The 43,939-nt window shown below is 58.4% G+C and carries 38 protein-coding genes and 3 pseudogenes; 21 read left to right on the top strand and 20 right to left on the bottom strand.

Annotation, left to right across the window (positions count from 1 at the left end; translation table 11 throughout):
- Positions 1-201: 201 nt before the first annotated feature.
- On the top strand, positions 202-447 hold the full coding sequence (locus NJF35_RS23255) for a hypothetical protein (RefSeq protein ID WP_225788757.1): 246 nt from the start codon (positions 202-204) through the stop codon (positions 445-447).
- Positions 448-711: 264 nt separating this feature from the next.
- Here the strand turns inward: NJF35_RS23255 and NJF35_RS23250 are convergent, their stop codons facing one another.
- The gene (locus NJF35_RS23250; protein WP_253091534.1) at positions 712-1,509 is read right to left on the bottom strand and encodes a thiazole synthase; all 798 of its coding nucleotides are present in this window, start codon (positions 1,507-1,509) and stop codon (positions 712-714) included.
- Positions 1,510-1,537: 28 nt separating this feature from the next.
- Positions 1,538-1,738 (bottom strand): sulfur carrier protein ThiS, encoded by a 201-nt coding sequence (gene thiS / locus NJF35_RS23245; RefSeq protein ID WP_253079914.1) that lies wholly within the window; start codon positions 1,736-1,738, stop codon positions 1,538-1,540.
- Between the two features lie 299 nt (positions 1,739-2,037).
- Here thiS and NJF35_RS23240 point away from each other — a divergent pair, with 299 nt between their 5' ends.
- The 5 genes from NJF35_RS23240 (at position 2,038) to NJF35_RS23220 (ending at position 8,646) form a co-directional block, all read left to right on the top strand.
- Positions 2,038-3,420, top strand: coding sequence for an aspartate aminotransferase family protein (locus tag NJF35_RS23240; RefSeq protein ID WP_253091533.1), 1,383 nt, complete (start codon positions 2,038-2,040; stop codon positions 3,418-3,420).
- 226 nt (positions 3,421-3,646) lie between these two features.
- Entirely contained in the window at positions 3,647-5,113 is a 1,467-nt protein-coding gene (locus NJF35_RS23235; RefSeq protein ID WP_225788754.1) for a PLP-dependent aminotransferase family protein, read from the top strand.
- A gap of 372 nt (positions 5,114-5,485) precedes the next feature.
- The gene (gene xsc / locus NJF35_RS23230) at positions 5,486-7,246 is read left to right on the top strand and encodes a sulfoacetaldehyde acetyltransferase (RefSeq protein ID WP_253091532.1); all 1,761 of its coding nucleotides are present in this window, start codon (positions 5,486-5,488) and stop codon (positions 7,244-7,246) included.
- 118 nt (positions 7,247-7,364) lie between these two features.
- Positions 7,365-8,309, top strand: a complete 945-nt coding sequence (locus tag NJF35_RS23225) for a bifunctional enoyl-CoA hydratase/phosphate acetyltransferase (protein WP_253079889.1) — start codon at positions 7,365-7,367, stop codon at positions 8,307-8,309.
- A 37-nt stretch (positions 8,310-8,346) separates the two neighbouring features.
- Positions 8,347-8,646 carry a DUF6506 family protein gene (locus tag NJF35_RS23220; RefSeq protein ID WP_225788751.1) on the top strand — a complete coding sequence of 100 codons (300 nt, stop codon included), beginning with the start codon at positions 8,347-8,349 and terminating at the stop codon, positions 8,644-8,646.
- Positions 8,647-8,876: 230 nt separating this feature from the next.
- Here the strand turns inward: NJF35_RS23220 and NJF35_RS23215 are convergent, their stop codons facing one another.
- Positions 8,877-9,542, bottom strand: a complete 666-nt coding sequence (locus NJF35_RS23215) for a hypothetical protein (RefSeq protein WP_253079888.1) — start codon at positions 9,540-9,542, stop codon at positions 8,877-8,879.
- Between the two features lie 231 nt (positions 9,543-9,773).
- Here NJF35_RS23215 and NJF35_RS23210 point away from each other — a divergent pair, with 231 nt between their 5' ends.
- Positions 9,774-10,844 (top strand): YeiH family protein, encoded by a 1,071-nt coding sequence (locus NJF35_RS23210; RefSeq protein ID WP_225788749.1) that lies wholly within the window; start codon positions 9,774-9,776, stop codon positions 10,842-10,844.
- A gap of 117 nt (positions 10,845-10,961) precedes the next feature.
- Positions 10,962-11,723, top strand: a complete 762-nt coding sequence (locus NJF35_RS23205) for a TSUP family transporter (RefSeq protein WP_253079887.1) — start codon at positions 10,962-10,964, stop codon at positions 11,721-11,723.
- Between the two features lie 19 nt (positions 11,724-11,742).
- Here the strand turns inward: NJF35_RS23205 and NJF35_RS23200 are convergent, their stop codons facing one another.
- From NJF35_RS23200 to NJF35_RS23185, 4 genes are all read right to left on the bottom strand, one after another.
- Entirely contained in the window at positions 11,743-12,381 is a 639-nt protein-coding gene (locus NJF35_RS23200) for a c-type cytochrome (protein ID WP_225788747.1), read from the bottom strand.
- A 9-nt stretch (positions 12,382-12,390) separates the two neighbouring features.
- Positions 12,391-13,650, bottom strand: a complete 1,260-nt coding sequence (locus NJF35_RS23195) for a molybdopterin-dependent oxidoreductase (RefSeq protein WP_225788746.1) — start codon at positions 13,648-13,650, stop codon at positions 12,391-12,393.
- A gap of 263 nt (positions 13,651-13,913) precedes the next feature.
- A complete protein-coding gene (locus tag NJF35_RS23190; RefSeq protein ID WP_225788745.1) occupies positions 13,914-14,801 on the bottom strand; it encodes a copper resistance protein B in 888 nt (295 codons plus the stop codon).
- A 126-nt stretch (positions 14,802-14,927) separates the two neighbouring features.
- A complete protein-coding gene (locus tag NJF35_RS23185; RefSeq protein WP_253091531.1) occupies positions 14,928-16,637 on the bottom strand; it encodes a copper resistance system multicopper oxidase in 1,710 nt (569 codons plus the stop codon).
- 289 nt (positions 16,638-16,926) lie between these two features.
- On the opposite strand from NJF35_RS23185, the gene NJF35_RS23180 reads away from it, so the two are divergent.
- Positions 16,927-17,208, top strand: coding sequence for a type II toxin-antitoxin system mRNA interferase toxin, RelE/StbE family (locus NJF35_RS23180; protein ID WP_410896927.1), 282 nt, complete (start codon positions 16,927-16,929; stop codon positions 17,206-17,208).
- Between the two features lie 505 nt (positions 17,209-17,713).
- Here NJF35_RS23180 and NJF35_RS23175 read toward each other — a convergent pair.
- The 3 genes from NJF35_RS23175 to NJF35_RS23165 form a co-directional block, all read right to left on the bottom strand.
- On the bottom strand, positions 17,714-18,682 hold the full coding sequence (locus NJF35_RS23175; protein ID WP_225788743.1) for a DUF932 domain-containing protein: 969 nt from the start codon (positions 18,680-18,682) through the stop codon (positions 17,714-17,716).
- A 111-nt stretch (positions 18,683-18,793) separates the two neighbouring features.
- Positions 18,794-19,117, bottom strand: coding sequence for a hypothetical protein (locus NJF35_RS23170; RefSeq protein WP_225788741.1), 324 nt, complete (start codon positions 19,115-19,117; stop codon positions 18,794-18,796).
- A 190-nt stretch (positions 19,118-19,307) separates the two neighbouring features.
- Positions 19,308-20,156 carry a hypothetical protein gene (locus NJF35_RS23165; protein ID WP_225788740.1) on the bottom strand — a complete coding sequence of 283 codons (849 nt, stop codon included), beginning with the start codon at positions 20,154-20,156 and terminating at the stop codon, positions 19,308-19,310.
- Positions 20,157-20,478: 322 nt separating this feature from the next.
- On the opposite strand from NJF35_RS23165, the gene NJF35_RS23160 reads away from it, so the two are divergent.
- Both NJF35_RS23160 and NJF35_RS23155 read left to right on the top strand, forming a co-directional pair.
- The gene (locus NJF35_RS23160; protein WP_181126733.1) at positions 20,479-20,679 is read left to right on the top strand and encodes a helix-turn-helix transcriptional regulator; all 201 of its coding nucleotides are present in this window, start codon (positions 20,479-20,481) and stop codon (positions 20,677-20,679) included.
- Positions 20,680-21,211: 532 nt separating this feature from the next.
- Positions 21,212-21,868, top strand: a complete 657-nt coding sequence (locus tag NJF35_RS23155) for an inovirus Gp2 family protein (RefSeq protein ID WP_253091530.1) — start codon at positions 21,212-21,214, stop codon at positions 21,866-21,868.
- Positions 21,869-22,501: 633 nt separating this feature from the next.
- Here the strand turns inward: NJF35_RS23155 and NJF35_RS23150 are convergent.
- On the bottom strand, positions 22,502-23,245 hold the full coding sequence (locus NJF35_RS23150; RefSeq protein ID WP_253091529.1) for an SDR family NAD(P)-dependent oxidoreductase: 744 nt from the start codon (positions 23,243-23,245) through the stop codon (positions 22,502-22,504).
- Positions 23,246-23,463: 218 nt separating this feature from the next.
- The gene (locus tag NJF35_RS23145; RefSeq protein ID WP_225788737.1) at positions 23,464-24,429 is read right to left on the bottom strand and encodes an oxidoreductase; all 966 of its coding nucleotides are present in this window, start codon (positions 24,427-24,429) and stop codon (positions 23,464-23,466) included.
- Between NJF35_RS23145 and NJF35_RS23140 the strand changes: the two genes are divergently transcribed.
- The 4 genes from NJF35_RS23140 (at position 24,428) to tnpB (ending at position 26,514) form a co-directional block, all read left to right on the top strand.
- Positions 24,428-25,447 (top strand): AraC family transcriptional regulator, encoded by a 1,020-nt coding sequence (locus NJF35_RS23140; RefSeq protein WP_253091528.1) that lies wholly within the window; start codon positions 24,428-24,430, stop codon positions 25,445-25,447. The two genes, NJF35_RS23145 and NJF35_RS23140, sit on opposite strands and share 2 nt — an antisense overlap.
- Before the next feature lie 167 nt (positions 25,448-25,614).
- Positions 25,615-25,737, top strand: a complete 123-nt coding sequence (locus tag NJF35_RS24710; protein WP_262923563.1) for a hypothetical protein — start codon at positions 25,615-25,617, stop codon at positions 25,735-25,737.
- A 73-nt stretch (positions 25,738-25,810) separates the two neighbouring features.
- Positions 25,811-26,143: a transposase gene (locus tag NJF35_RS23135; protein WP_225788735.1), complete on the top strand. Its 333-nt coding sequence runs from the start codon at positions 25,811-25,813 to the stop codon at positions 26,141-26,143.
- Entirely contained in the window at positions 26,140-26,514 is a 375-nt protein-coding gene (tnpB, locus tag NJF35_RS23130) for an IS66 family insertion sequence element accessory protein TnpB (protein WP_262923562.1), read from the top strand. The genes NJF35_RS23135 and tnpB overlap by 4 nt, the downstream gene beginning before the upstream one ends.
- On the opposite strand, the pseudogene NJF35_RS23125 reads toward tnpB, so the two are convergent.
- The 5 genes and pseudogenes from NJF35_RS23125 to NJF35_RS23105 form a co-directional block, all read right to left on the bottom strand.
- Positions 26,437-26,829, bottom strand: a pseudogene (locus tag NJF35_RS23125) (transposase); the annotation flags it as partial. The gene tnpB and the pseudogene NJF35_RS23125 overlap by 78 nt on opposite strands.
- 267 nt (positions 26,830-27,096) lie before the next feature.
- Entirely contained in the window at positions 27,097-28,020 is a 924-nt protein-coding gene (locus tag NJF35_RS23120; protein ID WP_225788733.1) for an MBL fold metallo-hydrolase, read from the bottom strand.
- Between the two features lie 79 nt (positions 28,021-28,099).
- Positions 28,100-29,302 (bottom strand): NAD(P)/FAD-dependent oxidoreductase, encoded by a 1,203-nt coding sequence (locus tag NJF35_RS23115; RefSeq protein ID WP_225788732.1) that lies wholly within the window; start codon positions 29,300-29,302, stop codon positions 28,100-28,102.
- Positions 29,303-29,561: 259 nt separating this feature from the next.
- Positions 29,562-29,951, bottom strand: coding sequence for a response regulator transcription factor (locus NJF35_RS23110; RefSeq protein ID WP_225788731.1), 390 nt, complete (start codon positions 29,949-29,951; stop codon positions 29,562-29,564).
- Between the two features lie 512 nt (positions 29,952-30,463).
- Complete coding sequence (locus NJF35_RS23105) at positions 30,464-31,477, bottom strand: GlxA family transcriptional regulator (protein WP_253091527.1); 1,014 nt, start codon at positions 31,475-31,477, stop codon at positions 30,464-30,466.
- 276 nt (positions 31,478-31,753) lie between these two features.
- Between NJF35_RS23105 and NJF35_RS23100 the strand changes: the two genes are divergently transcribed.
- The 4 genes from NJF35_RS23100 (at position 31,754) to NJF35_RS23085 (ending at position 39,234) form a co-directional block, all read left to right on the top strand.
- Positions 31,754-32,416: a response regulator transcription factor gene (locus NJF35_RS23100; RefSeq protein ID WP_225788729.1), complete on the top strand. Its 663-nt coding sequence runs from the start codon at positions 31,754-31,756 to the stop codon at positions 32,414-32,416.
- Positions 32,417-32,488: 72 nt separating this feature from the next.
- Entirely contained in the window at positions 32,489-37,984 is a 5,496-nt protein-coding gene (locus tag NJF35_RS23095) for a trifunctional serine/threonine-protein kinase/ATP-binding protein/sensor histidine kinase (protein WP_253091526.1), read from the top strand.
- Positions 37,985-38,062: 78 nt separating this feature from the next.
- The gene (locus NJF35_RS23090; RefSeq protein WP_225788727.1) at positions 38,063-38,485 is read left to right on the top strand and encodes a MerR family transcriptional regulator; all 423 of its coding nucleotides are present in this window, start codon (positions 38,063-38,065) and stop codon (positions 38,483-38,485) included.
- Positions 38,485-39,234: an SDR family NAD(P)-dependent oxidoreductase gene (locus tag NJF35_RS23085; RefSeq protein WP_225788726.1), complete on the top strand. Its 750-nt coding sequence runs from the start codon at positions 38,485-38,487 to the stop codon at positions 39,232-39,234. The genes NJF35_RS23090 and NJF35_RS23085 overlap by 1 nt, the downstream gene beginning before the upstream one ends.
- A gap of 51 nt (positions 39,235-39,285) precedes the next feature.
- Here NJF35_RS23085 and NJF35_RS23080 read toward each other — a convergent pair whose 3' ends face one another.
- Both NJF35_RS23080 and NJF35_RS23075 read right to left on the bottom strand, forming a co-directional pair.
- Positions 39,286-40,260, bottom strand: coding sequence for an alpha/beta fold hydrolase (locus tag NJF35_RS23080; protein ID WP_225788725.1), 975 nt, complete (start codon positions 40,258-40,260; stop codon positions 39,286-39,288).
- A 263-nt stretch (positions 40,261-40,523) separates the two neighbouring features.
- A pseudogene (locus NJF35_RS23075) lies at positions 40,524-40,664 on the bottom strand (IS3 family transposase); the annotation flags it as partial.
- A 354-nt stretch (positions 40,665-41,018) separates the two neighbouring features.
- Between NJF35_RS23075 and katG the strand changes: the two are divergent.
- Complete coding sequence (gene katG / locus NJF35_RS23070) at positions 41,019-43,169, top strand: catalase/peroxidase HPI (protein ID WP_225788724.1); 2,151 nt, start codon at positions 41,019-41,021, stop codon at positions 43,167-43,169.
- 57 nt (positions 43,170-43,226) lie between these two features.
- Here the strand turns inward: katG and NJF35_RS23065 are convergent, their stop codons facing one another.
- A complete protein-coding gene (locus tag NJF35_RS23065) occupies positions 43,227-43,493 on the bottom strand; it encodes a phage tail protein (protein WP_262967499.1) in 267 nt (88 codons plus the stop codon).
- Between the two features lie 8 nt (positions 43,494-43,501).
- On the opposite strand from NJF35_RS23065, the pseudogene NJF35_RS23060 reads away from it, so the two are divergent.
- A pseudogene (locus NJF35_RS23060) lies at positions 43,502-43,747 on the top strand (group II intron reverse transcriptase/maturase); the annotation flags it as partial.
- Positions 43,748-43,939 lie beyond the last annotated feature (192 nt).

Here is a 43,939-nt window from a genome sequence, read left to right as displayed (position 1 = left end):
CAGAACCATGCGCACGGCACGTTCACGGACTTCAGGGGAGTAGGTCGTGGTCTTTCTCATGGCCTCATCTTCTCAAGAGTTGAGGCCTCCACGAAACCCGGGGCGGTTCACTCTATGGCCTGGAAGCGATGGCGACCAAGGATGGCCAGGCTGGTAAAACGCCTGGCGATTGCCGCCGAACAACCTTGAGAGGTCAATCAGATGTCCGCCGATACCCTGACGATCACGCTGGACCCGGAGCTCCTTGCGCTCTTTAGCCGCTACGAGAAACATACGCAGGTCACTGCGGCGTATTACATCGACGAATTGCTGGCCAAGACCCGGCCGACCCTGCAGGCCGTGGTCGAGGCGCTGGACGAAGCCGCAGGCGACCCCGAGGCGCTGGCCCGGCTGTTCGGCAACAAGATGGCCAGCCTGATGCAGCCGACCGATAAGGCCACGGCCTGAGTCCATCTGTTGGACAGTGAGCTGCGCCGATACTCTGTGGGAGCGGGCTTGCCCGCGAAGAATACGACGCGGTGCATGGCACCGGCTTCGCCGGTGTTCGCGGCGGTTCGACGCCTCGCCAAGCCCGCCGCCACAGGGACCCTGCTAAATCCAGGAGATGTCCTGCCGGCGATGAGCTGCGTAGCAGCCCCAGTAAAGCCTGTAGAAACCTTACTGCCTGCCATTACGGCTGGCCGCGTCTTGGCTCTGCTGCAGGCCCATCATCTACAAGAACATGCCACCCAACGGCGAGGAGGCATCGGCGCTCAATCGGCGCGGCATGCGCCCTGCCAGGTAGGCTTGGCGACCGGCCTCGACCGCTTTGCGCATTGCCGTGGCCATGCGGATCGGCTCGCGGGCGCGGGCAATCGCGGTGTTCATCAGCACGCCGTCGCAGCCCAGCTCCATGGCGATGGCCGCATCGGAGGCGGTGCCGACACCGGCATCGACGATCACCGGAACCTTGGCGTTTTCCACGATCAAGCGGATGTTGTAGGGGTTGCGGATGCCCAGCCCGGAACCGATCGGCGCGCCCAAGGGCATCACCGCCACGCAGCCAAGCGCCTCCAGGCGTCGGGCCACCAGCGGGTCGTCGCTGGTGTAGGCCATCACCTTGAAGCCCAGCTCGGCCAGTTGCTGGGCGGCAACCAGGGTTTCGCCGATGTCTGGGTAGAGGGTCTGGCTGTCCCCGAGCACTTCGAGCTTGACCAGGTCATGGCCATCCAGCAGTTCGCGTGCCAGCAGGCAGGTGCGCACGGCATCCTTGGCCGTGTAGCAGCCTGCGGTATTGGGCAGCAAGGTGTAGCGCTGCGGGGTGATCACCTCGAGCAGGTTGGGCTGGAGGGCATCCTGCCCAAGGTTGCTGCGGCGCACCGCAAAGGTGACGATCTGCGCCAGGCTGGCCTCCACTGCAGCGCCCGTCTCGGCCAGGTCGGCGTAGTGCCCGGTGCCGACCAGCAGGCGTGAGTCATAGGTTTGGCCAGCAATGATGAGCGGGTCGCAGGTTGTGTTCGCGATGGTCATAGGGGCTCCGGTGAGAGGGGCAGGGCGATCAGCCGCCGCCGATGGCATGCACGATTTCCAGGCGGTCGCCCTGCTGCAGGCGCAGCCCGGCATACTCGCTGCGCGGCACGATGCCGAGGTTGTGTTCGATGGCCACGCGCCGCGTTTGCAGCTGTAGCCGGGCGAGCAATTGCGCCAGGTCGATACCTGCCGGCAACAGCTGGGCCTCCCCGTTGATCGTGACTTCAATCATTCAGGTTCTCCTGTCGGTGACGGCTTCGTGCTCGCAGGGTGAGGGCGCTGGCGCTGCGCTTGAAGAGCCAGTCGCGGCTGTGGCGTTAGTCCAGTGTGGCGATTGCACGGCTGGCATCATCCATGGGCGATAACTGGTTCTAACTGCGCGCGCTGCTTGTTCTTAGTTTCATCTCCAGGGGTGGATCGGGGAGTGCTGCATTGCGATGCCGAGTACTGCTCCTTCATCTATCGGCGCCTGGCGTTCATCTCCTGCCCGGTGACCCATAACAAAAATGCACCAGTCGAGAGGTAAGCATGAAAACAACTGCGCACGAGTACGATGCAGCCCAGGCGTTGGCCAGCGACCGCGCCCACGTGTGGCATCACCTGTCCCAGCACAAACCGCTGGAGCAGAGCGATCCGTTGATGATCGTCGAAGGCAAGGGCATGCGGGTCTGGGATGCCAAGGGCAACGAATACCTGGATGCGGTCTCTGGCGGGGTATGGACCGTCAACGTCGGTTACGGCCGCGAGAGTATCGCTGACGCGGTGCGCGACCAGCTGGTGAAGGTGAACTTTTTCGCCAACTCCGCAGGCAACATTCCCGCGGCCTTGTTCGCCCAGAAACTGATCGAGAAGATGCCTGGCCTGAGCCGGGTGTACTACTCCAACTCCGGTTCCGAGGCCAACGAGAAGGCCTACAAGATAGTGCGACAGATTGCGCACAAGAAGTACGGTGGCAAGAAGCACAAGATCCTGTTCCGCGAGCGGGACTATCACGGCACGACCATCACCGCGCTGAGTTCGACCGGCCAGTTCGAGCGCAAGAACCAGTACGGCCCCTTCACCCCGGGGTTCGTCGAGTTTGCGCATTGCTGCCAATACCGCTCGCAGTTCGGTGACGTGCCTGACTATGGCGTGCGCGCCGCCATGGAGATGGAGCGTGTAATCCTCGCGGAAGGGCCGGATACCGTGGGTGCGGTGGTGCTCGAGCCGATTACCGCGGGCGGGGGCGTGATCACGCCGCCGGAGGGGTATTGGGAGACCATTCAGGCAATCTGCAAGAAGTACGACATCCTCCTGCACATCGACGAGGTGGTGTGTGGCCTGGGCCGCACTGGCAAGTGGTTCGGCTATCAGCACTACGGCATCAAGCCGGACATCGTCACCATGGCCAAGGGGGTGGCCAGCGGTTATGCGGCGATCTCCTGCACCGTGACCACCGAGGAGGTGTTCGAAGCGTTCAAGGGGGAGGCCGATGACCGCATGGGTTACTTCCGCGACATCAGCACCTTCGGCGGCTGCACCGCAGGCCCAGCGGCGGCGCTGGAGAACATGCGCATCATCGAGGACGAGGGCTTGCTGGAGAACGTCACCCACATGGGCGAGTACTTCATGGGCCGCCTGCGCGAGCTGCAGGACAAGTACCCAGTGATTGGCGATGTACGCGGCAAAGGCCTGTTCTGTGGCATGGAACTGGTCAAGGACCGCAAGACCAAGGAGCCGGTGCCGGAGAGCGTGGCGATTGCCATCGTCGCTGACTGCATGCGCCAAGGGGTGATGATCGGGCGCACCAACCGAAGCTTCGAGCAGTTCAACAACACGCTGTGCTTCAGCCCGGCGCTGATCGCCACGCAAAAGGAACTGGACGAGATCATCGTCGCCCTGGATGGCGCACTGGGTCGCGTTGCAATCTGATCGATAGGTTTCACCAGGGTTGACCGGTCCTTTGGCTTTGTCGAGGGTCCGGTCTTTTGTGTCTCTGCGACGTTAATATGTCGAGCGCTGGATAGTCTTGCCGAGGGGTTGTTGCTAGTCTGCTCGACGATCGCCGCGCTGGTGCTGGGCTGGCGAGAGCATTCTTGAGCGACTGGCCGAGTGCTGTGCGGTACCAGCGCTTATCGTTCGTTCAGTCGAGGCCGCTATGTTCCAGCTGTTCCATTTGTCTGCCGATAAATCCACCAATCTGCAACAGCAGCTGCGCGAGCAAATCGCCCAAGTGATACTCAACGGCAATATACCGCCGGACAGCCCGTTACCTTCCAGCCGCAAGCTGGCCAAGCAGCTCAACATCGCACGCAATACCGTGGTCCTGGCCTACGAGCACCTGCTCGACGATGGCTACCTGATCGCGCGTGAGCGCAGCGGCTACTACGTCAATCCCGATATCCTGGCACACAAGGTCGACGCGCCGCGTGCTGACCAGGACGAGGCCGTCGCCACCACGTTGGACTGGTCGCAACGGCTGGTGATGCAGCCCTCGCAGCAACGCAACATGAGAAAACCACGGGATTGGCAGAGCTACAAATACCCCTTTATCTACGGGCAATTCGACCCAGCCCTGTTTCCGACCGCCAACTGGCGTGGATGCTGTCGCGATGCGGTGAGCATCCCGGCGATCCGTGACTGGGCTTCGGACCGTTTCGACAACGACGACCCCTTGTTGATGGAGCAGATCAGGACGCGCCTGTTGCCGCGTCGCGGTGTCTGGGCTTCGCCTGAACAGATCCTGGTCACGGTGGGTGCGCAGCATGCGTTGTACATGCTGGCGCGTCTGTTGTTGCGCCCCGACAGCCTGATGGGCATCGAAGAGCCGGGCTACGTCGATATCCGCAATATCGCCATGCTCAACCCCTCGCGCATTCAGCCGCTGCCGGTGGACAACCAGGGCCTGATACTGAGCGAGAAACTCAATGACTGCGACCTTATCTACACCACGCCCAGCCATCAGTGCCCGAGCACCGTGACCATGCCCCTGGAGCGCCGCTACGAACTGTTGCGGCGGGCCAAGGAGCACGATTTTCTGATCATCGAGGACGACTACGAAAGCGAGACCAACTTCAAGGGCAACCCGATCCCGGCGCTCAAGAGCCTGGACAAGAACGACCGGGTGCTTTACGTCGGCAGCCTGTCAAAGACCCTGGCTCCTGGCTTGCGAGTTGGCTACCTGGTCGGCCCCGAAGCCTTGATCCGTGAGGCACGGGCGTTGCGTCGACTGATGGTGCGTCATCCTGCGGCGAACAATCAGCGTTCGGTAGCGCTGTTCCTCGAGCGCGGTTACCACGATGCGTTGATCCTGAGCCTGATGCGCGCCTACGAGGAGCGTCATCAGCAGATGGGCGATGCCCTGCGCGAGTACCTGCCGGAGTCCTCCAGGGAGCCGAGCTTCGGCGGCTCCTGCTACTGGGTGAAGGGGCCGGATGGCCTGGATGCGCGTCGCTTGCAGGAGGAGGCCGCCAACCACGGCATCCTGATCGAGCCCGGCGATATTCATTTCTTCGGTGAGCAGCCACCGCTCAACTACTTCCGTCTGGGCTACTCGTCCATTCCGGCCGAGCGTATCCGTCCGGGAATCAAATTGCTTGCCGAGCTCATCGAGCGGCTTTGCTGACCACGCCCATCGAAAATCACCCCCTCGGGCAGGCAGTGTCGAGCACGCATTTCGGCGCTGCCTGCTGGCTTAACAGGTAGTCCCCAACTGGTTCTATCGGCCACTTCCCCCGCCCTCCTACTCTAGCCCCAAGGCAGCCAGCCCTCGCTTGCAAATGAACGAGGGACGGCTCGCTCGACTTGCCCCAAGACTCCATCAAAACAACAACAGGAGAGTTCGGCATGCGTAAAGGCGCCGCACAGAGCAAGCACCACAAGTCCCCGCTCCGCCTCCCTGTACCTGTCCTGATGCGTATCCCCCTGTGCCCATGCTGCTGAAAGGCTGAGCCCGAGTAGTTGGCGGCATACCTTAAGTAACGAGAGGAGTATCGATATGCCACGCATGACCCCCAGCGAAGCAATGGTTGAAACACTGGTCGCCAATGGCGTGACCGACATCTTTGGCATCATGGGTTCGGCCTTCATGGATGCGATGGATATCTTCGCTCCGGCGGGTATCCGTTTTATCCCGGTGGTCCACGAGCAGGGCGCCGGCCACATGGCCGATGGTTACGCACGGGTCAGCGGCCGTCATGGCGTGTGCATCGCGCAGAATGGCCCTGGCATCACCAACTTCGTCACCGCCATCGCCGCTGCCTACTGGGCACACAGCCCGGTGGTGGTGATCACGCCGGAAACCGGCTCGATGAGCCAGGGCCTGGGTGGTTTCCAGGAAGCCCAGCAACTGCCGTTCTTCGAGACCATCACCAAGTACCAGGCCCATGTGCCTAACCCGGCGCGGATGGCCGAGCTGACCGGCCGTTGTTTCGACCGGGCGATGCAGGAAAACGGCCCGACCCAGTTGAACGTCCCGCGTGACTTCTTCTATGGCGATATCAACGTCGAGATTCCTGCACCGATTCGCATCGAGCGCAGCGCCGGTGGTGAGCAGAGCCTGGCCGAAGCCGCCCAGATCCTGGCGGCAGCGAAGAACCCGGTGATCATCTCCGGCGGCGGCGTGGTCATGGGCGACGCCGTCGAGGCCTGTAAAGCGCTGGCCGAATACCTCGGCGCGCCAGTGGTCAACAGCTACCTGCACAACGACTCGTTCCCGGCCAGCCACCCGCTGTGGTGTGGCCCACTGGGCTACCAAGGCTCCAAGGCGGCCATGAAGCTGCTGTCGCGTGCCGACGTGGTCCTGGCCCTGGGCACCCGCCTGGGCCCATTCGGTACCTTGCCACAACACGGCCTCGACTACTGGCCGAGGCAGGCGAAGGTCATCCAGGTCGATTGCGACTCGAAGATGCTCGGCCTGGTGAAGAAAATCACCGTCGGTATCTGCGGCGATGCCAAGGCCGCGGCGCTCAACCTGCTCGGCCGCCTGGAGAACCTCGAGGTGCAGTGCCTGGCAAGCAAGGGGGCGCGTGCCGAGGAAATCGCCAAGGAAAAAGCCGACTGGGAAACCGAGCTGGACGCCTGGATCCACGAGAAGGACGAATACTCCCTGGAGATGATCGAGGAGCAGAGCGGCGAGCCTGGCAACTACCTGCACCCGCGCCAGGTCCTGCGGGAACTGGAAAAAGCCATGCCTGCCGATGCCATGGTCTCCACCGACATCGGCAACATCAACTCGGTCTCCAACAGCTACCTGCGCTTCGAGAAACCCCGCTCGTTCTTCGCTGCCATGAGCTTCGGCAACTGCGGCTACGCGCTGCCGACCATCATTGGTGCCAAGGTCGCCGCGCCACACCGCACCGCCATCTCCTATGCCGGTGATGGCGCCTGGGGCATGTCGATGATGGAAATCATGACCTGCGTGCGCGAAAACATCCCGGTCACCTCGATCGTCTTCCATAACCGTCAGTGGGGCGCGGAGAAGAAGAACCAGGTGGACTTCTACAACCGCCGCTTCGTCGCAGGCGACCTGGAGAACCAGAGTTTTGCCGGCATTGCCCGCGCGATGGGGGCCGAGGGCGTCACCGTCGATCGCCTGGAGGACGTCGGCCCGGCGCTCATGGCGGCTTGCGAGGCACAGAAGGCAGGCAAGACCACGGTGATCGAGATCATGTGCACCCGCGAACTGGGCGATCCGTTCCGCCGCGATGCGCTTTCCAAGCCTGTGCGCTTCCTCGAGAAGTACAGGGACTACGTCTGAGGCGCCTGGCGTCAATGCCTGTGTGGCGGGCCCAGCTCGCTGCACAGGCCATCAGGAATACGGCGATGGCGTCTTCGGGCGCCGTTGCGGCTTCGACCGTGAATACAGGAATCCAAGCATGTTGAGCACCCTTGCACCGGAATGTCCGGCGTTTTTGCTCGATCGGGCCAAGGCCCTGCCACGTGTGGTCACGGCGGTGGTCAACCCGGTCAACCTGCTGAGCCTGAGCAGTGCCAAGCGGGCGTGTGACGAAGGGCTTATCGAGCCTGTGCTGGTCGGTGATCAGATGAAGATCCGCACCCTGGCCGAAGAACTCGACTGGGACCTGCGCGACCTGCGCGTGCTGCACGCCAGTGATGAGCAACAGTGCGCCGAAGTCGCTTGCATGCAGGCTGGAGACGGTAGCGCAGCGGCCATCATGAAGGGGCACCTGCACACCGATACCTTGTTGCGTGCGGTGCTCAAGCGCGAAGTGGGGCTGCGTACTGCCAGCCGTCTCAGTCATGTGTTCCACATGACGCTGCCGGGGAGCGACAAGGCCTTGTCGATCACCGATGCGGTGATCAACGTGCAGCCTACGATCATCGACAAGATCCATATCGCCCGCAATGCCATCGAGATGATGCATGCCTTGGGCTATGAGAGGCCGCGCATGGCGGTGCTGTCCGGTACCGAGGAAGTGACGCGCAGCATGCCCTCGAGCCAGGATGCCGCCGAGCTGACCAAGCTGGCGGTGCTCGGTGTCCTGGGAGAGGCCTGCATCGAAGGCCCGCTGGCCTTCGACAACGCGGTGTCGCTGGAGGCGGCGCGCATCAAGGGCATTGGCGGTGAGGTCGCGGGCAATGCCGATATCCTGCTGGTGCCCAACCTGGAGGCGGGTAATTTCCTGTTCAAGCAGATGGTGTATTTCATGGGCGCCACGGCTGCTGGCCTGGTGCTGGGCGCACGGGTGCCGATCATGCTCACCTCGCGTGCCGACCCGGTGCAGGCGCGTCTGGCATCCTGCGCGCTGGCGTCCATCGTCATCGACCATCACCGGCAATCGCGCGGGCGCTTTGCGTAAAAAACCAAGCAATCCCGAGACCCCAAGGAAAATCACGATGGCTGTGCAACGTTATGGCTTTATCTTCAAGGCGCCTGGTATGCAGTTCCTCACCCACAACGGTAGCCTTGAATCGGACACCTTCACCGCGACCGTGTGCGGCGTAGCGAACGTCGGGGAAGCGCAGATCGTGGCCCAGGAATTGTTGACCCGGCATGTGCAATTGATCGAGCTGTGCGGCGCTTTCACCGAGGCCGAAGTCGAGCTGGTTCGCAGCGCCATTGGCGACCGGATTCCCGTGGCCGCCGTGCAGTACAACCCTGAGACTCGCCAACGCCTGCAGCAGTTGAGCGACTGAGCGATTTGGGGCCGCTTTGCGGCCCTTCGCGGGCAAGCCCGCTCCCACAGGGGCCGCGTAAAGCCACTATCAGTTCTCTGCGTGACAGCGCAGCCCAAAGGCTAGGTGATCTCCCACAGGGATCGCGCATTTCCTGAACCTTGTGGGAGCGCACCTTGCCCGCGAAAAGCTGCAAAGCAGCCCCGGTAAAGTCTGTAGAAGCCTTAACTGACTGGCATTAGGGCCTGTCTTCAGGGGGCGCAGCGTGCAGGAGCCATTTCAGCCTGCCTGGCGGACAACACCCGCCGCCCCCACCAATCACTCCCTTCAACCAGTTGGCGGATCAGCACCTGTTGCTGCGTACTGCCGGCAAACTGCTGCGGACGCGGTAGCGTTGGAAGCGAGCAGACCAGGGCCTGGTACTGTTCTGCACCTTGCGCAAGTTCCCCGAAGCCGGGCAAGAACGGTAAGTGCGGGCACAGATAGAACAACACCTGGTGGGTTGCCGCTTGCAGGCGTTCGCTGGCGAACAACGCCCCGTTGCATGCATCGAGTAGCTCGGACGCCAACGGCAAGCCTTCGCTGCCGCCGCTTCCAATGATTTGCCCCCAGCGTGGAGCCAACGCCTGGCGAATGAAACCGTCCAGCCGGGCTGCCAGTTCATCCTCGGCAAAGCCATGAAAATCCAGGCCGAAGCAGTCCTTCAGAATGCGCAGGTACGTCTTGTCGACCAGGGTGCGCCCTGCGTTCTGCCAGCCCAGGCCGGCGGCTTTGACCAGGCTGCCGTGGAACTGCAGGAGCAGGGCATTCTCGCTGCTACGCGCGTCCATGCCCGAGGCAAATGCCGGGTGCGGCCGTGACCAGGCCTGGCGCAGCTGTTCTGCGAGCTGGACGAGGCGCAGGCGATCCTGGGTCATAGGTGTTCTCCGCAAAGCAGGTCTTAATGCACAGCAAGGGCTTGGCATGCGCGCATGACTATAGGCGGGAACATTCCGGCTCATTAGCACCAGCCAGTGATTGTGCCCTGGGCCAGCGCACCGCTGTCGTCTGGCCCCTAAGAACGCCTTGACGTGGTTCTAATGGGGGAGCGGCGCTTTCTCTAGCATCTCAGTCCAGTGATTCCCCAACCACAGGCTGGAGCTGAGAACATGACAATAAAACAGCACCACACCATTCCTCCCGTACCTGGCCAGTCGCTCGACACGGCCAAGCCGTCGTCCTCCTGGTTGATACGTCGCCAGCAGAAACTCAATCTATTGTTGCCGGGCATCATCGCCGCGATGGTCGTCGCCGCCAGTGCGTCTTTTCTTTCCGAGCATTACGGCGCACCGGTGATGTTGATGGCCTTGTTGCTGGGCATGGCATTGGGCTTTCTCTCCGAGGAGGGGCGAGCGGTCGCGGGCATTCGCTTCACCTCCAGCACCGTCTTGCGCTGCGGCGTGGCGCTGCTGGGCATGCGCATCACCGTCGAGCAGATTCTCTCGTTGGGGGGAACGCTGATGGCGGTGGTGATCGGTGCGGTGTTCCTGACCATCAGTTTTGGCATCGTCCTGTCGCGGCTACTCGGCCAGTCACGGGATTTCGGCATTCTCAGCGGCGGCAGCGTGGGCATTTGCGGGGCGTCTGCGGCGCTGGCCATTTCCGCGGTCCTGCCGCAAGACAAGGACAGCGAGCGCAACATCATTTTCACGGTGATCAGTGTGACGGCGTTGAGCACCATCGCGATGATCGCCTATCCGCCGATCGCCCAATGGATCGGCCTGGATGCCCAGCAAGCAGGGATATTCCTTGGCGCGACCATTCACGATGTGGCGCAGGTGGTCGGTGCCGGCTACAGCATGTCGGATGAAACCGGCGATACCGCGACCGTGGTCAAGCTGCTGCGTGTGGCCATGCTGGTGCCGATTGTCTTCAGCCTGTCGTTGCTGCTGCGCAAGCGCAAGGAAGGAGGCCCGCGCACGGCACTGCCATTGCCCTTGTTCATCATCTTCTTCGTGTTGTTCGTTGCCATCAACAGCAGCGGCATAGCGCCGCCACAGGTGCAGGCGCTGGCCGGCGATGTGTCGCGCTGGTGCCTGGTTACCGCGATCGCCGCCCTGGGCATGAAAACCTCGTTGAAGGCGCTGCTGGAGGTGGGGTGGCGCCCGGCGACCCTGTTGGTCAGCGAGACGGTGTTTCTCGCCGCATTGATTCTGATCGCGGTGCAATGCCTGGGATAAGCCAGCAGCATGGGGTGAGTCGTACCGCTCCTGCCCGATCGACCGACGGCTGCCGACACCTGGCGTGTGCGGCGGCCGGCTGGTTCAACCCGTAGTCTCGGTGGTATGAGCCTACAAGTGCATCTGATCTTTCTGGGGTGCGTGGCATTGGCAAGCGTCGCCCAGAGCCTCACCGGCTTTGCCTTCGGCCTGATCCTGATGGGCTTGATCGCGTCCCTGCACATGGTGCCGCTGAGTGAGGTCGCGGTGGTGATCAGTATCCTTACCCTGGGCAACGCCATGGGGACCCTGGGCGGGCCGAAACCGCAGTTGGATCGCGCGGTGCTGATGCCGGTGTTGCTCAGCAGTCTGTTGGGGGTCAGCCTCGGCGTGTGGGGGCTCGATGCGTTGAGCGGCGGCCTGATCATCTGGCTGCGCCTGCTGCTTGGCGTACTGATCGTCGCCGCCAGCCTCATGCTGGTGGTGCAGAACAAACCGAAAGCGCAGCTCTCCCGGCAGCCATCATTCTGGCTGGCCGGTGGCCTTTGCGGGCTGCTCAACGGTTTGTTCTCCAGCGGCGGGCCGCCGATCGCGTATCACCTGTATCGCCAGCCTCTGGGCTACGAGATCATCCGCAACACCCTGATCACGGTGTTTTCCGCCAATGCGGCGGCGCGCCTTGGCCTGGTCGTCGCGCAGGGGCAGATGCAGGTGTCCACCTTGTTGTTGAGTGCCGAAGCCTTGCCGTTGGTGCTGCTGGTCAGTTGGCTGGTCCGTCGTTATCCGCCGAAGTTGTCACTGTGCACGGTACGTTGGCTGGTGTTCGTACTGATGATGCTGGCCGGCGTGAGCTTGATCTGGGACTCAGTGCCGGGGCTCTTGCCTGCGACCCCGGCCTGAATCCTGACTGCATCAGTGGTTACTGCTGCAGTATGTACGTCGCCAGTGTTTGCAGCTCCTGCGAGCTCAACTGCGCGTATGGCGGCATAGGGATCGCTCCCCATTTCCCGGCGCCGCCGCTCTGAATGCTGGACGCCAGCTTGGCCACTGCCTGCGGGTCGCTCCGATATTTGGCAGCGACATCGTGATACGCCGGGCCTACCACCTGGTGATCGATCGCGTGGCAGGACAGGCAGGCATTGTTCTGAAGCAAAGCCATGGCGTCGGCTTTCGCTGCAGGGGCCGCCGAGGCTTGGCTCGTTGCCAGGTTGGAGGCCGCTTGCACATCGGCATCGCTCGCCTGGGCACTGCCATAGGTCGCCGCCAGATAGGCGCCGATGATCTTCACATCCTGATCGCTGATCGGTGCGCCATACGCCTGCTGCATCTTGCTCGCCTCTGCAGTCCATTGCGCCAGGGACATCCCCGGAGGCTGAAAATTGATGTAGTCGGCCGAATGGCAGGTGGAGCACTTCTGCAGGGCCAGGGTGTAGCCCGGTAGCGTGCTGGGCTTGAGCGCAGCCGTCTCAGGCGGCAGCGTGATCGACAGTGGCGCTGCACTGGCCAGGCTCGCCAAGCAGAATTGAGTCGCGCACAACAAGGTGGTCAACGGTTTCATGCGAGCCCCTCAGGCGACAGTCACGTGGGTGGTTTCGACGACGTGGCGACGGTAGCCCCCGGGATTCCAGTCGGCACGTAGCGGTTGTGTCTCGCCTGCGCGGTTGCTGGCGCGCACCATCAACTGGGTAGCCCCCTTGCTGGCGAAGGCGATCGCCAGTGTCCACTCACGGAATGAGAAACGCCCCAGGTCCTGCCCGAGCTGGGCTTCGAGCCAGCGCTTGCCGCCGTCGATGGAAACTTCCACCTTGTTGACCCCAGCCCCACTGTCGAACGCTATGCCCTTGAGCACCACCTGTTCTTTCAGTGGCAGGACATCACCGTGCTTGACGCTGGTGATGAAGCTGCGCACGGGCAATTTGGAAATCGGCTGGGTCTTCGCTGCCGTGGTGCCGGGGGCGACGCAAAAGCAATCGTTGTCCGGGACACGGTAGCCTTTAGCCATGAAAAAGCCGTCATCGATTTGCTCGATGACTTCGATCTCACTCAGGTGCTTGACCCAATAGGTCCCGAAGTAGCCTGGCACCACCAGACGAATCGGGTAGCCATTGAGAAAGGGCAGGTCGGTGCCGTTCATCGACCAGGCGATCATGGGCTCGCCATCCATGGCGTGGCTGATGTCCAGGGCCTTGATGAACTCCGGTGTGCTCGACAGCACGGGCTTATCAAGCCCACGGAATGTCACCTGCCTGGCTTCGGCTTTGACGCCTGCCTTTTCCAGTACCGCTTTGAGCGGCACCCCAACCCAACGGGCATTCCCCATCGAGCCATTACCCAGTTGGGCGCCGAACACGCGGGGCATGAAAAAGCCACGGCTATTACCGGAGCACTGATTGACAGCCACCACTTCCACCGGGTCGGTGAGTGTCTTGAGTTCTGCAAGAGACAACGACAGCGGGGTGTTGACCGAACCCTTGATCGTCAATCGGTAGCTGTCTGGATCGATGCGGGTAGGGAAGTTGGCCAAATGGTAACGCACGAAAAAAGCATCGTTTGGCGTGATGGGGCCCTGGTCGAAGACCGAAAATGGCGTTTCCAGGTGTGGTGGACGAGTGGTCACCAAGGTCAGCGGCCTTTTTTGCGGGTATTGCACCAGCGGGCGAGGGCCAGCAGCGAAGGTCACGTCATCGGCACTCGAGGTGGCTTCTTGGGGATCGGAGACGGCCTTGGCCAGGCTTGCCAATGGGGAGGCTGCAACCGCCAGTGTCAGGGCATCGCGTAGAACGCGGCGACGGCTCGGATGGCTGTTTTCCATAAAGCTGAATTTCATTCTGCACTCTCTATGTTTGTATTTGAGTGAGATGCAATTGACAGTTTCCCGTCAGGGGCGCGAGGCATGGATAATTCGCCCACGTTGATATTCAGCAGAAATTGACATCAGGCTATTAAGCCAACTTCTGTTTGGCGTGATGCCTCACAGGGCCATCTTCAAACGCTTGTGACGGCATGCATAGGTCCAGTTCATGCCGTAGTGTTGGGCCTCTGACTCGGTCGTTTGGGGCCGCTTCGCGCTTGATCGCCGGCAAGCCGGCTTCAAAACCACATCCGAATGCCGGCAACGAAACGCGCTTCATCCACATCCCCGCCATCGTCACGAATCAGGTCTGCCGTCTTGCCGTAGGCGCGGCTCCAGGTGACGCCTATGTAGGGGGCGAATTGGCGCACGATCTCATACCGTAGACGCAGTCCGACTTCGGTGTTGGCGAGGCCGGAACCTACGCCGCGCTCAGGGTCATGCTTGCCGTAGAAATTAGCCTCAGCGGTGGGCTGCAGGATCAGGCGATTGGTCAGCAGGATGTCGTATTCGCCCTCCAGCCGAGCGGCAGTCTGGCCATTCTCGCCAATGAAGGCGGTGGCCTGGGCTTCGAAGTCGTACAGCGCCATGCCTTGAATACCGAAGGCCGCCCATGTCTGCGCAGACGCTGGCTTGAAGTCCTGGCGAACCCCTGCAACCACATCCCACCAAGGGCCAATGGCGCGGCCGTACAGAAGCTGCAATTCGGCGTCTTCGGTAACGCCGTTCGTGCGCTCGCCTTCGGAACGGATCCAGAGCCGGTTTATATCGCCCCCGACCCATCCCGAAGCATCCCAGGCCAGCGTGCTGCCTTCGTCGGCATCCTGATACTCAAGCTGATCCAGCAAGAAGAAGCTGTTGATACCGCTATCGTGAATCTCATGACCGCCCAATGGGGGAAATGCCGCTTCGCGGTCCGCATCGGTCAGGATGGGAATCGGCGTGCGACTGGTCGTCGTGGGGGCATTGGCAGGGCCATGGTTCATCTTCGAGTGGTCCATGGCGCCGTGATCCATGCTCATCGCCGAATGATCCATCGCTTCAGCCGCAAAGCTGGGCGCCCCACCCAGTGTGCCGAGGGACACCGCCAATGCCAGGAGCGAGGGGCGTGCCAGCCTATTGCTCATCGTTGCCTGCCTCATGATGTTCACCGGACCACGAGGAAGGGGCATGCGCCGCCAGAAGGCCTACCAGGGAGGCAAAATAGAAAACGGCGCTACGTTTCATGGGTTCGCTCATCTCGGATTTCCAGTTCATTCGTCCACACGGACTTCTCGGAACATGCCCATTTCCATGTGGAACAGCAGGTGGCAGTGATAAGCCCAACGGCCCAACGCATCGGCCGTTACGCGATAGCTGCGTTTTGAGCCAGGCGGCATGTCGAGGGTGTGTTTTCGCACCATGAAATTTCCGTGCTCGTCCTCCAGGTCGCTCCACATGCCGTGGAGATGGATGGGATGAGTCATCATGGTGTCGTTGACCAAGGTGATGCGAAGACGCTCGCCATATTTGAGGCGCAGGGGCTCGGCATCGGAAAACTTGATCCCGTCAAAGGACCAGGCGAACTTTTCCATATGCCCCGTAAGATGCAGTTCGATCGTGCGACCAGGCTCACGGCCATCAGGGTCCATGAACGTGCTGCGCAGATCCGCATAGGTCAGGACACGGCGTCCGTTGTTGCGCAGGCCGATGCCTGGATCGCTCAACTTAGGTGTCGGCGACATCGTCTGCATGTCGACCAAGGGATTGTTGGTCTCCGAATCCGGGTGGCTCTGCCTGGCTGCCATCTGGCCGTGGTCCATGCCGTGCATCGATCCGTGATCCACCCCACCCATGCTGCCGTGATCCATGCCCATATCGTTCATGGAGATGAGCGGGCGTGGGTCAACGGCTGGTACAGGCGCCTGCAGGCCTTCGCGGACGGCCAAGGTGCCTCGGGAGTAACCCGTACGATCCATGGACTGCGCGAAAATGGTGTACGCCTGCGCGTCCTCCGGCTCGACGATGACATCGTAGGTTTCAGCAACTGCGATGCGCAATTCATCGACGCTAACGGGGTTGACGTGTTGCCCATCCGCGGCCACCACCGTCATCTTCAAGCCTGGGATTCGCACATCGAAGTACGTCATGGCTGAAGCATTGATAAAGCGCAGGCGGATCTTTTCGCCCGGCTTGAAGATGCCCGTCCAGTTACTGTCTGGTGCCTGGCCGTTCATCAGGTAGGTGTAGGTATACCCGCTCACGTCGGCAAGATCGGTTGGGCTCATCTTCATCGCTGCCCACATTTTTCGATCCGCCATGGCGGCCGACCACCCCATCTCGCTTACGTCGTCGATGAAGTCGCCAACCGTGCGCTTGTGGAAGTTGTAATAGTCCGACTGCTTCTTGAGCTTGGACAGGACCTTGGCAGGATCCTCATCGGTCCAGTCGCTAAGCAGGACCACGTAATCCCGCTCATAGGTGAACGGTTCAGGCGCTTTCGCATCGATGACCAATGCACCATAAACCCCGGCCTGTTCCTGCAGGCCCGAATGGCTGTGGTACCAGTAGGTGCCGTTCTGGCGGACCTCGAACTGGTATTCATACATGCCATCGGGGGCGATGCCATGGAAGCTCAGGCCTGGAACACCATCCATGTTCGCCGGCAGGATGATGCCGTGCCAATGGATGGACGTGTCTTGCTTCAAGCGGTTGCGAACACGGAGCGTGACAGTGTCACCTTCTCGCCAGCGAAGAATGGGCCCGGGCAGCGAACCGTTGATCGCCATGGCGGTACGGGCGGCTCCGGTGACGTTGACCGGTAGCTCACCGATGTAGAGATCGAAATCGGTGCCTGTCAGCACGTTGGGCTGGCCAGGGCTGGTCACGGCCCAGACCGGCGTGCGCCACATGCCTAGTCCACCCAGTAGTCCAGTAGCGGCCAGGCCTTTGACGAAGGATCGTCTCGTGGTTTTGCTGTGCATGCCGTCGTGTCCAGTCAGGTCATTCGCTGATATCCAGGCTGCTCGACGTCGCAGCCTTCGGTTTCACAGGCCAGAGGCGATCATCGTCATGAGCGCTTCGAGCAAGCTCATCCGTTGTTCCGCAGCGGGTCACTGTCTTGGCTACGTTAGCGAGCCTGCGCTTTCAGGAAGCTGAGCCCGGCATTACAGATCTGTCAGGTTCGCGTGACGGTTCAACCCGGTCTGGACGCACCTGTCATGCAGGCTGAGGCGCAATGACAGGACTCAGCGATCGAGTAGGAGATGGGGCTTGCATGGCTGGATGGCCTATAGGCTGGAATTCTTCTCTTGCGCCATGAATACGGTGCGCGGGTGGATCACGAGGCTCAGGGAACGCCTGCAGACGCCTCGTGTGCAGGCCGACATACCGGGTCACTACAAGATCAAGCTGAAGGCTTTCGGCCACCGCCTGGTCTATCGCGTCGAGGATGAGCGGGTGGTGGTGTCGATGGGCAAAGGCGAGCGAGGCGAGGTCTCCAGTTTCTCGGGGGAAAGGTGTAAACCTTATTCAGGACGGGACAGGACAAATTAAAAAGCCGGCTTGTGGTCGGCCTTTTGTGTTTATAACTACATGATTTAAAATGATATTATGATTATTTGTTATGTTGACCCACACTATGACCCACATCCTGGCCTCGGGTTCCATGTGGGCGTTTTGAACGGCATTTTGGCTCGTGCTTTTGCAGTCTAGCTTGTCGTACTCCGGGGGATGGAAGCCTTGGTAGATGGGCTTATGTTCATTTAGGCTGTCGCAGATGGATTGGTAAGGTTTTTTCGCTGTGCACCCAGGGCATTCTGATCATGCCCCTTGCTGATGGGGGGCGATGGCTGTTGCTCAGCTACACTCGGCGCCGGACACCCGTTTTGGCATCAACCTTCGTGCGTACAGCCGTCAAGGCCTTGGGGCCCATCGATAACCATTGATAGCATTGTGAAGATCGTTTTTGCCGAGGAGGTCGCGCAGAGTGAAGAACACTCCTACCCAAAACCTCCCGGTCAACCTTGGCATGGTTGGCCGGGAGTCAGATGCAAAGTGGTCAAGCGACCAATTGCAGGGCGGCATCCAGAGCGCGTTGCTTGATCTGCGCGCCCTGTCCGAACCAGGCTGAGTCCAGCCGGTACTCATTGCTACGCGCACGACGTTCGTGGTCGACATATTCGGTTACCGCGTTGAGCAGGCCCCAAGCAGTGCCGCGAGCTGAGTCCAATTGGCTGCCTCGTCCACGTCCTTCGTACAGCTCCTGCACTTTGCGCAAGGCGCGCTCATTCGGCAGACTTTCTGGCAAGTTGCCGGTCGGTGAGGTTTCGCACATCACGTTCATGAAAAAACCCAAGGCCTCATGCCACTGCACTTTGCGTTCGGCCAGAGCACGCATGCGATCCATGAAGTCGTCCCATTGCGAGACGGCGATGCCGAGTTGCTTCTTTACCGCCTTCGGATCAAAGCGGGTGTTGTGCGGCACCTTGATCGCACGTGTAGTACCGTCCAAAGCGACAGTGAGGGTGTTGTTGCACACCACGCGCACAGTGGTCGGCGTTGCCGTCGTGGCCAATGTACCGTCGCAGGACGTGGCCAACAGCAGGTAACCGTTGACCTGGTCGTTGCCCTTGAGGGCAGATCCTTGTCCGGTACGCGCCAGCGCCCAGAACTTACGACCGCCCTTGAGCACGCCGGCTGTTTCCAGCTCGTAGCCGGAGACCTCGGTCAGGTCGCGGTAGAATTCCAAGACCTCCCGAGGTTGTACCGTGTGATAGCGCTGGGAAACCACCGACAGCGGCGCCTTGGTGTCTGAGCGGTAGAGGACCTTTTGCTCAGGGAAGGAGTGAATGGCCCCCAGGTGGCCGACGGCATCCGACTTGAAGTGCACAGGGCTTTCCAAGATTTGCCAGTTCATACCGGCTTCGCGCTGCCAGACTTCAATGGATTGTTTACGCGGCAGATTGTTGCCCAGGCCGTGCCAGGGAGTAGTCCCAACATAGGCCATTTGTTCGATTTGATGGGCCATGGAAGATATTCCTTTGAGCAATAGCCGGCATAAAGCGCTGCGCATTGCACAGCACCGGCAGAAATAGGGAGTGGAAAGGGGGCGGATAAGCGGAATAGGGATCGCGGGGCGTCAGTCGTAGAGGCTGAACTCGTGCCCGCATTCCAGGCACTGGTAATTGTTCAGCACTCTCTCATCGATTTGAGAGCCAATCGCTGCACCAGCTACCGCTCCGGAGGCGCCACCTACGAGCCCTCCGAAAATGGCTCCGGTAATACCGCCCAGGGCGATGCCGACAGGGCCGGCAAAAGCACCGACAGTCGCGCCAGCCTCGGCACCCGCTAGTACGCTGGACACGCCACTGGCGGCACCACCAATCGATCCGATGACACCACCGGCCTTTTTGCCGAGATCCTTCGTTGCAATGCGTGCAGAACTACATACGGGACAGTTCATGAGAGAAATTTTCCTATATCAGGCCGATTTAACCGTGGGAGAAGGCCTACTGCTAGGTCTTCAAATTAATGATATAGGTTTGGAAATTATTTGAATCTAATTTTCTGTTGGTTTCTGGCTGGAAGTGGTTGCCTGCTTAGCATTGATAGACTTGGCGTTGGTATATTTCGGTCGTTATGTCTGGTTTGGGCTAAGTGTTGCGAAGCAGTTTGGAGTTTTGCAGCTTTTCTGAGATGTATAAGCCCTTTTTAGCCTCTATTTCTACGAGTATTTCTAGTGCTCGTGCTCGACTGATTTCGTGTTGTTCTGATATTTTGTCTAGCGTCTCGACGGTCTTGTCTGACAGGACAAAGTTATATTGTGACTTTCCCTTTAGTGTGCTTCTGTATTTTCTTTGGTTCCATAGTTTTTTAATTTTCCCAATATAAAGTTCTTCTTGTTCGGAGGTGTAGTTCGCGTTGTCGAAAAAGATCAGTAGGTCCTCATATGTTTCGATGGGCGTGCGGAAGATGGAGAGGTATGTGTTCTTTTGTAGCCACTCGTAAGCGAGTGAGCATTTTTGATTGTCGTCTTTAAACCATGAGTATTTTTTGTCGTGGATTTTGTGCTCACGCCACCGCTGCTCCAGATTTTTGATTAGAGATGTCTTTTCGGTAAGGTCTCGTTTCCAGACGTCAAGTATTGCTATAGGGAGATCCCTTCCAGAAAGATTGAAGGGGAAGTTAAGTTGGCTGTGCTTGGTTGAGTTTTGAATTTCTTTTGTTAGCCATTCCACTAGTCGACGTTCGTTCGTGATCCACTCTAGGTGTTTCTTGGGGGTGAGTTGCTCTCGTCTTCTTTGCAATAGTGGATCGACCTTCCATTTGTTTGCTTGGAGATATCGAGCCATCTTGTCTCGCATTCCATAGTCTGGGAGTGCTTCTTTATTGAAACTTTTTTCGAAGAAAACGAGTGTGTACCAAAGCCATATGTCATGGCGCTCGCTGTACTCGGAATCGCCGAGAACCTGGCTTAACTCATCGTTGTAACGTATCGCCATACTAGGATCACTCTATGCAAACTCAAGGAAGAGGCTAGATTTACACTATCGTGATTATCGAGTCAATCTAGGCGTACTCTAGTAGTGCAAAATTCTCTTGGATACACAATTTCACTGGGTCTGTAGGTGTGTTTGTGGCTATTTACGTTTGAAAAAGGCAAGTCCTCTGAGACGAACATGATCCCCCAGAGGGGTGCTGAGGGTAGGAGGCAATGGACGGATGGCGAGGGGGTGGCGTGCCGACAAGGTGTGGGGTGGGTTCGTCGTCCGTCAAATTTTACTGGCCTTGCCAATCCTCTGGACGAATACAGGAGCTACGTTCATGAGGATAATCCGCCTGAAAGAGGTCATGGATCTTACTGGTCTTTCCCGATCCACGATTTATAAGTACATCGCAGAAGGTCAGTTTCCAATTCCGGTGCCGTTAGGGGATCGATGCGTCGGCTGGCTAGAAAGCGAAGTTCACGACTGGATTCTCGCTAAGGTGGCTGAGCGTGATAAAGCTTTAGGCCTGGCTAGCTGATAATTTGCGTTGACGAGCATAGTCGCCATCATGATCTGGTTGATGTCGGATCATGATGGTTTTTTGCCGGAGTTGAATGAGTGAGGTATTTGCTGGTTTTTAATAATGGTTTGGTCGGTATTGGTGGGTATGTGTTGTCATTTTGTTCTCGGTATGGGTAGTATGCTTTTATTAAGTAACTATCAATTGTGCTGTTAGGGCGGCTGATACTTGCTTCTGCTGATGGCTGTCTGTATCTATATCCATCATGATGTGAGAATGGCTAATGCTTACTCGTACCGCTGATTCTATATCTATCCAATGCTTGGCATGATATTTTCTGTCTGAAGGCTATCTACTCCCTAGCAGACCCCTTGGTGCCTAGGGCGACCCAGTGCATCACATGCTACCCAAGCACTTATCTCCCCAGTGATTTTCTCTTCAGGTTAGGTGATGTGCAGGATGTTTGGGTAGGGAAGGTTGGCGCCGTGTAACTCGTAAATAAATACCACGCTTGCTGAGTATATGAGTCTTAGCAAAGAGAGTGGTTACCATGCTGCGTCATCCCGATAACACCAACCTTCACATTCACGCTGGCGATCTGTTTGAAGGTCTTCCAGTCATGATCGAGAAGGGGCCATTTGTAACTGAGTACTTGGCTGCATTGAAACGCACCGTTGAAAACGCGCTTAGCCAGTATCCGAGACTGTTAGCCTTTAGAATCGATCTACGTCTGCCAATCGGTATCGACTTGCCTGATTACGCATACACCAACCAAGTCATCAGCAGATTTATTGAATCGTTCAAGGCCAAGATCGAGCACAACCGACTGAAGGCCCGTGAGCGGTATCTCTACGCTCATGGGTGTAAGGTTCGTTACGTATGGGCCAGGGAGGAGGGGACAGGGCACCGGCCGCATTATCACGTTCTGATTCTGCTCAATCGAAATGCCTTCTACACGGTGGGGAAACTGCAGTCTGATAACGCCAACATGATCAGTCGCTTGCAGGAGGCGTGGGCCAGTGCCTTGAGGCTGCAGGTCGATCAGGTGGCAGGTCTGGTGGAGGTCCCGGACAACCCGGCGTACAGGGTGGATCGCGGGGACACTGGGGCGTTGTCCGGCCTGTTCCATCGTGCCAGTTACCTGTGCAAGGTCGCTTCCAAAGCCTATGGAAATGGCCAGCATGGCTTTGGATGCAGTCGGGGGTGATGTAGTTACTGCTGAGACCCTGGCTTGTCAGGCTATGAACTCTGGCCTAGTTGAGTGATTGACCGGGCTGGAGATCGTCGCAATGCTCCAGATCACCTTCATCAATTTCGTCGCAGGCTGGTTATTGCATTCACCGCGGTTTTGGCAATGGCACTATCCAATGGTGAATAATGGCAATATGCCGCTGTACGTGAATGGTCACTGTCGATTACCCTTGTCGACTTGGAGTAGGTGAACAGGAAGCAATAGAACGCTTGCATTCGACTTTCTTCAGGGGAGTCTCCGCGCGACCGGTAAGCCCGTACGTCAGCGATGGCTGTACCTGCTGGTCGCTGCGCGAGCAGTTCGCCTGTCCTGAAATTCCCGGCAGTGCGCCAGGCTTAGCTCTACAGAAACACAGGAGAAGCAGGGAGACATCACCCGAGCGTGCGGCTAAGATCGCCGTCGAACTCTGCCTGCCAGCGGAGGAATTTCATTGGTACAAAGTGAGCAAGGATGTAGGGAATGTTCGTAATCAAGGGCCCGCGTTGATCACACCAATCGAGGCAGCGTCAGAGGAAGGAAAATGAGAGGCCGAGAGGGCACAATATCCAACGGAAACAGGTCACTACGACCTCTCTGCGTCCCTTACCACTACTGCAAGGTATAACCACCATCTACAACAATATCCTGGCCGTAGATGCTGCGTGCTCGCTCGGACAGAAGGAACAGAATCACATCTGCCACCGCTTCTGGCTCAAGAAAGTTACCTTCGAGCAAACGTTGGTTGACCTTATCTGCCACAGAAGACAACGTCGCATTATCCAACCCTAATGATCCCCAGATCGGAGTAGCGGTTGGCCCTGGTGATACAACGTTCACTCTAATTCCTGCCTCAGCCAGTTCGACGGCCAACGTTCGTGCATGCGCCGTCAGTGCTGATTTCGACGCGATGTAGCCGGCCAAGCCTGGGAAGGCCAACATGGAAAGGAAAGTCCCCACAAATACAACTGACGCGGGCCTCGCCAACTGGGCTCGCAAAGCTGAAAGCGTGTTAAGCGCACCAGCACCATTCGTGGCCCAGTTTCGCTCAAATCCCTTACTCTCCAAGCTGTCTTCAAGTACAGCGACGCCTGCATTCGGCACGAGAAAATCTACAGGCCCGATTCTGGAGGCGCAGTGTGCAAGCTGCTCAAGATCCGAACTTACTGTCACATCGCCCCTGACGATATGAAGGCGATCACCATGCATCTCTTTGAGCGTAGCCAGCCCGCCCAGGCTACGGGACATCGCCACTACATTCGCTCCTTGACTGAGTAATCGTTGAACGACTACCAGACCGATACCTGAACTCGCCCCAGTTACCACAGCCACGCGATTGTCGAACTCAATTGTCATGTTTCAGCTCTTGAATAGTAAAAGACCCACCCAGCATCCTCATATTTCATGCCAACCTAAAATTTCATAATAATCAAAGGGCTGGCGATTTATAGAGTCAACTTAACAACGAGCTATTCTTGTCAAAATGACTAATGTCGAGTTTTTTTGACACTCATTAGTAGTTTTATTCGCGAGTTCCTGAGAGGGCAGAAAAATCGTGTCGCACTAGCTCTCCTTCAAAGTGACATTCCCGTCCACTCTTCAGAAATGCGCCAGAGCTGCTCTGCCAACTCGGGATTGGCCGCCCATCGCGCTACCCCCCTGCGACCTGCCTCGGAGTTGTTGATCGGCGCGACATTACAGTCTTCGCAATAGACACCGCCCTTGCCTTCCAATGCCGAACTGGTCGCGCACCACAGTCCCGTTGCCGCCCCCTGTTCCAGGTTTTTGAGGCCGATCTCCGGTGCGTTTCTTTGCTGGCCGTTCTCATCAAAGACGTCAAACGCCTCGATCTCGGCGCTGCTCAGGTGACGTCCCAAGTTAGTCAGAATCTGACCGGGGTGAAGGGAGAAAGCTCGCACGCCCTGGCCAGAACCGCGTTGGTCGAGACCTATGGCGAACAGTGCGTTGGCGGTTTTTGACTGACCGTACGCGGCCCATTTGTCGTAGGGACGATGGATGAAGTCGATGTCATCAAAGTCGACACCGGCAATCTGATGGCCTCGCGATGAAAACGAGATCACCCGGGCAGTGCCTGCTGCAACAAGTGCTGGCCACAACCCACTTACCAGACGGAAGTGCCCCAGATGGTTGATCGCGAACTGACTTTCGTGCCCATCGACATCTCGTGCCAGGGGCGAGGCCATGACGCCCGCGCAATTGATCAACAACGAGAGCGGTTGCCCGCGCCGCACGACCTGACCGGTGAACGTCTGAATGGAATCGGCATCGATCAGATCCATCGCGTGGACAGAGATACGCTCTTCGCCCGCCAGGGCCTTGCGCGCACGATCTGGGTCTCTGGCCGGGACAATGACCTTGGCACCTGCGCGGGCCAGACTTTTGGCGGTGACCAGCCCCAGGCCGGAATACCCACCGGTGACAACAGCGAGATGCCCGGCGAGATTCACTCCGGCCATGACCTCGGTCGCGGTACTGGCGGCGGAAAAAGGTGAAAGAACAGTTTTTTGAGGCGTTGTCATGAGCGGCTCCTCGTTGCTTGGCTTTGACGCTCATTGTTCTTTAAGATGCCTGGACGAAATAGTTCAGATAATCCAGGTTTCTGTCTTGATCATCCAAAATCCCGTCTTAGATCCCTTATCCGATGTCCTCGCGCTGGCCGGGCTCCGCGTCGCCTGCTCCGTGTGCCTGCAGGCGGGTGGGCAATGGGCCTTGCGTTTTCGTCCGATTGAACTCAAATTCAACGTCGTTCGGCGGGGACAGTGCTGGCTGCGCATCGAGGGCAGCCCGGCGCGCCACTTGCAGACGGGCGACTGCTTCGTGATATCCCGCACCCCGTTCATTTTGGCGAGCGATCCGGAAGGCGATGCGGTCAATGCGTCCGATGCCTTCGCCCAGTCCAGCACACTCGCCACCTTGGGTGCCGGTGACGATGTGGAGTTATTGGGCGGCAGTTTGAGTCTGATCAATGCTGGCGCAAGCGAGCTGCTGTCGCTGCTGCCACCTGCGATCATCATCCATGCAACCTCGGGAGCCGCTTCGTCGTTCGCCTGGCTGCTGGATGAGCTGGACAGGGAATGGCAATCAGCGCAACCCGGCGCCAACGCCATGTGTAATGGCCTGCTTCGTCTGATTTTCGTCCACGCGTTGCGACATCACATCAACACTGCCGATATCGCCGACCTTGCCTGGCTGGGAGGCCTGCGCGACCCTGCCATCGCCAACGTAATGCGTGCCATTCACGGTGCCCCGGAGAAATCCTGGAAGTTGGCGCAGATGGCGGAGATCGCTTGCATGTCGCGATCCAGCTTCGCGGCACTCTTCAAGCACCGCGTGGGACATTCTCCTGTTGAGTACGCGACTCGCTGGCGCATGCAAGTTGCCGCCTCTAGGTTATATGCGAGCCGGGACAGTGTGGCGACCGTGGCGGCCTCATTGGGTTATCTGTCAGACGCTGCTTTTGGAGTCGCCTTTCGCCGGGTTCACGGAAAATCGCCAGGGCAATATCGGCGAGAGGCAATACGTGAAGGCGTTCAATAGTAGCCCTGCGCACGTTGGCATCCACGCTGGAAGGTCGCAGATCAAGATCTACAATTCTCGGATCTGAGCATGGCTTAGTTGGAAGGTCTCTTCTTGACTCTGTGTGACTAGGCCACGCGTGGCTACAGTAGGTTCCAGCAAACATCAACCCACTGTGAGTGACCGCCATGAACAACCGTCTTGATTACTTCAAGCTGTCCCCTCAAGCTTCCAACAAGCTGGTGGAGCTGACGATACAACTGAGCGAGAAGCCGCTACTGGGTATCCGCCCAGCCAACACATCTTCCTGACGCAACCGCCGAAGGGCCTGGTGTCCACCTAATTTAAGTGGACACCATTTCTGGCCCATCAAGCGGATCTTCCATGCACCCTCAGCGCCGTACCTACAGCAAATCCTTCAAAGCCCAGGTTATCCAGGAGTGCGCCGAGCCTGGCGCCTCCATCGCAAACATCGCTTTGGGCTACAGCCTCAATGCCGACCTCGTCCACAAATGGATTCGGCTGCACAATCAAAAAAACGTAGCGCTTCAACCTCCGTTCATCCCGCTGCAGCGTCAGATGCTCGGCGCTGGCACGCATGCTCAGCCCTCCACTATTAGCCGTGAAATCCAGCACCCGCGTACACCCATCAAGATGACTTGGCCAGTGGACAGCGCAGCCGCCTGCGCAAGCTTTCTTCGAGAACTGTTGCGATGACCCGCACCGATACCATCTGGCTTACCACCGAGCCGATGGACATGCGCGCCGGCACCGAAACGGCCTTGGCCCGTGTTGTCGCGGTCTTCGGTGCGGCGAAGCCGCACTGCGCTTATCTCTTCGCCAACCGTCGCGCCAACCGGATAAAAGTGTTGGTACATGACTGCGTTGGCGTGTGGCTGGCGGCACGCCGACTCAACCAGGGCAAATTCCACTGGCCGGGCATTCGTCACGGCTCTCAAGTGGAACTGGACAGCGAGCAAGTTCAGGCGCTTATCGTGGGGTTACCTTGGCAGCGACAGACCACGGTCGCCCAAATAACCATTGATCACCGCCAGAATCCCAGCCGCCAACTCGTGTTTCTCCAGTAAACGGCGGAAGTTGAGGATGGTGGTTTCATCGGGAATGCGCTCCAGGCTCAAGCCGACGAACTGACGCAGGATGGTGGTCTCATACAGGGCTTCCTCCATCGCCGGGTCGCTGTAGCCGAACCAGTTCTGCATCAGATGTATGCGCAGCATCGCCATCAACGGATATGCCGGGCGACCACCTTCACCCCTGGGGTAGTGCGGTTCGATCAAGGCAATCAAACCCTTCCATGGCACCACCTGATCCATCTCGCTCAGGAACAGCTCCTTGCGGGTCTGCTTGCGCTTGTCGGCGTACTCGGCGTCGGTGAAAGTCATCTCTTCATTGGGGTATTCGCTCAACGGGATCGGCGTATTTCACCAGAAACCGGAAGTCTTCTTCAGAGTTTCCCTAAAGGCAGTTACACCGTCACCCTGAAATGGGTGTTAAGAGGTGTATTGGCTTGCTCTGAACCGGGATCCGCTTCGTACGGTGGGGCAGCATTTTGCCGCCGATAGTTGCCACTCGAAACGGCAACCCCCCTGTTCCGAAATCGTTAGAAAGAAACGGACGATGCAGGCAGAGGGTGGTCGCATTGTGGGATGTCAATAGTCCCAGAAGCCGGCGATCCAGCGGAAGGCATTACCATCCAGCGCCACCCGGCCTACAGATGGGAAGGGCAGGTGAGTGGCGATGAACACTTCGCCGCTCGCTGCGGCCTCGCGCAGCAGGCGTACACGGACATGGACGGACTCTTCCGGGTCGTGTTCAAAACCGTTGTGCCATTCCGGATGATCGAACGCTACAGGGAATAGTGCGTCGCCGGCAAAGGTCAGGCGTTCTCCTCCAGAATTCACGTAGACGATGCAATGGCCGGGAGTGTGGCCGCCAGTGAGTTTCGCCACTACGCCCGGCGCCACTTCGTACTCGTCTTCGAAGATGTACAGGCGGCTTTGGTAGTAGGCCATAAACTCGTTGGCAGTACGGCGCAGTACATCCGGTACAGGCTGTGGCATCTCGGTTAGGGTGAAGTCAGGGATTTTCCAGAAGTCGACTTCGGTAGCAGTAACGTGGATACGCACGTCAGGGCTCAAGCCGTTTCTCACCGTGTCGACGAGCAGACCACCGATATGGTCCATGTGCATATGGGTGATCACGATATCGGTTATTGACGACAACTCGATACCCGCATCCTTCAGACGCTTTGGGAACTGACCTGCACGGGGAAAGCCTGGAAACTGGTTGCCTAGGCCTGCGTCCACCAAAATAATTTGATCACCGCTACGTACTACCAGCACGTTCAGCGCCCAGTCAAACATGTCTGGCCCCAGATGCATCTCCTTGAACCACGCCGCGCGCTCAGCCGGGTCGGCGTTGGTGGACATCGTCTCAGTAGGTAGCGGCAGCACACCGTCGCTGACTACCAGCACGTCGATCTCGCCCACGCGCAGGGCGTAGCGTGAAGGTACCAGGTCTTGAGTGGGGGAGGCTGTACCTGGCTGGGCAAAGGTTTTCAGGTGCATGGTCATGGTTGTTCTCCTATCGCTTTTAGGTCGAATTCATCAGGCGTGTAGCACTTCCTCAGAGCGAGGAAGTGCAGGTGGGCAATCAGGCCACAGGGATCAGAGGATCGGCGGCGGCCAAGGCGAGGTCCCGCTCTGCGGCTGGCGGGTAGATCCACATGGTGTTGATCTGCGTCTTGAGTTCCTTGGCTTCCGCTTTCACAAGCTTTAGTTGGCGGTCCCAGCCTTCGGTGTACACGGCACCCCACGTGCCCAGGTCGAGGCAGGTGACGTACTTGGGTTGGCGGTATTGGGTTGGAGCAACGTCCAGTAGGTCGGCGGCAGCATTGTTGCCAGCATGGCGGCCCAGGCTGATGGCGTGTTGGCAGGACATCACGGCGAAGTTGCCGATATCGTCGGTGGCGGCATAGGCCACATCGCCTGCGGCAAATATGTTCTGCAGTCCCCGAACCTTGAGGTTTCCATCTACGTACAGGCGCCCTTGGCCGTCACGCTGGGCAGTCAACTGCTCGGTCAGTGGGCTGGCGCGAAAGCCAGCAGTCCAGATCACCGTGTGACTCTCGATGTGGCGTCCATCTGCGAGACTAACTCCCAGGGCGTCCACCGCGGAAACCGTGGCACCGGTGATCCATTCGATACCTAAGCTGTCGGAGGCCTCGATGATAGACGGTCGAATGCCGTCGCCCATCGCCGCCCCAATACTCTCGCCACGGTCGATAATGACCACGCGTATGTCCTGCTCGCCTCCCAGAATCGCGCGTAGCCGGGCCGGCATTTCAGTGGCGGTCTCGATGCCAGTAAAGCCACCTCCTGCGATCACCACTGTATTGCGTGCGCGACTTTCCGGCTGGTTGCGCAGTGACAACAGGTGGTTTTCCAAGTGCGCCGCCGATTCGATCTGGTCAACGTCAAAAGCATGCTCTTTCAGACCAGGGACAGGTGGGCGCGCCAGTTGGCTACCGCTTGCCAGTACCAGGCGGTCGTAGTCCAGTTCGGCGGAGCAGCCGGTTTCATCGTGATAGGTGACCTTGCGGGACTGTTCGTCGATGCTTTTGGCGGTGCCTTTGACGAAACGTATGCCTACCGCGCCGAACAGGTCAGTCAGCGGGGCGAACATACTGCGTACGTCGGGTTCGTAAAAACGCGGGCGAATGCGCAGTTCGGCCTGGGGGGCCAGCAGGGTAATTTCCACATCACTGCGGCCGTGCATGTCCAGTAAGCGAGCGGCGCTCAAAGCGCTCCACAGTCCACCGAAGCCTGCACCAATAACCAGAAGTTTTCGTTTCATAATATTCTCCTGACTCAAATTGATCGATAACCTCGAAGATTTTTCTTCAAATTCGGCGTGACGCTGACTTAGGGGCGCGGAGGCTGTGTTCCGCATGCAGTTGCACGCTATAAGTCCATGCTAGGAAGGAAAACTTTAGTTGGCACTTCTACATCAGTGTGAGGACAGTACCCATTAGTTAAAGATGGCTATACAAAGGTATCGATAGGGGGCAGTGCGCGGGAGTAAGAGTGGTAGTTATTTTTCAGAGGGCAGTGACTTATGAATTTAGGTCTAGAGCGAACTCGATACAGTCCAATAACTGCTCGGCTTCGAAAGGCTTGGGCAGGCAAGCAACCACTCCTGGGGTCTCCGCACCGATGTACGGTCTTTCTCCGGGGTAGGCGGTGATAAATATCACAGGTGTGTTCAAGCCCCGGGTGCGCAGCGCCTCAAGGAGCTCTACACCGCACATGCCCGGCATCTGGACGTCAGAGATCAAACAACTGGCCAGCTCCAGATATTCTGAGTCGAGAAATTCTCGTGCACCACTGTAAATGTATGCCTGATAGCCACTAGCACGCAGTAGACTTTCCAGCGCAGTGCGAAGGGACTCGTCGTCGTCGACCACTGCAATGACTGCTTTATTGCGAGTATTTGTCTTTTGCATCCTGTGGCTTACTCGTGGCGGTTTCTGCCATATTTGAAAGATACGCTGTCGAGAAAGTCATAGAAGTATACCTAGGTATAGCTGAGTAATCATTTGGTATAGGTATTATAGTGTGTTGTATGGCGTTGATGGTTTTGTTGGTGTCCATGGGCCAATTTATATGTCTGCGGAACCCAGTCTTGAAATCGAGCATAAGCAAGCTCGTTGCTCGTGGAAATGAACTGGAGCAGCGAGGGGAGGCTTGGGTTCAAGCGCATCACACAGATGAACCCATGAGCAAAAAATGCGGGTTGTCGTGCCGGATGATGCAGCAGCTTGGCCACGGGTTGCCAAATATTGAGCCACCTTTTCGACTAAGACACATCTCTCACAACGTCGCATACGGGAACTACCTGTCAGCGACGGTTGCCGCAAAGCGGGTCGATTAATCCAAGGCAGGCATGAGCGTCCGGCATTCTTCTTTCATGAGCGACGGCGGCATATTTCTTGATGCTGATTTGAGCAAAGCAAATTTAGCGGGTAAAGCGGTTGCGGTAGTCGCGCGGGGAGATCGACAGGTGACGCTGGAAAGTACTGCGCAATCGTTCCTCGTCCGCGAAACCGCAAACGCGGGCGATCTGCTCTATGTTGCGTGAGGAGTTTTCCAGCAGGCGTTTCGCCGCTTCCAGGCGGAAAAGTTCGATGGCCTTGGCCGGTGTACGCCCGGTCCGCTGTTTGTACACGCGGGAGAAGTTGCGCAGGCTCATTTTCGCCTGCTCCGCTAGGCGTTCCACGGACAGCTCCGGGTCACCTAGATTCTCCGTTAGCCAAAGGTGCAACTCGTCGAACGCCGGGCTGTCCTGGGTTTGCAATTGCAGCAACGTGCTGTACTGCGCCTGTCCACCAGGGCGTTTGAGATAAACCACCAGTTCCCGTGCAGCCTGCATGCTGATGTCCCGACCGCAATCGGTTTCTACCAACGCCAATGCCAGGTCGATGCCTGCGGTTACACCCGCTGAAGTCCATACAGCTCCTTGCTGGATATAGATCGCATCGGCATCTACTTCCAATGCAGGGAAGCGCTGTTGCAGGGTGTCACACATGGCCCAATGGGTCGCGGCGCGACAGCCGTCAAGCAACCCTGCTTTGGCCAGCAAGAAGGCGCCGCTGCACACCGATGCCACGCGCCGTACACGGGGCGCTGCGTGATTTAACCAGGCCACCAACTCACTATGGCTATCGAGGGCTTCGCAAATGTCCGGTGCGCCGGGAACCACCAGAGTATCGACGGTGGAGAGATCGAGTTGGTCCAGGGCACTGGTATCTACCGACAACCCCTCAACGGTTCTCACCAACCCACCGCGTAGGCTCGTAGTCAGCAGTTGGTAGCCGGGCAGGTCGCGCTGGGCCAGGGCCTTGCTGGCGGCCCAGAACACGGTCTGGGCACCGCTGAGGTCTAGCAGGCCCATTTGTGGGTAGGCGACGAAGGCGACGGTTATCGGTGTCGTCGCAGGGAGTGGGTAAGGGGGGGCAAAGGCGCTTGCCATTTGAGATCAGCCTGTTCAAGGGAGCTATCGAAAGAGGGGCATTGCCCTGGTGGTTAAAGGGCGGATTGGCCGATATTCAGGGTTTTTTGGCCTGGTGGCGCTTCACCTCTCAAGGCTAGCCTTACTTATAGCATCGCAATGAGCGGGTTCATGGTGACTTTCGGAATATCGAAGGTCTAGCCTTATTGGCCAACGGGTTCACGCTTTACCGCAGCCCCTTTCATATATTAGATTTTTTGCCTGCACACCGCGAGTGCTGCGGCTTCAGGAGGCAAGATGAACTCGTCGTCCCATTCCAGTCCGCCGGATAGCTTGAAAGAGCCGGTGGTCTATGTGGTCGATGATGATGAGTCCATGCGTCTTGCCCTCGATGGCCTACTGCGTTCCATCGGTCTACAGGTGCAGACTTTCGACTCCACTCAGGCATTTCTTGCCTGCGCCAGGCGTGATGTCCCCAGTTGCCTGATCCTTGATGTACGCCTGCGTGGTGAAAGTGGGCTCGCATTTCAGGAGCAGATGGAGAAGAGCGGTGCGCGTATGCCCATCGTGTTTATGACAGGTCATGGCGATATTGCCATGACGGTCAAAGCGATGAAGGCTGGCGCCGTCGACTTCCTCGCTAAGCCCTTCCGTGACCAGGATATGCTCGATGCTGTGGCCAGCGGCCTGGCCCGCGATGGTGAGCGCTTACAGGTCGAGAGGTCCAGCGCTGCTCTACGTAAAGCGTTTGACTCACTGACCCAGCGAGAACGCGATGTGCTGCGCTTCGTCATTGCCGGGTTGATGAACAAGCAGATCGCTGCCGAACTCAACCTCAGTGAGGTGACCGTAAAAGTGCATCGTGGTCATGTCATGAGGAAGTTAGCTGCACGCTCCGTCGCCGATCTGGTGCGCATGGCTGAGGCGCTGGGCGTAAAGCCAATGCAGAGAACGATCTGAGACCTGCCAGGCCTTTTTCAGAGCACTCGCTGACCACCAGTTGGGGACAGCCCTCTTCAGAGGTCGAGATCTATGGCCATCAAACAGAAGATTCTGTGGGACGACGGTGAGCGGGTCCTCTTACGCAGTTGTCAGCCTGGTTGTGGCGATTCCGACGTACTGGTGGTATGTCCTGTTGCTGAACATCCATTACCTGCGACTCTTGAGCGGCTAGCGCATGAGTACAGTCTGCGAGAGGAACTGGACAGTGCCTGGGCACTGCGGCCGCAAGCGCTCCATTATGAAGAGGGGCAGACACGCCTGTTGCTTGGTGATCCCGGCGGCGAGCCGCTGTCAAACCTGCTGCTCTGTCCCTTGGAAACCCAAACATTCCTGCGTCTGGCCATCGAGATCGCTGTTGCGTTGCGCCATCTGCATCAGAGTGGTCTGGTGCACAGGGACCTCAAACCCAACCATATTCAAGTCAACTGCACTGATGGCCAGGTACGCCTAACCGGCTTCGGTCTTGCCTCACGATTGCCGCGACAGAGACAGGCCCCCGAGTCTCCGGAGACCATCGCTGGCACCCTGGCGTATATGGCTCCGGAACAGACCGGGCGGATGAATCGCTCCATAGACTCGCGTAGCGACCTCTATGCCTTCGGCGTGGTTCTCTACCAGATGCTCACCGGAACCCTGCCGTTTACCGCCAGCGACCCGATGGAGTGGGTGCACTGTCACATTGCACATAAACCGCAACCACCGAACGAGCGTGTCAGCAGCGTACCGCAGATGCTCTCGCAGATTGTGCTCAAGTTGTTGGCCAAGACCGCTGAGGAGCGCTATCAGAGCGCCGTAGGTGTCGAGTACGACTTACGTCGGTGCTTGGATGACTGGCAGAGAAGAGGGCGGATCAAGGCCTTCACGCTCGACGAGTACGGCACATTCGATCGCTTGTGGGTACCCGAGAAACTCTATGGTCGAGAATATGAGGTAGCGAGGGTGGTTGACGCCTTCGCGCGCGTTGTCGCCAACGGCACACCTCAGCTGGTGCTGGTGTCGGGATACTCCGGGATCGGCAAGTCCTCGGTGGTCAATGAGTTGCACAAGGCACTGGTGCAACCACGCGGGTTATTCGCTGCCGGTAAGTTCGACCAGTACAAGCGCGACATTCCCTATTCGACACTAGTACAGGCGTTCCAAGGACTGGTACGCACGTTGCTGGGCAAAAATGTCGAAGTGCTGGAGGGCTGGCGTGATGCTCTGTTGGCGGCGCTAGAGTCCAATGCCCGGCTTATCACCGACCTGATTCCCGAGTTGCGTTTAATTATCGGTGAACAGCCGGTGGTGGCAGAACTAGAGCCGCAGCAGGCGCAGCGCCGTTTCCTGCTGGTACTGCGTCGTTTCATTGGTGTTTTCGCCCGCGAAGATCACCCGTTAGTACTGTTCCTCGATGACCTGCAGTGGCTGGATGCAGCGACTCTTGATTTGCTGGAGGACTTGCTGACTCACGCTGAGTTGCACCACCTGATGTTGGTGGGCGCCTACCGTGATAATGAGGTAGATGCCTATCATCCGCTGACGGGCAAGTTGCAAGCTATCCGACAGGCTGGTGTGCGCATTGATGAGATCCGCCTTAAGCCCCTGGCCCGTGTGCACATCGAGCAACTGATCGCCGAGTCCCTGCGCTGCCCCCCACCGAGTATCGTGTCACTCGCCCGGCTGGTGCAGGACAAAACGGCCGGGAACCCATTTTTTATAATCCAGTTCCTCCAATCGCTAATCGAGGAAGAGCTACTTACCTACGACCACACAGCCCGTCGCTGGCGTTGGGATGCAGAGCGTATCCACGCCAAGGGTTACACCGACAACGTTGTCGACTTGATGGTGGGTAAGTTGGTGCGTCTGCCACTGGAAACCCGTTTGGCTCTGCAGCAATTAGCTTGCCTGGGCAGCAGGGCGCAGATCGATACCTTAGCGGCCATGCTTGACCTACCGCCTCCTCGAGTGCACTCAATACTTTGGCCCGCGGTGCGCCAGGAACTGGTGGAGTGCCAACAGGGCGTGTGCGCATTCGTCCATGACCGTATTCAGGAGGCAGCATATTCGCTTATCGCTGACGCTGCCCGTGACGAGACGCACCTACGTATCGGCCGTTTGCTGGCTGAGCAGACACCTATGGAGCGGCGTGAAGATGATATCTTTGAAATTGTCGGTCAGCTTAACCGTGGCGCCCGGCTAATCGAAACCCGTGCTGAGCGTGAACAGTTGGCCGAGTTCAACCTGTTGGCCGGGCAGCGTGCCAAAGCCTCCAGCGCCTATAGCTCGGCGCTGTCCTACCTGGGAGTGGGGGCGGAACTACTCGACGGAGATTGCTGGGCGCGTCGCCACGATTTGTGCTTTGCTTTGGAAATCAACCGAGCCGAATGCGAATTCCTCACCGGTCAGCTTGAACAGTCCGAAGATCGTCTCGCTTCCCTCACGTCGCGTGCCGTAAGCACGGTGGAGCAGGCGGCAGTAGCCTGCCTGCAGATGGACGTATACCTCCTGCAGGACCGCAGTGACAGCGCAGTTGCTGTTTGTTTGGCTTATCTTCGTACAGTTGGAATTAACTGGTCAGCCCACCCCGACGATGAACAAGTGCGTCGGGAGTATCAGCAGATCTGGAAACAGTTGGGAGAGCGCAGTATCGAACAACTGATCGATCTGCCGCTCATGGAGGACGCCGCCTCTCTGGCGACGCTTGATGCCCTCGGTAAGCTATTTGCTCCAGCCCTGCAAAGCGACGCCAACCTGGCCTGTATTACTATCTGCAAGGCCGTCAGTTGGAGCCTGGAGCGGGGCAATGGCGACGCCTCCTGCATGCTCTATGCAAATATGGGGAGAGTTGCCGGTCACCGGTTCGGTGATTACGAGTCAGGCTACCGATTTGGTCGACTGGGTTGCGAGTTAGTCGACAGGCGTGGCCTGAGTCGCCATGAGGCACGCACCTATCTGTGTTTCTCGATGTTCGTAGTGCGCTGGATGAGGCCGGTGCGAGAGTGCCGGGATCTTCTGCGCCGGGCTTTCGTAGCCGCCAACCGAGTCGGTGATTTGGCTTACGCTGCCTACGCGGGTAATGGCCATATTTCCGATGTGCTATTTCTTGGTGAGTCGCTGGCTCAGGTGCACCAGGAGGCGGAGCAAGGTCTTGCTTATGCGCAGAAAATTCACTTCGGTCTCGTGGTGGATTTTATCAGCACGCAGTTGGCACTGATTCGAACGCTTCGCGGACGGACCTCGACTTTCGGTTGTTTCGACGATGAGCTGTTCGACGAAAAGCGTTTCGAAGCACACCTGGATCGCACTCCTGGTTTGGTTCTGGCGGCAGCCAAGTACTGGATACGCAAGCTGCAGGCGCGCTACATGGCAGGTGACTACAGTGTGGCATTGCACTGCGTGGCGCAGGCGAAGGCGCTCCTGTGGGGCGTAGCGTCCTTTACAGAAGAAGCCGAGTATCACTTCCACGCGGCGCTGACACTGACAGCCACCTTCGACTCTGTCTCCTCCGACGATCAGCTCAGCCGTCTGCGGGACCTGTCCGGCCATCATGTGCAATTGCAGGAATGGGCGCAGCAATGCTCGGAGTCCTTCACTTGCCGGTTGGCGTTGGTGGGGGCCGAAATCGCCCGCGTCGAGGGGCGGATGATTGAGGCTGAGCTTCTTTACGAAGAGGCCATCCGCCAGGCTCAGGACCATGGCTTTGTCCAGATCGAGGCGCTGGCAAACGAGCTGGCAGGACGTTTCTACGGCACACGCGGTCTGAACAAAGTTGCCCGTGTCTATCTGCAGGATGCGTGTTACGGCTACCGACGCTGGGGCGCTGACGGTAAGGTACGACAGTTGGAGGAGCGTCACCGCTATCTACGTATTGAAGAGCTTGTGCCTGGCCCAACCGCGACTATCGCCACGTCGGTTGAGCACCTCGACCTGGCTACGGTCCTTAAGGTGTCCCAGGCGGCCTCGGGGGAGATCGTCCTAGAGAAGCTGATCGACATGGTGATGCGCACGGCTATCGAGCAGGCTGGTGCCGAGCGCGGATTTTTGGTCTTGGCGGATGCGGGCGAACTGCGAATTGCCGCACAGGCTACCGTCGGCGAGGGTGCGATGCTGTTGTGCAACGAGCCGATTAGTTCGACTGTGCTGGCGGAGTCAGTGCTCTATCAGGTATTGCGTACCGGCGAGAGCTTGTGCCTGGAGGACGCCATGATTGACCCTGCCTTCACTGCCGATCCGTATATCTACCAGCATGGTGCTCGCTCAATTCTCTGTATGCCACTGGTGAACCAAGCCAAGCTCACCGGAGCGCTTTACTTGGAAAACAACCTCTCGGCCAATGTATTCAATCCGGGACGGATCGCCGTGTTACGGCTGCTGGTTTCGCAGGCAGCGATCTCGCTGGAAAACGCACGTCTTTATCGCGATGTAGCCGAGCGTGAAGCGAAGATCCGCCGGTTGGTAGACGCAAACATTATTGGCATCGTCGTCTGGAGTGCAGACGGCGAGATAATCGAGGCCAACGACGCGTTCCTGCGGATGGTCGGCTATGAGCGTGACGAGCTGATGTCCGGGCGCGTGCGTTGGCACGACATGACGCCGTCAGAGTGTCGTAGCGAGAGTGAAAAAGCGCTGGCTGTCGCCATACGTACCGGGCGTGCTAACCCATTTGAAAAAGAGTACATCCGCAAGGACGGTGGCCGGGTGCCGGTGATTGTTGGTCTGGCTGCTTTTGAGGCGAACTTACAGGAGGGAGTGGCCTTTGTGCTCGATCTCACTGAGCGCAAGCAGGCTGAGGAGCGAGTACGTGAGGGTGAGCGCCGTTATCGCGAAGTGCAGACGGAGCTGGCTCATGCCAACCGTGTGGCAACCATGGGGCAGTTGGCGGCGTCCATCGCCCATGAGGTAAACCAGCCGATCGCCGCCACCGTGACCAATGCTAATGCCGCCTTACGCTGGCTTAGAGCAGATCCCCCGGATTTTGGTGAAGTTAATCAGGTGCTGGGGCGCATTATCAAGGACGCCAACCGGGCTGCCGAGGTGCTAGGACGCATCCGCCAATTGATTCGGAAGACACCACCGCAGAAACAACCGGTAGACCTCGGAGCGGCTTTGCTCGAGATGGTCGAGTTCAGTCGAGGCGAGGCCGCCAAGTCCCGCACTGTGGTTCGGGTTGAGCTTGCAGAAGACTTGCCGGAAGTGGAGGGGGATCGGGTCGAGTTGCAGCAGGTGATGCTCAACCTGATCGTCAATGCTATCGAAGCTATGGAGGCTGTCCCTATCGGAGAACGCCAGTTGGTGGTTAGCACCGGGTACGAGGGGGGCGGTGTACGAGTGAGAGTGAGCGACACTGGGCCGGGGTTTGTCGATGGCAATAACGATCTTCTCTTCGCACCGTTCTATACCACCAAGGCCTCTGGCATGGGCATGGGCTTGTCGATCTGCCGCTCGATCGTCGACAGCCATGCTGGTCGGCTCTGGGCCAGCAGCAATCTGCCTCGTGGCGCGGTGATGCAGTTCTCCTTGCCTGCGCTTCTTACGACGAGTGCATGACGCCGCATTCAATAACCATCAGAGCTTGACCTTGACGCTAGCGTCAAGCCGTCAGAGTTGCATCTATCGGAGGTTGACATGCAAATCGGAGAGCTGGCTCTACGCGCTGGCGTCAGTACACGTGCGCTTCGCCACTACGAATCTCGGCAGCTGATCGAGTCGTCGCGACTAGACAATGGCTATCGCGATTACGCCACGTCCATGGTGCAACGCGTGCTTTGGATTCGAGAACTGCTTGAGTGTGGCTTCAGTACCCGACAGATCCACGGCCTGTTGCAGTACTTGGAGGAGGAAGAGGACAGTGAAGGATTCCTCGCCTGCCTGCAGCAGCATCTGGAAAAGTTGGCCGCTCTGGACGCGCTCCAAGTCCAACTGGCCGAACGCCGTAGCCGTCTGGCGGAAAAAATAGGGCGCTATCTGCCTCTGCAGAAGGACCTACTGCGCACTCCCGATTTGCGACTTTTCGAACGAGTTCATTCGCAAGTCACGTTGGAGAAATGATGGGAAAGTTGAAAGATAAGGTCGCATTGGTCACGGGGGGCAACAGCGGCATCGGACTGGCTACCGCGCAACGATTCGTTCTGGAAGGTGCCGAGGTGGTCATCACCGGGCGCCGCTCGGAAGTTGTACAGGAGGCGGTCAGCATCATCGGTGAAAATGCCCTTGGCATTTGCGCGGACGCCAGTCGAGCTGAAGACCTGGACGCACTGTATCGACAGGTTGGCGAGCGCTTCGGACGTCTGGATGTGCTGGTCGCCAATGCTGGAATCATTCGTCCGGCATTGGGTGCCCAAGTCGATGAAGGTCAATTCGACGAACAGTTCGATATCAACGTCAAGGGCGCTTTCTACACCATTCAGAAAGCGCTGCCACTGCTGCGTGATGGAGGCTCAATCGTACTGGTCTCGTCCATTGCACACCTGAAAGCACTGGACGCTCACATAGTGTATGCCGCTACCAAGGCTGCGGTGCGTTCGTTCGCGCGTAGCTGGGCTGCAGAGCTCAAGGGGAGGAACATTCGGGTCAACTGCTTGAGTCCCGGCCCGGTACATACGCCGATTATCGGCAAGATGGGAATCGCAGAGACGCAGTTTGATGAGTTCGAAAAGCAGGTCTCGAGCCTGATCCCGCTCGGCCGTCTTGGACACCCTGAAGAGGTCGCAAATGCAGTGCTGTTCTTAGCTTCGGAAGATAGCAGCTTCATCACCGGCGTTGACCTGTGTGTCGATGGCGGTCTGTCGCAGCTCTGAATGAGAAACGGCCCAGAGCATCAAGCCCTGGGCCTTTGACGCGTATAGGCTTCAGCCCTGGATGAAGGCCAGCAGGTCCGCATTAATGGTCTCGGCGTGAGTGGTGCACATGCCGTGGGGCAGGCCTGGGTAGGTCTTGAGAGTGCCATGTCGAAGTAGCTTGATGGAGAGACGCGCAGAGTTTTCGATGGGAACGATCTGGTCGTCTTCACCATGCAGTACGAGGGTCGGTACGGCGATCTGCTTCAGATCTTCTGTGAAGTCGGTTTCCGAGAATGCCTTGATGCAGTCGTAGTGAGCTTTAGCCCCTCCACTCATACCTTGGCGCCACCAGTTGCTAATCACCGCTTCAGAGACGTTGGCGCCCGGGCGGTTAAAGCCATAGAAGGGACCTGCCGCCACCTCTCGGTAGAAGTTTGCGCGATTGGCAGCGAGCGCTTCGCGGAAGCCATCGAACACCTTCAGCGGTAGACCGCCGGGGTTTTTGTCGGTGCGCAGCATGATCGGTGGCACGGCGCCGACCAGCACAGCTTTGGCGACCCGACCGGCGCCATGGCGGGCGACGTAGCGGGCAACCTCGCCTCCGCCGGTAGAATGTCCAATGTGCACGGCATTTTTCAGATCCAGATGTGCGGCCAACTCCGCCAGGTCGGCGGCGTAGGTGTCCATATCGTTGCCTTTCGCCGTCTGGGACGAGCGTCCGTGACCGCGGCGATCATGGGCAATTACGCGGTAGCCTTTGCTTAAAAAGAACAGCATCTGATTGTCCCAGTCATCCCCTGAGAGTGGCCAGCCGTGGTGAAAAACGATTGGTTGGCCGTTGCCCCAGTCTTTGTAGAACAGCTGTGTTCCATCGCGCAGGGTGAGGTAGCCCGAACCCTGATTTTTGCGAGGGTCTGTTGTCGGGGCGACTTGGGCGTTGCCCGGCTGACCCGCTAATACGGGAACAGCCATGGCCAGCGTGGCAGCCGCTACGCTAGCGCTCGTCAAGGCGCGGCGTGTGGTTCCTTTGGTCTCTTCAGTCATGGTGAAAGCTCTCGTCAGAGTGCCGCTCGTACGGCGAATTGGGGCCGGCCGTATCACGCCCTCAAATTGACGCCTTGATCGTTTTGAAGGCTGGAGTGCCGGTAGACAAACCCTATTCGCCGGGCGGGGACCTCCACCATCGTCCATGGGTATCGAAGCGCCATACTTAGGTTTCGTGTGGGTGTGCAAGAGCTGGAGCGCATAGACGTTAGATAAGCTAACCCAACCCAGTTTGTAGTTAGATCGGAACAGACCACAGTGCGGAAACGCTTCCAGTCAACACCGCCATATTGGCTGTCCTGATCGGAATGCACGATTACCCGTCCCTTAGGCTTGCTACGCCAAGGCGTCATTAGCAGTGCAACTGAAGCCATCTCGCGGGCTAGTGCTGGCTGAATTGACCAAGTGTGCGTTCCGCCGATCATTTTTATTACCGCATTACCCAACGTTGTTAACGTGCAACAGCTGCTTGCAACAGGTGCCCTGGCATTCCTGAGCAAGCCTTTCGAGGTGCTGACCATCATTTACTGGATCGAAAAAGCTGTGAGTATCTGGTGCGGATAAACCAAAGTATGAGAGCCACACACCTTGATGTTAGCCGGGCGCCCCTAGGTAGAGGTGTCTAAGGCTCTGGCGCTTTTCTATCTTAGGGGCACATTCAGCCCAATGGGTCTGTCCACTCAGGGGGATAGACCAGAGCCTGTCTTATTGTCGGCCGAATTCATTAGAGCCGATCCGTTGACTAGAAGGGGAGCACCATGTCGAACCCAAGTAAATGTCCATTCAATCACGTTGCTGGTGGTGGCACGACCAACAAAGATTGGTGGCCGAACCAGTTGCGTGTGGACCTGCTCAATCAGCATTCCGACCGATCCAATCCCCTGGGCGAGAAGTTCAACTACGCCGAAGCATTCAAGAAGCTCGATTACAGGGCGCTGAAGGCCGATCTGGTCAAGCTGATGACCGACAGCCAGGATTGGTGGCCCGCCGACTTCGGCCACTATGGTCCGCAGTTCATTCGTATGGCCTGGCACTCGGCTGGTACCTATCGCACCACGGATGGTCGCGGCGGCGGCGGTCGCGGACAGCAGCGCTTCGCGCCGCTGAATTCCTGGCCGGACAACGTCAATATCGACAAGTCGCGCCGCTTGCTGTGGCCGATCAAGCAGAAGTACGGTCAGTCGATTTCCTGGGCTGACCTTTACATCCTGGCTGGCAACGTCGCGCTTGAGTCCATGGGGTTCCGTACCTTCGGTTTCGCTGGTGGCCGTGAGGATGTGTGGGAACCGGATCAGGACGTCAACTGGGGCGCCGAAGTTGCCTGGCTTGGTGTAGATCCCATGCGGGTCAACGATGAGCGTGAGCTTACGGCGCCTTTCGGCGCGACCCACATGGGGCTGATCTATGTGAATCCAGAAGGTCCCAACGCCAGCGGAGATTATCTGGAGGCCGCCAAGGATATCCGCGCGACCTTCTACCGCATGGCCATGGATGACGAAGAGATCGTCGCCTTGATCGCTGGCGGCCATACCTTTGGTAAGTGTCACGGCGCTGCCCCTGAGTCGCACAAAGGCCCGGAGCCGGAAGGCTCGCCAATCGAAGCCCAGGGGCTGGGCTGGACCAGCAACTTCGGCAGCGGTTTCGGCAAGGATACTGTCTCCAGCGGCCTTGAAGTAACTTGGACGAAAACCCCGGCGCTGTGGAGCAACAACTTCTTCGAAAACCTGTTCAAGTTCGAATGGGAATTGACCCAGTCGCCGGCTGGTGCCAAGCAGTGGGTGGCCAAGGACGCGCCGGAGATTATTCCTGATGCGCATGTAGCCGGTAAGTTTCACAAACCGACCATGCTGACCACCGACCTCAGTCTGCGTTTCGACCCGGAGTTCGGCAAGATTTCCAAGCGCTTCTACGAAGATCCACAGGCGTTCGCTGATGCCTTTGCCCGCGCCTGGTACAAGCTGACCCACCGCGACATGGGGCCGAAAGCGCGTTACCTTGGCCCGGAAGTGCCGAAAGAAGACCTGATCTGGCAAGACCCGCTTCCTGCCGCCACCCACAACCCGACTGCTGCCGATATCGCCGATCTGAAGGCGAAGATCGCAGCCTCCGGTCTGTCGGTGGGTGATCTGGTGTCTGCGGCCTGGGCGTCTGCCTCGACCTTTCGCGGCGGTGACAAGCGCGGCGGTGCCAATGGTGCGCGCCTCGCTCTGGCTCCGCAGAAGGATTGGGCGGTCAACCAACGGGCGCTAAAGATGCTGCCGAAACTGGTGGAAATCCAGCAGGCATCCGGTAAAGCATCCCTTGCCGATGTCATCGTGCTGGCTGGCAATGTCGGTGTCGAGCTGGCGGCCAAGGCTGCGGGTGTCACGGTGGACGTACCGTTCGCAGCGGGCCGTGTCGATGCGCGTCAGGATCAGACGGATGTTGAATCCTTCGATGTGCTGGAGCCGGTAGCCGATGGCTTCCGTAACTACAACAAGGGTAATCTTGGGGTGCCGACCGAGTCGATGCTGATCGACAAGGCGCAGATGCTGACCCTTACTGCGCCGGAACTAACCGCGCTGGTCGGCGGCCTGCGCGTACTGGGTGCCAACCACGACGGTAGCCAGCGTGGCGTGTTCACCGACAAGGTCGGCGTGCTGTCCAACGACTTCTTCGTCAACCTGCTGGACATGGGCACCGTATGGAAGGCTACCGATGACAGCAACGAGGTTTTCGAAGGTCGTACCCGCAAGGACGCGCAGGTGAAGTACACCGCTACTCGTAATGATCTGGTGTTCGGCTCCAATTCGATACTGCGTGCTTATGCCGAGGTCTACGCCAGCTCCGACGGTAAGGAGAAGCTGGTGAAGGACTTCGTCGCCGCTTGGACCAAGGTGATGAACCTGGATCGTTTCGACCTGACCTAAGCCTGAGTGGCGCACTGTTAGTGCGGCAGTAAACCGCAATGTGTCCCTTGATCGGTATCACCAACGCCCTGACTGGTTCGGGGTGTTGGCGCCATAGCTGGCCGCTGCCGCGGACAGATGGGAAGCACAAATGCGGTTTCTAGTGTAGAAATGCCACTGAAAATCTGAGCTAGGCTCTGTAGAAGCGGCCCGCCCGCGGAGGTCCGGAAGTCCAAATGTGTTCTTGCCGTCACCGCCGTACTGTACACCGAGCAAGGAATATAACGCAGGGTAAGTCTGGATCGTCAGCATCCGACTATCGCACGGCAGCCAACCGCGAGGAATTTTAGGTCAACCTCAGGCGTGCGTATCAACGCGTAGTCAGCAACAAAGGGGCGCCAGGTGTCGATGGTATGACGGTGGCCGACTTGGCTGGCTACGTAAAACCGTATTGGCCAACTCTCAGAAGCAGGTTGCTGGCCGGTGAATACCATCCCCAGGCAGTGCGAGCGGTTGAAATTCCCAAACCGCAGGGCAGTACACGGCAACTGGGAATTCCCAGCGTCGTAGATCGCCTGATACAGCAAGCACCACAGCGGGCACCAATAGCCGAGGCTGCGCGTGGTAACGATGGGGTTAGGCCTCCTGATTGAGGTGACAAAAAAGAACCTCCTGCTGACTGAACCGCCCCGGGTTTCGTGGAGGCCTCAACTCTTGAGAAGATGAGGCCATGAAAAAGACTACGACCTACTCCCCTGAAGTCCGTGAACGTGCCGTGCGCATGGTTCTGG

Source organism: Pseudomonas guariconensis (assembly GCF_024127895.1).
GTDB classification, from domain to species: domain Bacteria; phylum Pseudomonadota; class Gammaproteobacteria; order Pseudomonadales; family Pseudomonadaceae; genus Aquipseudomonas; species Aquipseudomonas guariconensis_B.
The sequence above is the reverse complement of the archived record's forward strand: the minus strand, read 5'-3'. Positions and strand labels throughout refer to the sequence as shown.

What these genes read in the sequence shown, in the direction of transcription:
- NJF35_RS23235 (WP_225788754.1), top strand. Translation starts at nt 3,647, where the DNA reads ATGTTCCAGCTGTTCCATTTGTCTGCCGATAAATCCACCAATCTGCAA.
- NJF35_RS24710 (WP_262923563.1), top strand. Translation starts at nt 25,615, where the DNA reads ATGAACAACCGTCTTGATTACTTCAAGCTGTCCCCTCAAGCTTCCAAC.
- xsc (WP_253091532.1), top strand. Translation starts at nt 5,486, where the DNA reads ATGCCACGCATGACCCCCAGCGAAGCAATGGTTGAAACACTGGTCGCC.
- NJF35_RS23250 (WP_253091534.1), bottom strand. Translation starts at nt 1,509, where the DNA reads ATGACCATCGCGAACACAACCTGCGACCCGCTCATCATTGCTGGCCAA.
- NJF35_RS23090 (WP_225788727.1), top strand. Translation starts at nt 38,063, where the DNA reads ATGCAAATCGGAGAGCTGGCTCTACGCGCTGGCGTCAGTACACGTGCG.
- NJF35_RS23195 (WP_225788746.1), bottom strand. Translation starts at nt 13,650, where the DNA reads ATGAAATTCAGCTTTATGGAAAACAGCCATCCGAGCCGTCGCCGCGTT.
- NJF35_RS23150 (WP_253091529.1), bottom strand. Translation starts at nt 23,245, where the DNA reads ATGACAATTGAGTTCGACAATCGCGTGGCTGTGGTAACTGGGGCGAGT.
- NJF35_RS23080 (WP_225788725.1), bottom strand. Translation starts at nt 40,260, where the DNA reads ATGACTGAAGAGACCAAAGGAACCACACGCCGCGCCTTGACGAGCGCT.
- NJF35_RS23185 (WP_253091531.1), bottom strand. Translation starts at nt 16,637, where the DNA reads ATGCACAGCAAAACCACGAGACGATCCTTCGTCAAAGGCCTGGCCGCT.
- katG (WP_225788724.1), top strand. Translation starts at nt 41,019, where the DNA reads ATGTCGAACCCAAGTAAATGTCCATTCAATCACGTTGCTGGTGGTGGC.
- NJF35_RS23115 (WP_225788732.1), bottom strand. Translation starts at nt 29,302, where the DNA reads ATGAAACGAAAACTTCTGGTTATTGGTGCAGGCTTCGGTGGACTGTGG.
- NJF35_RS23255 (WP_225788757.1), top strand. Translation starts at nt 202, where the DNA reads ATGTCCGCCGATACCCTGACGATCACGCTGGACCCGGAGCTCCTTGCG.
- NJF35_RS23210 (WP_225788749.1), top strand. Translation starts at nt 9,774, where the DNA reads ATGACAATAAAACAGCACCACACCATTCCTCCCGTACCTGGCCAGTCG.
- NJF35_RS23220 (WP_225788751.1), top strand. Translation starts at nt 8,347, where the DNA reads ATGGCTGTGCAACGTTATGGCTTTATCTTCAAGGCGCCTGGTATGCAG.
- NJF35_RS23085 (WP_225788726.1), top strand. Translation starts at nt 38,485, where the DNA reads ATGGGAAAGTTGAAAGATAAGGTCGCATTGGTCACGGGGGGCAACAGC.
- NJF35_RS23200 (WP_225788747.1), bottom strand. Translation starts at nt 12,381, where the DNA reads ATGAAACCGTTGACCACCTTGTTGTGCGCGACTCAATTCTGCTTGGCG.
- NJF35_RS23110 (WP_225788731.1), bottom strand. Translation starts at nt 29,951, where the DNA reads ATGCAAAAGACAAATACTCGCAATAAAGCAGTCATTGCAGTGGTCGAC.
- NJF35_RS23140 (WP_253091528.1), top strand. Translation starts at nt 24,428, where the DNA reads ATGAGCGGCTCCTCGTTGCTTGGCTTTGACGCTCATTGTTCTTTAAGA.
- NJF35_RS23240 (WP_253091533.1), top strand. Translation starts at nt 2,038, where the DNA reads ATGAAAACAACTGCGCACGAGTACGATGCAGCCCAGGCGTTGGCCAGC.
- NJF35_RS23160 (WP_181126733.1), top strand. Translation starts at nt 20,479, where the DNA reads ATGAGGATAATCCGCCTGAAAGAGGTCATGGATCTTACTGGTCTTTCC.
- tnpB (WP_262923562.1), top strand. Translation starts at nt 26,140, where the DNA reads ATGACCCGCACCGATACCATCTGGCTTACCACCGAGCCGATGGACATG.
- NJF35_RS23095 (WP_253091526.1), top strand. Translation starts at nt 32,489, where the DNA reads ATGGCCATCAAACAGAAGATTCTGTGGGACGACGGTGAGCGGGTCCTC.
- NJF35_RS23175 (WP_225788743.1), bottom strand. Translation starts at nt 18,682, where the DNA reads ATGGCCCATCAAATCGAACAAATGGCCTATGTTGGGACTACTCCCTGG.
- NJF35_RS23105 (WP_253091527.1), bottom strand. Translation starts at nt 31,477, where the DNA reads ATGGCAAGCGCCTTTGCCCCCCCTTACCCACTCCCTGCGACGACACCG.
- NJF35_RS23215 (WP_253079888.1), bottom strand. Translation starts at nt 9,542, where the DNA reads ATGACCCAGGATCGCCTGCGCCTCGTCCAGCTCGCAGAACAGCTGCGC.
- NJF35_RS23170 (WP_225788741.1), bottom strand. Translation starts at nt 19,117, where the DNA reads ATGAACTGTCCCGTATGTAGTTCTGCACGCATTGCAACGAAGGATCTC.
- NJF35_RS23135 (WP_225788735.1), top strand. Translation starts at nt 25,811, where the DNA reads ATGCACCCTCAGCGCCGTACCTACAGCAAATCCTTCAAAGCCCAGGTT.
- NJF35_RS23155 (WP_253091530.1), top strand. Translation starts at nt 21,212, where the DNA reads ATGCTGCGTCATCCCGATAACACCAACCTTCACATTCACGCTGGCGAT.
- NJF35_RS23165 (WP_225788740.1), bottom strand. Translation starts at nt 20,156, where the DNA reads ATGGCGATACGTTACAACGATGAGTTAAGCCAGGTTCTCGGCGATTCC.
- NJF35_RS23145 (WP_225788737.1), bottom strand. Translation starts at nt 24,429, where the DNA reads ATGACAACGCCTCAAAAAACTGTTCTTTCACCTTTTTCCGCCGCCAGT.
- NJF35_RS23225 (WP_253079889.1), top strand. Translation starts at nt 7,365, where the DNA reads ATGTTGAGCACCCTTGCACCGGAATGTCCGGCGTTTTTGCTCGATCGG.
- NJF35_RS23190 (WP_225788745.1), bottom strand. Translation starts at nt 14,801, where the DNA reads ATGAGCAATAGGCTGGCACGCCCCTCGCTCCTGGCATTGGCGGTGTCC.
- NJF35_RS23120 (WP_225788733.1), bottom strand. Translation starts at nt 28,020, where the DNA reads ATGACCATGCACCTGAAAACCTTTGCCCAGCCAGGTACAGCCTCCCCC.
- NJF35_RS23100 (WP_225788729.1), top strand. Translation starts at nt 31,754, where the DNA reads ATGAACTCGTCGTCCCATTCCAGTCCGCCGGATAGCTTGAAAGAGCCG.